This is a genomic window from Acrocarpospora sp. B8E8, from assembly GCF_039871605.1.
Taxonomy (GTDB): Bacteria; Actinomycetota; Actinomycetes; order Streptosporangiales; family Streptosporangiaceae; genus Acrocarpospora; species Acrocarpospora macrocephala.
This window is the reverse complement of record NZ_JBDPLV010000008.1, coordinates 57114-114470: the sequence shown is the minus strand read 5'-3', so window position 1 is coordinate 114470 and position 57357 is coordinate 57114. Positions and strand designations below refer to the sequence as shown.

Below are 57357 nucleotides of genomic sequence, written 5' to 3'. Positions count from 1 at the left end.
GGCAGGAGGGTGGCGGCGGCGATCGAGTCGGCGCCGCTGCTGTAGATGAGCGCCGCCCTGCTTCCCGCGTACCGGTTGAGGAAGTCGTCGACCGGGCCCGCGTCCACCCCCCAGCCCGCCGCGAGGCTCCGCGCGAAACTGGGCGAGATCGGCCGGTCGAAGGTGATCCGCGACTTCGCCCACGGGGCGACGATGGTCCACGCGGCGAGCGCGCGCAGGTCGGGGTGGACCTCGCCCGGGTCGGCCGGGAGGCTCACCTGGCAGGCGCCGGTGACCAGTTCCATCCGCTGCCCGTCCTGGCCTACGCCGGTCAGCTCGTCCTCGGGGTCCAGCCGGAGCCGGAACGTCCAGTCGCCGCCCGCTTCAGTCCATCCGACGCGCACGGTCGCCCTCCATCGTGTCGATCGCCTGCCACAACCGCAGATCCGCCTGGAGCAGGCGTTCCACCGAGTCGGCCGTGTCCCAGGCGAGCCAGTACGCCTGCTCCGCCCGATGCCGTGCCTCCGCCAGTTCCTCTACCAGTTTCTTCGCCAGTTCCTCCGTCAGTTCCTTCGTCCGTTCCTCCGCCAGTTCCTTCGCCTGAGCGATGAGCTCCTGCAACTGAGCGGCCAGTTCGACCCCCCGTTCGGATAACCGTGCCTGCCGAGCGGACAGTTCCAGGTCGCGGGCCGCCAGCAGCCGCGTCAACTCGGCGCGGGTCAGGTACCGCCGATCGAGCCTGTCCGCGAGCCTGCGGCCGAGTCTGCGAAGGATCACTCGCACGTGCCCTTTCCGGTGAACAGCGCCGTTCCGATCCCCGGGAACCGGGTGGACGGCCAAGCCTGCTGGAGGGTGAAGCCCGCGCGCTCGACCGCCAGGACCCGCTCGGCCGCGGCCGGCGGCGCCACCGCGTCCAATGCGCCACCGCGCCAGAGGACCCACACCCGTTCGCGACCGCAGAGCGCCCGGGCGATGCCGGTACGCTCCGGGTAAATGAGCAGCCCGTCGAGGCGTGCCGTGCCGATCCGGAGCACGTCGTCGGGAAGCGTGCCCTCGCCGTAGTACACGAAGCCCTCCCTGATCGATTTGTGCGCGAATATCAGCGCGTCGCCTGGCCGGGACCGGGCCCGCATGAGGTCGACCGCCGCCGGATAGTCGTCGAGGTGCCCGTCCCTGGCCCGCAGTTCCTGGTGTGCCGGCCAGGCCAGGAACAGGACCAGGACCAGCGCGGCGGCCATCGCCGGGCGGCTGAACCGGTCCAGGGCCAGCCCGGCGAGCAGCGCCAGCGCGGGCGCCGCCACGAACGTGTAGCGATCCACGTACATGGGGGCGACGGCGTAGGAGATGGCGAACAGCCCGAGCGGCGGGACGGCCAGCCACAGCCACAGCGGCCCGTTCCCCCGACCGGCGGCGAGCGCGACCCCCAGGAGCAGGCAACCGGTGGGCCAGGACCCGGCCAGGTCCAGCGGGACCCTGGACAGGGTGCCGCCGTCGGGCAACGTGATCCAGGCGACCGCGCCGCGCTGCCCGAACGCGACGACCGCGAGCGCGACGCCGGGTAGCGCTCCCGCGGCCAGCCAGCCGAGCATCCGGGGCAGCACCTCGCGGCGGGATGGCGCGACCGCGACGGCGGCGAGGTGCGCGGGGATGACGAGCAGCGCCAGCAGGTGGGCGCATCCAAGGACGGCCACGGCCAGCGCGTACGCGGCCCAGCGGGCCCGGCTTTCCGGCTTGTCCATGGCCCGGCGCAGCGCCCACATCGCGGCGACGGCCGCCGCGGCGGCGATCGCGTACGGCCGCGCATTCTGGCCGTGATAGGCGACCGAGGGAAGCAGCGCGAAGACGGCGGCGGCGAGCAGCCCCGCCCGCGGCGTGCCCAGCCGCCGGCCGAGTGCGGCCAGCAGTCCCGCGCCGACGCCGATCGCGATCGCGGACGGCAGCCGCAGCCACCATTCCGCGGCGCCCGCCTTCATCCATACGTGCATGAAGGCGTAATACGGCCCGAGCGCCGCGTCGATGTTGCCGACCAGCAGCCCGAGCCCGCGCCAGGACCGGTCGGCGGCACTGACCGTGGCCAACTCGTCGATCCAGAGCGAAGGCACCCAAGAACCGGCCCACGTCACCGCGAAAGCGACCATCCCGGCGGCCACGACCGGCAAGGACGCGACTCGTCGCCCAGCCACGACCTGGGGTGGGGACACCGCGAGCACGACCACTGGGAACCGTTCCGTCCGCCGAACCTATCGGGTGCCGTCAGCGCCGGCGGCAACCATCAGAGCAGACGATATAGCTAGCTACATCTACGAACACACCTAGACTCTTCCTCCATGTCGGTCACTCTCGCCGAAACCCCCGTTTCCACGGTCACGGACCAGCGCGCCCCCCGATTCTCCGGGGGGACGATCGCCGCCCTGGCCGTGTGGGCGGCCGGCTCGGCGCTCGCCCTGGTGCTCCCGCGCTGGCTCGATCTGAGCCCGCTGAGCATCCAGGGCGCCGCGCTCCCGCTCGCCGTGGGCGGCCTGGTGATCGCCGTCGTCGTCGCGGTCGCCGCCCGGTGGCCCGGCCGAGCCGATCTGGTCGGCGGCGCCGCGGCGGGCCTGCTCGCCGCGTGGGTCCTGCTCACGCTGCGCACCGCCCTGTACGGCACGCCGCACGGCTTCGGCACCCTGGCGGGCGACATGGGCCGGATGTCGGCCATGGCCACCCGCTTCTCGGAGACCCTCGCGAACGGCGACCCGCTCGGCGTCGGCGTGCCCTCGGAATACCCGCCGCTGTTCCCCTGGCTGATCGGCCGCGCGTCGGCCCTGTCCGGCGTGCCCGCCTGGCGGCTCCTCGGATACGCCGAGATGATCTCCATGTCGGTCGCCGTCATCGCGGCCTACCTGCTCTGGCGGCGGCTGGTCAGCGCACCGGTCGCCCTGGCCGTCACGGTCGCTGGCCTGGCGGGCTTCCACGACCCGGCCAAGGCGTTCGTGGTCGTGACTATCGCGGCTTTCGTCCCGTGGACCCTGCAGACGCTCTGGACGCCGCCTGCTGGGCGGCTGAACTGGCTGGTCGCCGGCGTCATCGGCGGGCTCATCGTATGTACCTATCTGGGCCCGTTCATGCTGTGCTCGTTCGGCCTGCTCGCGCTGCTGGCCCTGCTGCTGCGCGGGCCCGACCGGAGCGAGCACCTCCGCCACCTGCTGAAGGTCATCGCGGTGACGGTGGTCGTGTCCGGCTGGTACCTGCTGCCGTACGCGATCACCATCCTGACCAAGGGCGGGCAGACGGTCCAGGACCTTTACCCGACCGATGATCTGCTGGAGCCGCCGCCTCCGTTCGGCTCGCTGTCGCCGCTGTCCGCCCTGCAGATCGTCGGTCTGGCCGGCGTGCTGTGGTACCGGCGGGCGGCGTGGTGGGCCACGCCGATGTTGTGCCTGATCGCGGGCCTCTACGTCTACCGCGCGGTGATGCTGGCCCGGTTCACGGTGGACGGACACACGATGTTCGCCCACTACACGACCCGGATGCTGGGGCCGATCCTGGCCGTCTGCGGGGTGCTCACGATCACCATGCTGGCGGGCGCCCTGGCGCGACGGCTCGCCCGCCCGCTGCCGCGCGGCCTGGGGCTGGCGGGGGTGGCCGTCCTGGTCATCTGGACGATGTTCACCGCGGTCGGGTCCTGGATGCCCAACCGGGACGCGCTCACCGGCGCCGCCCCGAACAGCGCCGCCGTCGCCCACCTGCAGCCCTTCCCGGACGGCAGGCTGCCCCGATTCGCGGTCGCCGAGCACGCCCTGGACGGGTTCCCGGCGGCCCAGGTGGCCAGGGCGGTGGCCCGGACCCTGCCCGCGGACCGGCGGCCGGTGACGCTCGCCGTCGACGAGCGGCTCTTCGCCTCCGTGCCGTGGCCCGGCTACGTGGCGGTGGACCGGACCGCCGCCAACAGCATGGCCCGCTGGGACGACCGGCACGCCGAGGTCGCCCGCCTCGCGGCGACCTTGGACCCGGCGGCGTTCGCCGCGGCGTCGACCGCGTTCGGAACCATCGACGTGTTCGTCCTGTGGAACGAGGGGGACGTCTGGTCCTGGAAGGACGTGAACTTCCGTCCCGCGCAGTTCGACCCCACCATCTTCGCGATCACCAAACTGCCCGGCGGGCTGGTCGTGGCCACCCGGAAGGGCTAGGGCGCCTCGTCGCCTTCCACCCGCATCACGCTCGCCACCGCCCGGACGATGTCCAGGTCGCGGAGCCGCTCCACGGTCAGCGACAGCGCCGCGTCGCTGGCCCGGTGCGTGACGAGCACGAGCTGCGCGTCGTCCCCCCGGCCCTCCTGCCGGACCGTCTGGATCGACACGTCCTGCTGGGCGAACACGTCGGCCACGGTGGCCAGCACGCCCGGCTTGTCGGCCACGTCGAGCGACACGTGATACCGCGTCACCGTCTCCCCGACCGGATGCACGGCGAGGTCCGCGTACACCGACTCGGACGGCCCGCGGGTGCCGGCCAGGCGATTGCGGGCCACCGCGACCAGGTCGCCCAGCACCGCCGACGCGGTGGGCGCCCCGCCGGCGCCGGCGCCGTAGAACATCAGGCGACCGGCCGACTCCGCCTCCACGAACACCGCGTTGTACGCCTCCCGCACCCCGGCCAGCGGATGCGACCTCGGGATCATCGCGGGATGCACCCGGACGCCGACCGAGCGGCCGTCGTCGGAGCGGGCGCAGATCGCCAGCAGTTTGATCACGTAGCCCATCGCCTTGGCCGAGGCGACGTCGGCGGCGGAGATCTCTGTGATGCCCTCCCGGTGCACGTCCGCCGCGGTCACGCGGGTGTGGAAGGCGATGCCGGCCAGGATGGCGGCTTTGGCGGCGGCGTCGAAGCCCTCGATGTCAGCGGTCGGGTCGGCCTCGGCGTAGCCGAGGGACTGCGCCTCCTCCAGGGCGTCGGTGAAGGACGCGCCGGTGGAGTCCATCTTGTCGAGGATGTAGTTGGTGGTGCCGTTGACGATGCCGAGCACCCGGTGCACCCGATCCCCCGCCAGCGACTCGCGCAGCGGCCGGATCAGCGGAATCGCCCCGGCGACCGCGGCCTCGAAGTAGAGGTCGGCCCGGTTGGCGGCGTGCACGGTGGCACCGTCCTCGGCCAGCAGTGCCTTGTTGGCGGTGACCAGCGACTTGCCGCCCGCCATCGCGGCCAGAATGAGCGACCTGGCCGGTTCGATGCCGCCGATCACCTCTACCACGATGTCGATGTCGTCGCGGGTGACCAGGGCGTGCGCGTCGGTGGTGAGCAGCGACGCGGGCACCGCCACGTCACGTTTTCGGCCCAGCTTGCGCACGGCCACCCCGGCCAGCTCCAGCGGCGCGCCCACCCGGGCCGCCAGGTCGTCGGCCTGCTCGGTGAGCAGCCGCACCACCTGGGAGCCGACCACGCCACACCCCAGCAGGGCGACCTTCAGCGGTTCGCTCACAACTGCCCCCTCAGCAGGTCTTCCTCGGTCTCGCGCTGGACGATCACGCGGGCCTGGCCGCCGGACACCGCGACCACCGCGGGCTTGGGCAGATAGTTGTAGTTGTTGGCGAGCGAGCGGCAGTACGCCCCGGTGCCCGCGACGGCGATCAGGTCGCCGGGGGCCAGGTCGGCCGGGAGGTAGAGGTCGCGGATGACCATGTCGCCGCTCTCGCAGTGCTTGCCGACCAGGCGGGACAACATCGGGGCCGCCTCGCTGGACCTGGAGGCCAGGCGGGCGGTGTATTCGGCGCCGTACAGCGCGGTGCGGATGTTGTCGCTCATGCCGCCGTCGACGCTGACGTAGGTGCGCAGGCCCTCGACGTCCTTGACCGTGCCCACCTCGTACAGCGTGATCCCGGCCAGGCCGGTGATCGAACGGCCGGGCTCGACGGTGAGGCGGGGCAGCGGCAGCCCGGCGGAGGCGCAGACGTGCGCCACGATCTCGCGCAGGCTCTCGGCGATCAGCTTGATGTCGGGAGCGTCGTCGCCGTCCACATACGGGATGCCGTAGCCGCCGCCCAAGTCGAGTTCGGGCAGCACGACCCCGTGCTCGTGCTTGATCTGGGCGAGCAGGCCGGCCAGCCGCCGGGCGGCCACCTCGAAACCGGCGGTGTCGCTGATCTGGGAGCCGATGTGCGAGTGCAGGCCGACCAGTTCGAGCGAGGGCAGCGCCAGCACCCGGCGGACCGCCTCGGCCGCCGCGCCGCTGTTCAGCGAGAGGCCGAACTTCTGGTCGTCGTGGGCGGTGGCGATGAACTCATGGGTGTGCGCCTCCACGCCGACCGTGACCCGGATCATCACCTTGGGGCGCACGCCGTGCTTGTCGGCCAGGTAGCCGAGGCGGGCGATCTCCTCGAAGGAGTCGGCCACGATGTGCCCGACCCCGGTGACGACGGCACGTTCCAGCTCGGCCACCGACTTGTTGTTGCCGTGCAGGGTGATGCGCTCGGGCGGGAAGCCGACGCTGAGCGCCACGGCGAGCTCGCCCGCGCTGCACACGTCCAGGCCGAGGCCCTCCTGCATGATCCAGCGGGCCACCTCGCGGCACAGGAACGCCTTGCCCGCGTAGTGCACGTCGCCGTCGTGGAAGGAGGCGCGGTAGTCGCGGCAGCGGGACCGGAAGTCCTCCTCGTCCATCACGAGGAGCGGGCTGCCGTATTCGGCCACCAGGTCGCGGACGTCCACGCCGCCGATCGAGATCGTGCCGTCGATTCGCTCGGACGTTCGCGGCCAGAGCGCCGGATTGAGGGCGTTCAGGTCGGCGGGGGCGTGCGGCGGGCGTTCTTCTGGCAGCACTTCGGCGTGCCGGTCACCGGCCGGATGGGCGAATCGACTCACCTGAACGAGGTTATCGGACTCCCCACCCCGGATGAGACGGTTGCCCAGGTGCCGAGACGCTACATCCGGTCGGGCGGGACCTCCGCCGACAGCGCCCCCAGCACCACCCGCACGGCGCGGGCCAGCCAGAGCCGCGCGGTGTGCACCTCCCCGGCGGGCTCGTCGCCGACCGGAGTCGCCGGGGCCCGCTCATGCGCGTCGTGGTACGCCCCTGCCAGCCGTTCCGCGAACGCCTCCCAGCGCGGATCGCGGCTGCTCCGGCGACTGGGCAACTCGGCCAGCATCCGCAGCACCCCTCGATCCTCCACGCCATCCAGCAACTCCGGCCGGAACCCGCTCATCGGCACCTCGAGCTGCGCCCCCCACCGCGCCACCGCAACCGCCCGTGAATACGCATATTTCACGACAAATCCGGGGTTGTCCCATGTCCGTGGACGGTCGGGCCACGTGCACGAAGCCAGGTGGGGCAGCTCTTCGAGCTCCGCGACGTGCTCACCGGGAAGCGTCACCGTCACCAGCAGCAGCCCGCTCGGCTGGATCTCGACGTCCGCGATCCCGTCCGCCGCGCGCAGGTCCTCGATGGAGACCCCGGCCCGTACCAAGGGGGAGATGTATCTGGCCGCCTCCGCCCAGGTGCCCACCGGGGTGGGAGGGTAGCCAAGGAGCGCGCCAAGCCGGTCAGGGGTCACCGGAGGACTTTAGCCGGGAACACGGCCGACCACGCGGGCGTACATCAGACCTGGGGCCGGGACGGGATCGAGGAAGCCCGGCAGCGCGGGCAGGTCCACGGCGAAGGTCTGGAGCAGCTGGTAGAGGGTGTTGGCGTCGGCAGGGCGGCGTTCGGGTTCCTTCTCCAGCAGGGCTTCGATGAGGGCGGCGAGCGCCGGGGGGACGCCGGGAACGGGCGGCGGGCGCTCTTTGACCTGGCGTTCGAAGACGACGTAGTCGGTCGTGCCCGTGAACAGTTGCCGCCCGGTGAGCATCTCGTGCAGCACGCAGCCCAGGGCGTACAGGTCGCTGCGCGGTCCGGCGACGCCCCGTTTGATCTGCTCGGGAGCCATGTACGCGGGCGTGCCGAGAATCTGCCCGGTCCTGGTGAACTGGGCGCCGTCGGCCTCGCGCAGGATGGCCAGGCCGAAGTCGAGGACCTTGACCGTGCCGTCCGGGCACAACATCAGATTGGTCGGCTTGAGGTCGCGGTGGCAGATGGCGAGCGCGTGGGCGGCCGACAGGACGGCGCACGCCTGCGCGGCGATCGCGGCGGCCCAGGCCACCGGCAGCGGCCCGTGCTCGCTGACCACGTCGGCCACGGTGACGCCGTCGATGAACTGCATCACCTGGAAGAGCCGCTGCTCGTGCGTGCCGAAGTCGTACAGGACGGGCGCGCCCGGATGGTCCAGCCGGGCCAGGATGCGCGCCTCCCGGATGAAACGCCGCTCCAGCTCCTCATCGGGCCCGCCGGGCAGCCGGAGGAACTTGACCGCGACCTTCCGGTCGAGATGCTTGTCGTGGCCGCCGTAGACGGCGCCCATACCACCCTGACCGAGGGGGAGGTCGTCAAGCTCGTATCGGTCAGCGATGACCATGCGGCTACTTTAGAGGAGATGTCCGCTGGCTAGACCGTCCAAGCCCAGCCGGATCAGCCGCTCGCCCCGCCTGGTGGTGGCCCGCAGGGCGTCGTCCAGTTCCGCGAGCCGCCGGAACGCCGCCCCGTACGGCCGCTGTTCCGGCAGCGAAAGCCGGGGCACCCGCGTCCGGCGGGCGTCCAGGCGGCTGGTGCCGCGGCTGTGCCCGCCGCCGGCGCGCAGAAAACCGGCCAGGAAGTCGGAGTCCAGCCGGGCCGGATCCAGCCGGTAGAGGGTGAGCTGGGGCCCGAGCACCGCGCCGCTCTCCGCGATCACCCGGACCGTCCCGGTGGGCGTGGTCACCACGTCCCCGGCCTCGATCACGATCTGCCCGGCGGCCGACCCCGTCCGCCCGGAGGGGACACCGCCGAGCAGCACGTCGTCGCCGGACAACACCGGCACCTCGCCCTGGTCGGCCACCTCGCCTGGCTTCATCGCCGAATGGTGCACGGCCAGCAGCCCGGCCTTGGCCAGCTCCCCCACCGTGGTCATGTTCAGATCCCTGGGCTCGTCGAGCACGGCCAGATCCGGCCCGGTCAGGCTGCTCGCCGCCGCCCGGAAACCCTCCTGCTCGGCGATGAACTCCGCGGGCGTGCCGCGCCGGTCGAAGCGCAGCGGGCTGACGTCCACTTCGTCGTCGAGCAGGTCGATGATGCGCACGCCCTGCGGATCACGCTGGAACTCCAGCCAGGCGGGCCACACGCCGGACAGCTCGCCGTTGAACATGAGCACCTGGGCGGGCGGGCGTTCCCCGCTCTCCGGGCGGCGCAGCACCCACAGGTCGCCGCCGCCGATGGCGATCACCGCCCGCAGGGCTCCGCCTCTGAGCAGGTTGGCTCGGATCCGGCGACCGGGGCGGCGGGAGGCCGCGGCGGGCGGCATCAAGATCACCACGGTCCCGCCGGGCCGGACCCGAGCCAGGCAGTGCTGCACCCAGGCCAGCTCCGGCTCGCCGCGCGGCGGCAGGCCATACTCCCAGCGCGGATCCCCGGCCAGCTCGTCGTGGCCCCAGGCGCGCTCGTTGAACGGCGGATCGCAGACGACCGCGTCGACGCGCTCGCCGGGGAAACCGTCCTGGCGGAGCGAATCCCCCGCCACCACGCGGCCGTCCACGCCGCGCATGCGCAGCCGGATCTGCGCGATCCTGGCCGAGGAGCCGGACAGCTCCTGGCCCCGGGCCGCCTTCGCGCCCAGCAGCAGCGTCCCGATCCCGCACGCGGGGTCGAGCAGCGTGCCGCCGCCGGACAGCCGGGTCATCAGCTCGGCCAGCTCGGCGGGCGTGACCGCCAGCTGCCGGGAGTGCGCCTCGACATACCGCTCGCACAGGAACTCGAAGGCGTCCCGCGTCCCCCGCTCGTCGGCGAGTTCCGCGAGCAACTCGGTGACCCCGGGCCGCAACCCGGACGGGCGTCCTTCCAGGAAGTCTCCCGCCGCGGCGACCAGCTCCCCCAGGCGCAGATCATCCCCGGACGCCCGCAACCGCTGCCAGGCCAGATCCCCCGGTGACAGCTCGTACGGCTTGCCGTTGCGCCGCAGCCACTCCTCGACCTCGGCGAGCGAGAACAGCGGGCTCGCGGTGGTCCCGCCGACAGGCTGCGGGAAGTCCTCATGACGGCGACGCCAGTTGCTCACCGCGGCCCGGCCGACATCGGCCAGCCGGGCGATGTCGCCAGCGTTCACGTAAGTCACGTCATCACTCTACACGACATGCCTACTTGTGAAGTGCTTCAACCAATGTTTTACTGTGCATATGAAACACAGCACGCTGGGACTCCGGTACGCCGCCCGATCCGATGTCGGGCAGCGCCGCCAGAAGAACGAGGACTCGGCCTACGCGAGCGGGCGGCTGCTCGCCCTCGCCGACGGCATGGGCGGCCACCCACACGGCGCCGTCGCCGGGGCCACCGCGATCCGAGTGCTGTCCGGGCTGCCCATGGACGGCGAGCCGATCGCCGCGCTGGAGGCCGCGGTGCACACCGCCGCCCAGACGCTGAAGAGCATGGCGGAGGCCGACCCCGCGATGAACGGCATGGGCACCACGCTGACCGCCATGCTGTGGAACGGCCAGGGCTTCGCGCTGGCCCATGTCGGCGACTCGCGCGGCTACATGCTGCGCGACGGCGTGCTGTACCAGATCACCCACGACCACACGCTGGTGCAGTCCCTGGTGGACGACGGGCGGATGACACCGGAGCAGGCGGCCGAGCATCCGCGGCGGTCGATGCTGATGCGGGCGCTGGAGAGCACCGGCAACGTGAACCCCGACATGTCCTCGCGCGGGGCCTACCCCGGCGACCGCTACCTGCTCTGCTCGGACGGCCTGCCCGCCGTCGTGTCGCCGGACACGATCCACGAGATTCTCACCTCCGTCGCCGACCTCGACACCGTCGCGCGCACGCTCGTCGACCTCGCCAACCGGGGCGGCGGCCCCGACAACATCACCTGCGTCGTCGCCGACGTGGTCGACATGGCCCAAACAACCGTCGGAGACGGGCAACCCATCATGGTCGGCGCCGCGGCCATCGAGCAAGGGCCTACGGCTGACCCGGCCGACCACATGGCATGACACGAAGGGCGGCCCTTCGGAAAGGGCCGCCCTTGGCGCGGGTGTTCTAGTCGTGATCGTGGTCGTGGGGGTCGTCGTCGTCCTCGTCTTCGAGCGTGCCGTCGGAGGGTTCGACGCCGAGCATCGCCTCCCTGGGCTCCACCTCGTCGATGTGGTCGACAAGGCTGAGCACGTGATCCGGCTCGATCAGCCACTGCAGGGCCGCCGCTCCGGTCTCGTCACCGTTGACGAGCTCTATCTGTTCCTGGCGCTCAGCGGCGTCCAGATCTGCTTCGGGGTGACGGATCTCCTTCAGCGCGGCGGCCTGGAGGGCGGCCACGTCGGTGACCTCTACGACAAGATCGACCGTCAACCGCAAATAGCGTCCGGTGTCCGTTGCATCGCTCATGGTGGTGATCCTAGGGGAGCTTCCACTCGACCGGGGATCCGCCCTGCTCGGCCAGCAAGGTGTTGGCGCGGCTGAACGGGCGCGACCCGAAGAAGCCGCTGCGCGCCGACAGCGGGCTCGGGTGCGCGGACTCGATGCACGGCACCTGGCCCAGCATCGGGCGCAGGTTGCGGGCGTCCCGGCCCCACAGGATGGCCACCAGCGGGCCGCCGCGCTCGACCAGCGCGTGGATGGCCTGCTCGGTGACCTCCTCCCAGCCTTTGCCCCGGTGCGAGGCGGGCTTGCCGGGCATCACGGTGAGCACCCGGTTGAGGAGCAGCACGCCCTGCTCGGTCCACGGGGTGAGGTCGCCGTTGGACGGCGCGGGCAGGCCGAGGTCGGCCGTGTACTCGGTGAAGATGTTGCGCAGGCTGCCCGGCAGTGGCCGGACGTCGGCCGCGACCGAGAAGCTGAGGCCGATCGGGTGGCCGGGCGTCGGGTACGGATCCTGTCCGACGATCAGCACCCGCACGTCGGCCAGCGGCTGCTGGAACGCGCGGAGCACGTTCGGCCCGGCCGGAAGGTACTGCCGGCCTTCGCTGATCTCCTGCCGCAGGAAGTCTCCCATCGCGGCTATCCGCCCGGCGACGGGCTCAAGGGCCTTGGCCCAACCGGCTTCCATGATCTCGGGTAAGGGACGTGCTGTCATGGTCGCGGAGCCTACCGACCGGGTACGACATCGCGCGGACGAATCCGCCGCGCGATGCCGTACATTTCCGGCTGAGAGGACTATTCAAGAGATCGCCCCTTGATGACGGCCCAGCAGGCAGGCGCGACTCATCGAACTGCGCCGGGCTCCTCTTGAATAACCCTCTTACTTCACCGATCCCGCCAGCAGACCCTGGACGAAGTACCGCTGGAAGGCGAAGAACAGCACCAATGGGATGATCAGCGAGAGGAACGCGCCCGGCGCGAGGATGTCGACGTTCGTCCCGAACTGCCGCATCTGCGATTGCAGGGCCTTGGTCATCGGCTGGTTTTCCGTGTCGGCGTACACCAGCGCCACCAGCAGGTCGTTCCAGACCCACAGGAACTGGAAGATGCCGAGCGACGCGATCGCGGGCTTGGCCAGCGGGAAGACCACGGTCGCGAAGATCCGCCATTCCGGCGCCCCGTCCATCCGGGAGGCCTCCAGCAGCTCCCGCGGGATGCCCGCGAAGAAGTTGCGCAGCAGGAAGATGGCGAACGGCAGCCCGAACGCCACGTGGAACAGCACCACGCCGGCGATCGAGCCGAAGATCCCCAGCGCGCCGTACAGCTTCGCGATCGGGATGAGCGCGATCTGCACCGGCACCACCAGCAGCGCGATGACCACCAGGAACAGCGCGTCCCTGCCGGGGAACTCGATCCAGGCGAACGCGTACGCCGCCGTCGCCGCGATCCCGATGACCAGCAGCGTGGCCGGCACCGTGATCAGCACGGTGTTCCAGAACGACGAGCTGAACCCGGAGGCCAGCAGGTTGCCGTAGTTCTCCAGGGTCAGCTGCGCCGGTTTGGTGAACAGCGTCCACCAGCCGGAGGAGTTGTTGTCCGTCTCGGCCCGCAGCGAGACCACCAGCAGGCCGAGGGTGGGCACCAGCCAGAAGATGGCCACCAGGATCAGGACCACCTGGAGCACGCCGCCGCCGAGCCGGTCGATCAGCCGGGCCGGTCCACGCTGGAAGGTCGCGTCGTTCATCGTTCGTCCCTCCGGAACCGGCGGATGTTGAAGGCCATGAACGGCAGCACCAGCAGCAGCAGGAAGATCGCCAGCGCGCTGCCCAGGCCCTGGTTGCCGCCGCCGCCGAAGGAGACCCGCCACATTTCCAGCGCGACCACGTTGGCCTGGGGTTGCACCGAGCCGGGCGCGATGATGAACACCAGGTCGAAGACCTTCAGCACGTTGATGATCATCGTGACGAAGACCACCAGCAGGACCGGTGAGAGCAGCGGCACGGTGATCTTGCGGAACACCTGCCACTCGGTGGCGCCGTCGATCCTGGCCGCCTCCAGCGCGTCCCTGGGGATGGCCGAGAGCCCGGCGGCGATCAGCACCATCGCGAATCCGGCCCAGACCCAGATGTACGCGCCGATGATCGCCGGAGTGATCAGCGTCGGGCCGAGCCAGGTCAGCCCGCCGAAGGCGGCGGTGAAATTGGACTCGGGCAGGCGCAGCCCGTACGAGCCGGAGGTCAGCTCGTCGAAGCGGAAGCTGCCGTCGGCCTCGGTCTGGGTGGTGGCCCGGACCGTGTCGCCTTCGACCGCCTCGACGGTCACCCCCGCCAGGCCCCGCTCCTGAGCGTCGATCTGGTTGACCGTGCCGCCGCCCCCGCGGACGGTATCGATCCAGATCGTCCCGCTCAGGCCGGGGCCTGCGGCGGGGGCTTGCGCGGCGGCGAAACCGGCGACCGCGTCGGGGCTCAGCCCGACCAGCGGGATCAGCACCGGGGTTCCGGGCTGGGCCTGCTGCTTGGTCACCACCGCGCCGCCCTGCAGCACCGCGGGAGCCGCGTCGTTCTCCCGGGGGCGCGCCCCGGGATAACCCTGGTCGCCGGAGAAGACGCCCTGCACGGTCGTGATGATCGCGTTGGCGACGCCCTTGTCCGGGTCCTGCTCGTACACCAGGCGGAAGATGACGCCGGCGGCCAGCAGCGAGACGGCCATCGGCATGAACAGCACGAGCTTGAAGGCGGTCGCCCAGCGGATGCGCTCGGTCAGCACCGCGAAGATCAGCCCGAGCACGGTCACCATCAGCGGCGCGACCACCACCCAGATGATGTTGTTGCGGATCGTGGTGAGCGTGGCCGGGTCGCTGAAGATCGCGCCGTAGTTCTCCAGGCCGACGAAGGTGTTGCCGCTCGCGTCGTGGAAGCTCCGGAAGACGGAGTACAGGATCGGGTAGACCATCCACGCGGCCAGCAGGAGCAACGCCGGGGCCAGGAAGACCCACGCCATCGCCGGAGACGGCCCCAGGCGCCGGAGTTGGGGGGTGGCCATGGCCTACTCCTTGTAGGACTTGGCTGCGTCGGCTTCGAGCTTCTCCTGGGTGCCCTTGATGTCGGCCGGGTCGCGGAGGAAGTCCTGCAGGTGCTTCCACTCGCCCTTGCCGTCGGTGCCGCCGAAGGCGCTGGGGGCCAGGTCGGACATGTCATACCGGACCGATTCACCGGCCGAGATGATCGTCTGGGCCAGCTGCTTGGTCAGCTCGCTGGGGTAGTTGTCCGGGGAGACGTTCCGGTTCGGCGACAGGTAGCCGGGCGTCTTCGCCCAGATCTCGCCGCCCTCCTTGGAGGCCATGAACTCCAGCAGCGCCATCGCGCCCGGGGTGTCCTTCAGCGCCACCGCGACGTCGCCGCCGAGCACCACCGGTGCGGTGTCGCCCACCGTCGGGAACGGCATGATCTTGGCGTCCTCGCCGATCACGGCGCCGGACTGGGTGGCCGAGGAGGCGACGAAGTCGGCCTCGATCACCATGGCCGCCTTCTTCTCGCCGTACACCTGGGTCACGCAGGTCGGGAAGTCGGTCTGCAGCGCGCCGGACGCGCCGCCGAGCACGAAGTCGGGCTTGCCGAAGATCTGCGCCATCTTGGTCAGCGCGGTGGTGACCGAAGGGTCGGTCCACGGGATCTCGTGCTTGGCCAGCTTGTCGTAGTTCTCCGGGCCCGCGCTGGACAGGTAGACGTTCTCGAACAGGTCGGTGAGCGTCCAGCCGGACGCGCCGCAGAGCGAGAACGGCGGGGTGCCCGCGTCGGCCAGCGTCTGCGCGGTCTTGCCGATCAGGTCGTCCCAGGTGGTGGCCTCGGCCGCGCCCGCGTCCTCGAACGCGGCGGTGCGATACCAGATCATCGACTTGTGCGCGGCCTTCACCAGCACGCCGTAGACCTGGCCGTTGGCCGAGCCCAGTTCCTTCCAGTACGGCGTGTAGTTGTCGTCGATCTGCTTCTGCACGCCCGCGCCCAGCGGCTTGAGCGCGTTCTGGTCGGCGTACTGCTGGACCAGTCCCGGCTGCGGCAGGACCGCCACGTCCGGCGGGGTGCCGCCCTCGATGCGCGGGCCAAGGTAGGCGCCGGTGTCCTCACCGGTGGAGGCGTAGATGACGTCGGCGCCGGTCTTGGCCTCGAAGGCGGTCAGCACCTTCTCGAAGTTGGCCTGCTCGTCGCCGGTCCACTTGGCGGCGATCTCGATCTTGACGCCGGCCAGGGGCTTGGCCGCCGGAGCGGACCCGGCCGGGGCGGACGGGGACGTGGCTTCGCCCCCACCTCCACATGCGGTGACGGCCAGCGCGGCGATCAGCAGTATGGCGGGTTTGCGCATGGTTATCCTCCTGAGCGGATGACCTCGCCGAGTTGTCGCTTCAGATTGGCGACGGTCTCCCCGACGGGGGTGGTGCGGGAAAGTGCGCCCGATACGGCGCTGGAGACAGCCAGGCTGACCTGGTTGTAGTTGGCCGTGACCGGCCGTGGCCTGGCGGTGAGGATGGCTTCCTTGAGCACCGGTAGGTAGGGGAACCGTTCGATCAGCGCCGGGTCGTCGTAGAGCTGGGTCCACACCGGCGGGAAGGAGCCCTCGGTGAGCACGAGGCGCTGGTTCTCCAGGCCGGTGAAGTAGCGGATGAAGTCGAGCGCCGACTGCTGCCGGCGGGAGAACGCGCTGACGGCCAGGTTGGTGCCGCCGAGCGAGCTGGAGCCTGGCCCGTCCCGGCCGGGCAGCCGGGTGACCGCGAACTTGCCCGCCACCGCGGAATGCGTGGCCGGGCCGTACGCGTGCGGCCAGTTGCGGGCGAACAGCAGCCGGCCCTCCTGGAAGGCGAGCCGGGATTCCTCTTCCTTGAAGGAGAGGGCCTCCTGCGGGATCCAACCGTCCCGGAGCCCGGTGACCAGGAAGTCGAGCGCGGTCGTGGCGACCGCCGGATCCATGGTGACGCGCCGTGCGTCCGGGCTGAGGATCTCCCCGCCCGCGGACTGCACGGCCTCCGCGAAGTTCACCGTCAATCCCTCGTAGGGGAGGAACTGCCCGGCGTATCCGCCCAATCCCTTGTCCCGGCCCAGGCGCGTGGCCTGGTCGCGCAGCTCGGCCCAGGTCCGCGGCGGCTTCTCCGTACCGAGCAGATCGGTGCGGTAGTAGAGCAGCCCCGCGTTGCTGGTGTACGGCACCGCCCACAGCTTGTCCTGGTACACGGCGGTGTCCACCACCGGCGGCAGGAACTTGGCCAGCGGGAACGCGCCACGATCCAGCGGCACGATCCAGCCGGCGTCGGCGAACTCGGCGGTCCAGACGACGTCGAGGCCGAGCACGTCGTACCGGTCGGAGTGCGCCTGCAGGTTGGCCACCATCTGGGCGCGCTGCTCGTCGGCCGCTTCGGGCAGTTCGAGCAGCGTCACCGGCTCGGCCGGGTGGGCCGAGTTCCAGCGGTCGAGCAGGGGGCGGAGGTAGGCGGTGGTGTCCCGGCCGATGGCGAGCGTGATGGGCCCCGCCGCCGGAGGTTCGCCGTCGGGCGCGCCGAGCGCCGAGCACCCGGTCGCCAGCGCGACCAGGAACATCAGCGTGCGACGCGTCACTTGTTTTCCTCCGTGTGAACTTTGCTTTACATACGTGTTAGGTAGGTGCATGCATGTTATGCATAGCGCTAATGTGGGCGTCAACCGGCAATTCGGTAACGTTCGGAGGTGGGCGGGTGCGGCTGCCGCTGCTGGCACTCCTGGCTAAGGAACCTGCCCACGGATACGAGCTGAAACAGGCGCTGGAGCAGACGTTCGGCAGCGCGTACCCGTCGCCGAACATCGGGCAGATCTACGTCACGCTCGGGCGCCTGGAGAAGGACGGTCTGGTCCGGTCGGTCGACGTGGAGCAGTCCAACCGGCCGAACAAGAAGGTCTACTTCCTGACCGCCGACGGGCGGGAAAAACTGGAGAACTGGGTCGACGAGCCGACCGAGGGCCCGCGGGTGCGCGATGAGTTCTTCATGAAGCTGGTCCTCGCGCCGCTCACCGGGATCGCCGACCGGATGGCGCTGATCAACCGGCAGCGCCGGCACTATCTCTCGCTCATGCGGGATCTCACCGAACTCGCCGAGCGCACCGACCCGGGGGATCGGGTCGCTCTCCTGCTGATCGAAGGGGCGACCCTGCACCTGCAGGCCGACCTCGACTGGCTGGAACGCTGCCAGGAGGACCTTGTGACATGACTGTTCTGCGCACACTCAACCTGGTGCGGATCTACCAGAACGGGGGTGTGCCGGTGCCTGCCGTGCGCGGGGTGGACTTCACCGTGGAGGCGGGCGAGTTCGTCGCGATCATGGGGCCGTCCGGGTCCGGGAAGTCGACGCTCGTGCACATGCTGGGCGGGCTTGACGTGCGGACGAGCGGGGAGATCTGGCTCGACGGCAAGCGGGTGGACACGCTCTCGGAGAGCGCGTGGGCCGTGCTGCGGCGGCGCAAGATCGGGTTCGTGTTCCAGTTCTACAACCTCGTCACCAACATGACCGTGGCCGACAACGTGGAGTTGCCCGCGTTGCTGGCCGGGATGTCGCCTCGGGAGGCGCGGGAGCGGCGCGAGTACCTGCTCGGGGAGCTGGGGCTCACCGAGCGCGCGTACGCCGCGCCGGCGGAGCTGTCGGGCGGCGAGCAGCAGCGGGTCGCGCTGGCCCGCGCGCTCGCCAACGGCCCCCAGCTGCTGCTGGCGGACGAGCCTACCGGGAACCTGGACAGTCGCAATACCCGTGACGTGCTGAAACTCCTGGGGGAGGTGCATGGGCAGGGGCAGACCATCGTGGTGGTGACGCACGATGCGAAGGTCGCGAGCAAGGCGGATCGGGTGGTGACGCTGGCCGACGGCATGATCGTGGACGACGCGTCGATGCGCCGCCGCCGGTTCACGCCCGGGACCGCGGGCGATGTGGTGGAGCTGCGCGGATGATCCTCCTAGGGCATCGTGGGTGGCGGGGGGTGTCCCGCGGATGATCTTCCCTGGGGAATCGTCGGTGCCGTGGAGGTGGAGTTCCGCGGATGATCTCCCATGCGGAATTGTCGGTGCCGGGAGATACGGTGCGCGACATGGTGTTCACCGTGGGTGGAAGATGGCCGATGATCGCTGAGTGGCGGTGGATTCGGTCGGATCTTCGGGCCAGGCGTATGCAGGCCACGCTGACCGTGCTGGCCGTGGCGGGGATCGTGGCGGCGCTGGTGACGGCCGCGACTCTGCTGGAGGAGGGCACCAACCCGTGGCGTGGGTTGTTCACGCGGGGGCATGGGGCGCATGTCTGGATCCACACCAAGGACGCGCCGGATATTTCGGCATTGGGGAGCTTGAACGGGGTTACCGAGATCGCCGGGCCCTACCTCAGCGCGCCCGCGACGCTGGCGGGGAGCGGCCGGAAGGTGCCGGTCGCGTTGCAGGAGGCTCCCACCGCGCTGCCGAAGGTCGCCACGCCGCTGCTCACCGAGGGGCGCTGGCTGGATCCCGCCGACCCCGACGGGGTGGTCGTGGAACGTTCGTTCGCGGCGGCCACCGGGCTGCGCCCCGGCAGCGCCTTCACCGTGACCGGGCTCAACGGCGCCACCCACGCGCTGTTCGTGAAGGGCGTCGCCGAGAGTGGTGACCAGGGGTTCTATCCCGACTGGGCGCCCGGCCTGGCCTGGACGCTGCGGCAGACGCTCACCCTGGTGGAACCCGCGTCCGGGCGCAGCGAGAACGTCACCGGGCTCCGGCTGGCCGATCCCGAGGACACCAACCTGGTGGTGCAGCAGGCGGTGACCGCCCTCGCCGGGCAGGTGCAGCGGATCTCGACCTGGCGCGAGGTGCGGGCCTCCATGGAGCTGGACAACCGGCTGCTCGGGCTGCTGCTCGCGCTGTTCGGGGCGGCGGGCCTGGTGGGGGCGGCGCTGGCGCTGGCCAACGCGACCGGCGGGCGGGTGCTCGGCCAGCTGCGCGACCTGGCCACGCTCAAGTCGCTCGGGTTCACGCCCCGGCAGGTCTCCACCATGCTGCTGGCCGAACACGGGCTGCTGGGGCTGCTCGGCATCCTGATCGGCCTGGCGGCCGGGCATGTGATCACGGCCGCCACGCTGCGGGTGCCGCCCTCCCCCGGCCAGCTGGCCGCCATCGGCCTGGGCACCATCCTGATCGTGCTGATCGCGGTCTGGCTGCCCGCCTGGCGCGGCGGCCGCACCGCCCCCATCCCGGCCGCTCCCGCCATCCCGCCGCACGGCCGCCTCTCCCGGCTGGCCCGGCTGGCCCTGCTGGTACGGCTCCCGCCCGCGCTGGTCCTCGGCACCCGGGACGCGTTCACCCGCCGGGTCCCCGCCGTGCTGACCAGCGCCGGTCTCGCCCTCCCGATGATGATGATCACGATCGGCCTGGGCTGCTGGGCCACCCTCGACGATTTCGCGAAAAATCCCGCGAAAGTCGGTCAGGCGGCCGCGCTGTCCGTGCGCCCAGGGGACCTCACCGCCGACGAGGCGCGCGTTCGGGCGATGGCTGACCCCGCCGTGGCGGCCGTCTACCCCGGCGTCGAGCTGGACGCGCTCGCCCCCGGGCAGACCAGAACGGTGCGAACCCGGGCGTTAGGCTCGTCCACCGCCCCCTACCCGTTCCACGTCGCCGAGGGCCGCATGTTCCGCGAGCGCGGCGAAGCCGTCGCCGGACAGGGATTGCTCGACTTGCTCAGCGTCCGCGTCGGCGACCGCGTCCGCCTCACCATCGGCGGCACCCCGCTGATCGTCCACATCGTCGGCCGCGTCGTCGAACCAGAACAGGACGGCGAGGTCCTCTCCTTCGGCATCGACACCCTGGCCGCCAAGGACGCCGTGCCACCACACTTCTTCGCCCTCGTCCTGAAAGACCGCGCCGACGCTCAGGAGGTCAGAGTCCGTCTCCAGGGCCTGGAGGTCACCCAGGCCGTCAACCCCGCCGACCGCCTGGCCGTGATCCGCGTGATCATTATCGCCCTGATCGTCGTCCTGGCCCTGATCGGCCTCGCCAACCTCCTCACCGCCAGCGCCCTCGGCCTCCGCGACCACGTCCGCGACCTCGCCGTCCTCCAGGCCATGGGCCTGACCCCCCGCCAGGTCATGGCCACCCTCGTCACCGGCACCGGAATCCTCGCCGTCCTAGGCGTCCTCTCCGGCGCGACAGCCGGCGCCTTACTCTCCCGCTCATTGATCGACTGGGAAGGCCACGGCAGCGGCGTAGGCGCCGGAATCGGCCGCGCCCCAACCCCCACCACCCTCACCGCCGCCATCCTGATCGCAGTAAGCGCAGCCCTCCTAGTCGCCCTAATCCCAGCCCGCCGAGCCGCCCGCGCCCGCGTCCCAGTAACAGCGGGCTAACCCTTCACGACAACCAGCAGAGCCAGTCCCCACCACCCTCACCACCATGCGGATCGCGGTGCGCGCGGCCCGCTTAGCCGCCTTAATCCCGACCCGCCGAGCCACCCGCGCCTGAGTGACAGCGGGCCAACCCTCCACGACGAACCAGCACAACCCAGTCCCGAGGTGAGCCTGGATGCTCGCGACGACGGCCGCAGCTTCGACCCGACGTCCCTGCCCGCGCTCGGCGGATTCGGGCTCGGCGGCATGCGCGCCAGAGCCGCGGCTCGACAAGTTGGCAGAAACCGGCCCGCTACTGAGCGCCGCGGGAGCTAACACAATTCCCCGTCCTGATTGCCCAGGGACCTATTGCTCCGGGCGGACTGCCGCCAGCCCCTCTTGGCGCCGGTGCGGCGAGAAGCATCGCGAACGTGAACGGCGCCGGATTGCGGTGAGCAACCCGGCGCTTCGCTTTTAGCCCTTCAGGGCGAACCAGTAGAAACCGTGGCCTGGCAGGGTTAGTAGGTAGGGGAGTTCGCCGACCGTTGGGAAGGGGACGCCGCCGCGGCATTCGACTGGGGTGTAGCCCTGGAAGCGGCGGAGGTCTAGTTCGACTGGCTGGGGGTGTTTGGAGAGGTTGTTGACGCAGAGGACGCGGTCGTCGCCGTCCTCGCGGAGGAAGGCTAGGACGGCGGGGTTGGGGGACCAGAGTTCGATGAAGTCGCCGGTGCCGAAGATGGGGTGCTGGCGGCGGATTTCCAGCATCTGGCGGGTGAACTGGAGCAGTGACGACGGGTTCTGTTGCTGCGCCTCGACGTTGACCGACGGGAAGCCGTAGATCGGGTCCATTACGGCGGGCAGGTAGAGCCGGCCGGGGTCGGCTTGGGAGAAGCCGGCGTTGCGGTCGGGGCTCCACTGCATGGGGGTGCGGACCGCGTCCCGGTCCTCCAGCCAGATGTTGTCGCCCATCCCGATCTCGTCGCCGTAGTACATGACCGGCGAACCGGGCATCGACAGCAGCAACGCGGTGAACAGTTCGATCTGGTCGCGGTTGTTCTCCAAAAGCGGGGCCAGCCGTCGCCGGATGCCCAGGTAAGCCCGCATCCGGGGGTCTTTGGCGTATTCGGCGTGCATGTAGTCGCGCTCTTCCTCGGTGACCTGCTCAAGGGTGAGCTCGTCATGGTTGCGAAGGAAGATGCCCCACTGCGCGGTCTCCGGGAGCTTCGGGGTCCGCGACATGATCTCGGAGATGGGTTCCCGGTTCTCTCGCCGTACGGCCATGAAGATGCGCGGCATGAGCGGGAAATGGAAGGCCATGTGGCATTCGTCGCCGCCGGTGAGGGGGTCGCCGAAGTATTCGACCACGTCCTCGGGCCAGCCGTTGGCCTCGGCCAGCAGGACCCGGTCGGGGTAGTTGGCGTCCACCTCGGCGCGGACGCGCTTGAGGTAGGCGTGCGTCTCCGGGAGGCCGGAGCAGTCGGTGCCCTCCCGCTCGAACAGGTACGGCACCGCGTCGAGCCGGAACCCGTCCACGCCCAGGTCCAGCCAGAACCGGAGCACGTCCAGCATGGTCTCCTGAACGACCGGATTGTCGTAGTTGAGGTCAGGCTGGTGGTGGAAGAACCGGTGCCAGTAGTACTGCTTGCGCACCGGATCGTAGGTCCAGTTGGACTCTTCCGCCCCGACGAAGACGATCGGCACACCCTCGTAGGTGGTCGGGTCGTCGGTCCACACGTAGAAGTCGCCATAAGGACCGTCGGGGTCCTCGCGGGACGCCTGGAACCACGGGTGCTTGTCGCTGGTGTGGTTCATCACCAGGTCGGTGATGACGCGCAGGCCGCGCTGGTGGGCGGCCTCGATCATGGCCGTGAAGTCACTCAGATCCCCGAACTCCGGAAGGATCTTCATATAGTCGGAGATGTCGTAGCCGCCGTCACGCAGCGGCGACTGGTACAACGGCAGCAGCCAGAGGCAGTCCACCCCCAGCCACTTCACGTAGTCCATCTTCTCGATCAGCCCGCGCAGATCGCCGGTGCCGTCGCCGTTGGAGTCCTTGAAGCCGCGGACGAGAACCTCATAGAAAACGGCCCTTTTGTACCAGCCGGGATCAAGTGACATCTGGGTGTCAGGAGCCGGCTCTGGGCATGGCGAAGCAACTGTCATCGAACATCGCTTTACGGGGAGGAGTGTTGTTCAAGTCCGCAGCTCAGAGCGGCGCTCCGCAGAAGATAGCATCTGACCTGTCTTGACATATAACGGTTACGTAGCCCTTACAGCGGCTTTTCCGGCGTTTCCGTGCGGTTACTGGGGGTTATCTCACCAGCGCTCCAGGGAGGCGTGAGATCTCCGAGAACGTCCTCATAGTCCGCCAGCCAGGAACCGAAAAGCACTAAACCGCGCAACCAAAAACGCGAATTCCATGATCCGAACGCCGCCAGCGCGTCCGGGCCCGCCGCGACCACGTCCAGCATCTGCGGAGACATCAGCCCGGGAATCCTGGCCGCCTTGACCAGCATCGTGTGATTCCACTCACGGGCTGCCGGACCTCCCGACCGCAGCGGCACCCGCCGGTGCGGCAGCGCGCCGTTCGTCGACGGCAGCGACGCCACCCTCGGGTTGGCGGCCCGCAGGATCTCCCGGTAGAAGCGCCCGCCCTCCTTCCGGGCCACCGGCACCGACAGCGCCGCGTCGAAGAACTCCGGATACAGGAACGGGAAGACCGGAGTCGCCTCTGGGCCGACCAGATTGACCGGGGAACGGGCGATCCCACGCGCCGTCCTGGTGTGCAGCACGCTCAGCGGCAGCTCGCTGCGATGCCCGCGCACCATCGAGGTCGCCTGGTCGAAGGCCACGCTCACCGTGTCGTCCATCCAGGCGCTGGCGCGCTCGCCCAGCACCGGCAGATGCGGGTCGCCGGTGGCCAGCGCGGCCAGCAGCGCCTTCCGGCGATTCTGCCCGGTCCCCGCCTCCACCGCGTCCGCGGTGATCAGGAAGTTCTTCATCAGCGGCCCGCCCGCGAGCCCGTCCACGACCGCTCGCCCCGCCTTGTGGACTTCCCGGGCGAACGGCGAATACCAAGCGTGATGGCTGGTCAGATACTCCAGCCGCCGCGCCGCCCAGCGCGCCTCGTCCGGGTAGTCCTCGGCCCGCTGCGGCACGATCCGATGCTCGATGCCCAATTCGCGGGTGATGTACCTGGCGAAGTCGATGTCGTTGTCCAGCCCGTCGTCCGGGCTGGTCGTCCACGACACGATGTCCTTGCGCTGCGCCACCGCCACGCTGGCCAGCAGCCGCGAGTCGTACCCGCCGCTCACCGGCACCAGCACCTGCTCGTACGGCTTGAGCGCCTCGTGCAGCAGCGCCACGATGTCCCCACCGGTCACGCCACGGTCGAACAGCTCCTCGCGCACCCAGCGCGGCGCCCGCCGATCCACACCCAGCCGCCCCCTGGCCCGCGACCAGCTCAGCGCCGTCGCCCCCGGCAGCCGCTTGATCTGCGCGTACGGCGTGTCCTCCAGCAACGGGTAGGTGAGCTTGAGAATGGCCGCCCACGCGTCCCAGTTCACCTCGTACGGCCGGCGGGCCAGCGCCAGCAGCGGCTCGATCAGGCCGGAGAAGTAGACGGCGTCGCCATCGGTCAGGTAGTAGACGTCGATCAGCCCGAACGCGCCCGTGTGCAGCGTCACCGCGTCCGGCGCGTCGATCAGGCCGGGCGTCTCGTAGGTCTCGGCGACCCGCAGCCAGTCGCCGCCGCCGATCGGCTGCCGGTCGCCCCACGAGAAGGCGGCCATCGTCGGCCCGCTGTCGTACGGCGTGAGCGGGCCCGAACTCAGCACGGCGGCGTCACGGGTGACGTACGCGGCCTCGACCGCGGGCCCCGAGCGGGCCAGCAGATCCAGCCGGGACTGGTCGAAGGGCCCGAAAGCACCGCACACATACGGCCTGGCCAGGAATGCCGGCCACTCACCTCTGCGCACGTCTGATCCCTCCTGATCGGTGTTCCGAAGAGTTTAAGGAGGTGAGGGGTGCCCTTGGTGTCGTATTGACGTCTTCCGGTGCCCGGTATGCGGATATTGTGACCGCTATGAGTGAGCTGGAGAGCGTCCGGCAGGCGCTGGCGCAGGCCGTCGAGCAGGCTGCGGGGGCCGCCGAACTGGCCCGGCTGCTCGTGGATTATCAGGCGCGGCTGGACGAAGCCGCCAGGACCGAAGCCGACGCCCTGACCCGGGCGAAAGCGGCGGAAGCCCGGCTGAAAGCGGTCGAACGGCAGGCCGCCCAGCTGGCCAAGAACCTGGCCGAGCAGCGTTACCAGACCGAGGTGGCGCAGTGGAAGCTGGAGTCGGTGCAGAGCAGCCGGTGGTCCCAGCTGGGCGACGCGATCCAGACCAAGAACCCGGGCACGGTCGCCAGGACGCTGAAGGCGCCGGTCAAGAAGCGGCCCGCGCCCAAACGCTCCGATTTCACGCCGGATCCGGTCGTGCCGGAGGTCACCGTGCCGGCGGTCGCCCCGGATCCCCGCGGGCCGGGGATGTCCTCGCCGCTGGCCGAGGCGTTCGTGGTGCCGAAGGGGCCGCTGGTCCGGCCGTACCTGACGGTCGCGGCGATCGTGGACCGGCAGACCGAAGCCCTCATGCGGTACGAGTGGCGGCAGGTCACCAACTTCGGCCCCGAGAACTGGCAGGCCATGCTGGAGGAGCACCAGCCGCACGTGCTCTTCGTCGAGTCGGTGCGGCCCGGGCCGCGGCAGGGCAACGGCGGGCGCTGGCTGGAAGCCTTGGAGGGGCAGTCGCGCGCGCTGCGCGACCTGGTGGAGGCGTGCAAGAAGCGCGGCGTGAAGACCGTGTTCTGGCATTCCTCCGGTTCTGTCGGCAAGGCGTTCCCGGCCGCGGAGTTGTTTGAGTATGTCCTGGCGACCACCGAGGCCCGCGCCAGGGAGTGGCGGTCCGCCCTGCGCCACGACCGGGTCGGCGTGCTCCCGCACACCGTCCAGCCCCGCGTGCACAACCAGATCCCCGCCCTGGACGGCCGGAGCCCCACCGAAATCCGCACGCTCGGCCTGGTCGACGGCGAATGGCAGCCACTGATCGGGCAGTCATCCACCGATAAATCCACTTATGACGATGTGCTGACGGCCTACCGGCAGCCCGCCCTCGTGATCGCCGGCGTCGACGCCGATCCCCGCGTGATCGCCGAAATCGAGGCCTGCGGCACGCCCCTACTCCGCCTGACCGGCGCCAAGCCCCCCGAAACGCTCGACGGCGCCGCCCCCCACCCCCACCTGGCCTGGCGCGCGACCACCGCCGTCACCCCGTTCCTGGACCCGATCATGGACACGATCGGCGTCCCCAGCGTGCGCAACGACGCCGTCGTCTCCGCCATCGCCACCGTCGCGAGCGCGCGCGAACTCGACCACCTGGTCACCCAGCTGGCCCGGCAGCACCGCCGCCCCGAACAGCTGGTGATCGTCGCCGACGGCCTGGACGCCGGGCTCGTCGAGAAATCCCTCCAGCCCCTCGGTGTCGACACGGTCGTCCACTCCACCGGCCCGCTCACCCGCGGCGCCGCCCTCGATCGCGCCCTCCGCCTCGCCGACGGTGACTACATCGCCGTCTTCGACTCCCGCGACCTGTACGGCGAGCACTACCTCGCCGACGCCCTCCGCCACTTCGCGTCCACCGACGCCGACATCGTCGGCAAGGCCTCCTGCTACATCAAGGTCGCCGGCGCCACCCTGCTCCGCCAGCCCGGCACCGAACACCGCTTCCTCGCCGAAGTCGCAGGCGGCACCCTGCTCGCCCGCCGCCAGCCCCTCCAGGACCTGGGCTTCGCCGACATCACCGACGACTGGGACGAAGTCCTCATGCGCCAGGCCCGCGCCGACTCCATCCGCGTCTACTCCGCCGACCGCTACTCCTACGTCTGCGTCCGCGCCATCGCCGAAGGCAGACTGTTCGGCTCAGCCACCCTGGAGGGGTACGTCCCGGCCGAATCCCTGGCACTCCTGTAAAGCACCCAACAGAACGTGCTGCCGTTCTTGGCGCCGGTGCGGTGAGAACCACCGCCCGCATGAACGGCGCCCGATAACGGCGAGTGACTGCTTCTTAGACCGGAGCCAGGCGGATGTGGGGCTCTGGTGGATATTCCAGGGCGATCGGGTCGCCTGGGCGGACATCGCCGCCCTTGATCACCACGGCCATCACACCTGCCTTCCGGATCAGCTCGCCGTCCTCGGTGCGGCCGAGGACCGCTTTCATGAGGCCGTGCTGGAAGTTGTCGAGCTGAACGCACGGATTGCGCAGGCCGGTCACCTCGACGACGGCCTCGGAGCCCAGGCGGAGCCGGGTCCCGGTGGGCAGGGCGAGCAGGTCCAGGCCTCGGGTGGTGACGTTCTCCCCCATCTCCCCCGCCCGTACCGCGAAACCGGCCTCGGCCAGTTCTTCGTGGAGTTCGGCGTGGATGAGGTGGACCTGGCGGAGATTGGGCTGGGACGGGTCGCGGGCCACCCGGCCGCGATGCTTGACGGTGACACCCAGATGCACGTCGCCCTCCACGCCGAGACCGGCGAGCAGGCGGATCGTTTCCTGGCTGGGCTTGCTGAACGTGTACGTCCCGCTCCGGCTGACCGCCTCGACGTGTCCCATCGCCTCAGAATAAATCAGGAAATTTCAGGGCTTGCGGGCTAGACCGCCCCAGCCGAGCGCCGCGAATCTCCGCAACACCGCGTCGTCGATGAAGTCGACGGTGTCCAGCTGCTCGAAGTCCCCGAAGAACCGGTTGATCTCTTCCACCGTCCGCGGAAACAGCCCGCTGCCCCGCGCCGTGGAGTAGGTGTCGTTCACCTGATCGGTGTCACCGCGCCGCGATTCCGCCACGGACATGTGGCTGACCACCAGGTAACTCCCCGGCGCCATCGCCTCCCGGATCTTGGCCACCTGGTCGTACGGATCGGCGACGTGATGCAGCACCGCGACCATCAGCACCCCCACCGGCTCAGACCAGTCGATCAAGCCTGTCCGCGCGGCCTCCATCGTGATCTTCTCGCCGTCGGCGATATCCGCCTCGATCATGGCAACCCCGGCCACGTTTGCCAGAATCGCGCGCCCATGCACAGACACCACCGGGTCGTTGTCCACATAGACCACACGCGCATCCGGCGCCACCGCCTGGGCCACCTGATGAACGTTGTCCTGGGTCGGCAGCCCCGCCCCCACATCCACGAACTGCCGAATCCCCTGGTCCCGCGCCATGAACCTGACAACATCCCCGAGGAACTTCCTGTTGATCCTGGCCCCCTCCCTGGACTCAGGAAACACCTTGAGGATCTCCTCCACAGCGGCGCGATCCGCGGCGAAGTTGTCCTTGCCCCCAAGCATGAAGTCATAGATCCGCGCAGAGTTGGGCGTCGTAACGTCCACACCACCGGGAGGTTTGCGGTCGGCCATGCGCGCATCGTATCGCGCCCAATGCCCGAATCAGCGGCAATGCCCGCGCAGCCGCCCGCATGCGCTGCCCGAGGAAATATTGACTGTCCATTTGACTTTGTGTTAATTTGATGCCCAGTGGTCTGGAATGCCCACCTCAAGGGTGGTTGCGTTGACCCGATTCTCCTCGCAAACCCTTCAGTGGGTAGAGGCAAGTTCTCTAGAGAACTTTGCGCAAGGACTTGAAAGTTTGCAGAAACTCCCGATGTCGGCGCTTCCCTAACCCGATACAGCCGCGCCCGCCGTCCCGCGGATCAGTGCCAGCGATATCTTGGTCCTCGTTCCAGTCATGCCCCCAGCGCGGCGGGTCGATCGGATGCGTACATGGATGAATCGCAGGGTGGTCTGAGCTACGGGATCGGCGCAGTGGCGCGGCGACTCGGTGTGCCCGCGCCCACCCTGCGCACCTGGAATCTCCGCTATGGAATCGGTCCGAGTTCGCGAAGTCCGGGGGGGCATCGGCGTTATGGGGCGCTTGATCTGACCCGGCTGGAGGAGATGAACCGGCTGATCAAGGCGGGGGCGCCGCCGGCGGAGGCCGCGCAGGCGGCGCTTCGGATCCGCTCGGTTCCAGACAAGGCCCAGGAGGACCGGGGCGCGCCGGTGGATCGGCGGGACGTCGGTAGGCCGGTCAGTGAGGGCGCGCGGCCGGCGGTCGATCGCCGGGAGCGCTCGGTTGAGCAGGAGGCTGGGCGGCTTGCGCGGGCCGCGATGGCGTTGGACAGCTGGTCGGTGGCGGACGCGCTGGAGTCCGGGCTGGGGAGGTTTGGGGTCACCGAGACGTGGGATCGGCTGGTTCTGCCCGCGTTCGCGGTGATCAGCAGGCGGCAGGCGGCCACGGGGGTGGGGGTCGATGTCGAGCATGTGTTCTCCGAGCGGCTCATGGCCGCGTTCACCGCGTTGATCGGGCGGCCGGCGCGGCCGATCAATCCCCGGCCGGTCATGCTGGCCTGTGCCGAGGATGAGCAGCACAGTCTGCCGGTGTTCGCGCTGGCCGCCGCCCTAGCGTCGGAGCATTCGGTGGAGGTGCGGGTACTGGGGGCGCGTACGCCGTTCTCGGCGCTGGGGGACGCGATGCGGCGGCTGAATCCTGCAGTGGTCTTTGTCTGGTCGCAGCTGGCCGAGACGGGGAATCCGGGGCCGCTGACCCGGCTGCCGGTGCTCCGGCCACCCAGCCCGATCATGACGGGTGGGCCGGGCTGGCGGGAGTTGCCGCCTGAAATAAGGCATCTGACCTCGATGAACGAGGCGATCATTCGGATTGTGGGCCTGCTGCGCTGAGCTGTCTCGCGCGGTTGCATGGTTCGTCGCGAGCAGGCATGAATAGGTTTTGAGTAAATTCTCAGCTAGGGGGTCACCATGTCGTTCATTGAGCAGGACGCGGTGACGAAGCGTTACCGGGCTCACATTTCGGCCGCCATGGATCGGGCGTCGGCGTCCGGCCGCGGGTCGCCGTGTCGAGTTTGCCTGCTCGGGGAGCCCGTCCGGTACGACGGCGGGCACAGTCAGAGTCGATTCCTCGCCAATGAACTGGATCCGTTCGTCGAGTGGGTGCATGTCTGTCCGGAGATGGAGGCCGGACTGGGCACACCTCGGGAGACGCTGCGGCTGGAGCGGGGGCGCGGAGACCCCCGGATGGCCTACGCCGAAGTGTTCCAGCGGACGTTCAGCCGGCGGGCGAGCATCCGGCGAAACGTCAACGTGCTGCAGCAATGCCTGGGCATGATTGGCAACGCGCTGGACGCCGTTCGCCGGGCCGACCTGGCGGAGGCGATCGCGGCCTATGCGCGCAGGCAGGTGCCGCTCTGCGTGCCTACGGCGATGCTGCTGCATCAGGCCTGTGGCGAAGAAGCCCAGTATGTGCGCGGCCAGACCTACTTCGCGCCGTACCCGTCAGAGCTTCGGCTGCGCGACCACGTGCACGATGGCCAGTGACAAGGGCGGCAGGTACAGGTCGGAGCCGGTCAGCGTGGTGCCCTCGTCCGAGGCGAGCAGGACGTGGCCGGGGGCTACGCGGATCGGGACCGGGAAGTGGCCGAGGTTGGCGGCGATTCGCATGGAGCCGCGTTCGATGACCAGCCAGTGGCGGTCGTCGTCGTAGCGGACGTGGACGCGTTCGAGGCGGGGGTCGGCCAGGTCGGGGTGGGATTTGCGGAGGGCGATGAGGTCGCGATACCAGCCGAGCAGGGAGGCCGCGCCGTCCTCGGCAGGCTCTGACCAGTCGAGTTTTGAGCGGAGGAAGGTAGTTTCGTCCTGCGGGTCGGGGGCTTTCCAGTCGTAGCCGAAGCTTTCGAACTCGCGGCGGCGGCGTTCGCCTTCCCCGGCGGCCAGTACGGGGTCGTAGTGGTCGGTGAAGAAGTAGAACGGCGTTTGGGCGCCCCACTCCTCGCCCATGAACAACATCGGCGTGAACGGCGAGGTCAGCAGCAGCCCGGCGGCCAGCCAGAGCTGTTCTGGGCTCATCCGGTCACCGAGCGGGCGGTTGCCGATCTGATCATGATTCTGGACGCAGCAGACGAAACGGTGCCCGGAGACGCCGGTGGCGGGGCGGCCGTGGGAGCGGCCGCGGAACGTGGAGTAGCCGCCGTCGTGGAAGTACGCCGAGGTCATCACCTTGGCGACGGCCGCCAGCGAGCCGAAGTCGCCGTAGTACGCGTGGGTTTCGCCGGTGACGGCCGAGTGCAGGGCGTGGTGCACATCGTCGTTCCAGGTCGCGTCCAGGCCGTACCGGGTGATCAGGCCGGGGTCGTTGAGGTCGGATTCGGCGATGAGGGTGAGCGGGCGGCCGAGCACGGTGGACAGGGCTTCGACCTCGTCGGCGAGTTCTTCGAGGAAGTGCACGGCGCGCTTGTCGTGCAGGGCGTGCACGGCGTCCAGGCGCAGGCCGTCGACGTGATAGTCGCGCAGCCACTGGAGCGCGTTCTCGATGAAGTAGCGGCGCACCTCGTCGGAGTGCGGCCCGTCCAGATTGACGGCGTCGCCCCAGTACGAGCCCTTGTAGCCGTGCAGGTAAGGCCCGAATTTGGAGAGGTAGTTCCCGCAAGGCCCGAGATGGTTGTAGACGACGTCGAGGATCACGCCAAGGCCCGCCTGATGGCAGGCGTCGACGAGGATCTTGAGGCCGTCGGGGCCGCCGTAGTCCTCGCGTACGGCGTAGAGGTCCACGCCGTCGTAGCCCCAGTTCCGGCGGCCGGGCACGGGCGCGACCGGCATCAACTCCACGAAGTCGACACCCAGATCGACCAGGTGCCCCAGCTTGTCGATGACCGCCTCGAAGGTTCCCTCCGGCGTGTACGCCCCGACGTGCATTTCGTAAATAACCGAACCGCGTAGATGACGGCCCCGCCAGTCCTGGTCGCCCCAGGTGAATCTGGCGTGCTCGTAGACCCGGCTCGGACCCTCCAGCCCGTACGGCTGCCGCCGGGTCCGCGGATCGGGAAACGGCCCGGAACCATCCACGTAGAAGGCGTAATCGACGCCGTGCTCATCCCCCGGTGCCCGCCACCAGCCGTTTTCCAGAGACATGTCCCGTCTGTTGCGCCCGGATTCCACTTCGACGCGTGTCGCCAGGGGCGCCCAGACTTCGTACATATCTCACCTATTTCCCATAGGACTCATCGGGTATTCCGCTCCAGGATTGCAACGGGGTAACGGGACAGCAGGTGAGCCATCGGGATCAAGCCGGTGTGCTCGACACCGGTCAGCAGGTCCAGCCAGTTGCCGGGCGGCAGGCGCAGGGTCTCGTGCGTCCAGCCGCCGCCGCGCTCCAGCCGGTACGGGAGCCTGGTCGCCACCGCCACCGCCTGATCCCCGCGCGCGAACGCGACCGCGTGCTCCCCGGTGTCGATCGGCACGTACGGCAGATCCGGCGCCAGCCTCTTCCGCAGCTTCAACGCGGTCGTGGTGACGAGGAGCTTCTGCCCGTCCCAGCTGTCCTCGCCGGTTTTCAGCAGCTCCCGCCGCCGCGCGAAGTCGACCGGACGGCGGTTGTCGGGGTCGACCAGCGAGAAGTCGGTGATCTCGTTGCCCTGGTAGACGTCGGGCACGCCGGGCATCATCAGCTGGATCACCTTCTGGCCGAGCGAGTTGACGCGCGCGTAGCGGTCCACGACGGCGGTGAAGGACGCGACCGAGTAGCCGCACAGCTCGATGGCCTGGGCCGCGAACTCCCGGACACCGGTCTCGTACCCTTGCTCCCGGTTCTGCCAAGAAATCGAGGTTTTAGCCTCACGCGCCGCTTTAAGGAGATATTTCGTGAAACGTGCGGGGCTGATGGGCCAGGCCGCCATCAGCGTCTGCCAGCCCAGATAATCAAGCGTCGGGTCGAATCGTACGGCTCCCGCCCACGACTCCACCGCCTCCGCCCACACATCCGGAATTTCCGACAAAACCGCGAGCCGGGCCCGGACATCCTCGGAGCGTTTCGTGTCATGCGTCGACAATGTCGTCATCGTCGTCGCCCGCATTTCCGTACAAAACGCATGAAACTCGGCTGCCGAAACCCCGAATCGATCAGGCTCCCCGCCCACCTCGTTGAGGCACGCCAGCGGGAACCACCGATACAGCGCGGTGTCCTCCACGCCCTTCGCCATCACCGGCCCGCACGTCTGCTGGAACCGCGTCACCGCCTCAGCGGGCCCCCGCAACACCAGCTGCGCGACCCTGGCCACCGCCGCGGGATCCGCGTGCCCCGCGGCCTCCCAGGCGGCCGACTGGATCACTCGCTTGGCCTCCTCATCCGGTTCCTCCCCCGGATTCACGTACGCCCGATAGACCGGCATCGCCGCCAGCAACTCCACCAGCGCGTCCCGCAGCCCCGGCTCCCCCAGGCACGCGGTCAGCCGATCCACCTCGCCCCGGTAGAACAGGTCCAGCACCTGCTTCTTGCCGTCGTATTTGACCCGCTCGTAGTCATCCGGCAGCCCCGTATGCCGAGTGAACGTCCGCACCAGTTTGTCCCGCGACGCGGGATCCACGAACAGCCGCGTCACCATGTTGAGCGCGTCGTACCCCGTGGTCCCGTCGCAGTCCCAGTCCGTCGGCAGCCGCTCCCCGTCCATCAGGATCTTCTCCACCCACAACGGCCCGGGCGCCCGCTCCCGCAACCGCCGCAGATAACCGCGCGGATCCGCGAGCCCGTCCGGGTGATCCACCCGCAGCCCGTCGATGACCCCGTCCGCCACCAGCGACAACACGACCTCGTGCGTCGCGTCGAAGACCGCCGGATCCTCCGCCCGCAGCCCGATCAGCGAGGACACGTCGAAGAACCGCCGATACCCCGGCGAATCCCGCCACGACACCAGCCGGTAGTGCTGTTCCACCAGCAGCTCGTGCAGCGGCAGCCCTTCGGTCCCGGCCCGGACCGGGAACTCGTGGTCGTGGTAACGCAGCACGCTCCCATCCACGACCAGTTCCGGATCGTCCCCCAGCACCGGCAGATCCACCGGCCAGGTCAGATCGAACCAGTTCGCGTACGGCGAGTCCGGCCCTTCCCGCAGCACCGACCAGAGCGGCGCGTTCTCCGACTCCGGCGTCGGCACGGTCATGTGGTTGGGCACGATGTCGACGATGATCCCCATCCCCTGCCCGGCCAGCGCGAGCAGCCCCTTCTGGCCGCCGAACTCGTCGCGGACCCGCGAGTGGTCGATCACGTCGTAGCCGTGCTGGGAATCGCGCACCGACTGCAGGATGGGCGACAGGTAAAGGTGCCCGACGCCCAGGTCGCGAAGGTAGCCCACCAGGTCGGCGAGCTCGCGGAACCCGAACTCGGGCGTCAGCTGGACCCGGTATGTGGACGTCATGGCGGCCTCTCTCACAGCACCCATACTGACCTTTCCGGACCGGCGAAAGCCAGGATCACCCCGGTTCGCGGCGCAACACCCGTACCGACCGCCCGGCCACCGGAACCCCCTCGCCCGCCCGGCACATCCGGGAATCGGTGCTGATGGGCATGGCGGTGTCCAGCTCGGTCGTCCACATCTCGCCGTAATCCTTGGGAATGGTGAACGTGATCACATCGAAGTGCGCGTTGAACAGCAGCAGGAACGAGTCATCGGTGATCCGCCGCCCCCGGCGGTCGGGCTCGGTGATCGCGTCCCCGTTGAGGAAGACGGCCAGCGCCCGGGCGTACCCGTTACTCCAGTCGCCGTCGGTCATCACCGTCCCTGACGGGGTGAACCATACGATATCGCTGAGCTGATCGTCCGACCCGCGGACCGGCCGCCCGTAGAAGAACCGCCGCCGCCGGAACACCGGGTGTTCCCGCCGCAGCTTCGCCACCCGCCGGGTGAAGTCCAGCAGTAACCAGTTCTCCTCCCAGTCCACCCAGCTGATCTCATTGTCCTGGCAGTAGGCGTTGTTGTTCCCTTGTTGCGTACGCCCGAGTTCGTCCCCATGCGACAACATCGGCACGCCCTGCGAGAGGAACAGCGTCGCCAGGAAGTTCCGCTTCTGCTGCTCCCGCAGCTGCGCCACCGGCCCGGTCGCCGGCCCTTCCACCCCACAATTCCAGGACCGGTTGTCGTTGGCGCCGTCCCGATTGTCCTCACCGTTGGCCGCGTTGTGTTTCTCGTTGTACGAAACGAGATCCTCAAGCGTGAACCCGTCATGACATGTCACAAAATTGATGGAAGCGGCTGGTCTGCGACTGTCGTCCTGATAGAGGTCGCTCGATCCGGTCAGTCGGGACGCGAATTCCGGCAGCCGTGCGGGCTCGCCCCGCCACAGATCCCGGATCGTGTCCCGGTACTGCCCGTTCCATTCCGTCCACCGTGCCGGGAAATTCCCGACTTGATATCCCCCTGGCCCCACATCCCACGGCTCCGCGATCAGTTTCACCTGCGACAGCACCGGATCCTGCTGGACCAGGTCGAAGAACGCGCTCAGCCGGTCCACCTCGTGCAGTTCCCGGGCCAGCGACGACGCCAGGTCGAAGCGGAACCCGTCCACGTGCATCTCCATGACCCAGTACCGCAACGAGTCCATAATCAACTGCAGCGCGTGCGGCGAGCGCATCAGCAGGCTGTTGCCGGTCCCCGTGGTGTCCATGTAGTGCCGCCGGTCGTCCTCGACCAGCCGGTAGTAGTTGCCGTTGTCGATCCCCCGCATGCTCAGCGTCGGCCCCAGATGGTTGCCCTCCGCCGTGTGGTTGTAGACCACGTCGAGGATGACCTCGATGTTCGCCTCGTGCAGGGCCTTGACCATGGCCTTGAACTCCAGCACCTGCCCGCCCCGCTCCCCCGAACTGGAGTAGGCGTGATGCGGCGCGAAGAACCCGATGGTGTTGTATCCCCAGTAGTTCGTCAGCCCGCGCTTCTCCAGCACGTCGTCGCTGACGAACTGGTGGATCGGCATCAGCTCGATCGCCGTCACTCCCAGGCTGGTCAGGTGATCGATGATCTCCGGATGCCCGAGCGCCGCGTAAGTCCCCCGAATCCGCTCCGGAATCCGCGGATGATTGATCGTCAGCCCCTTCACATGGGCTTCGTAGATCACCGTGTCGTGATACGGCGTGGCCGGAGGCCGATCATGCCCCCACCCGAAGAACGGATTGATCACCACCGACCGCGGCATGTACGGCGCGGAGTCCTCATCGTTCCGGCTGTCCGGTTGCCCGAAGTTGTACCCATAGACAGCCTGATCCCACTTGATCGCCCCCTCGATCGCCTTCGCGTACGGATCGAGCAGCAACTTGTGCGGATTACACCGCAACCCCTCCTCCGGCGCGTACGGCCCGTGCACCCGATACCCATACCGCTGCCCCGGCTGCACCCCCGGCAGGTAGCAGTGCCACACAAACGCCTCAACCTCGGTCAGCGGGACCCGTTCCTCCCACCCCTCCTCATCGAACAGACAGAGCTCAACCCCATCCGCAACCTCACTGAACAGCGCAAAATTCGTCCCCGCCCCGTCATACGTAGCCCCCAACGGATAGGGATCCCCCGGCCATATCTCTCGCATGCCACCCATCGTCCACGCCACCTCCAGTCCCTGCCCAGACTTCCCGTGTTAAGCCCAGATGTCCAAAAGATCATCCAGCTCCGCGCACCCTGGATGCGCAGTCAGTGACCGAGAGCGAGTCATCGGGGACGCTTCGAAGTCACAGCTTGCTATCTGTGCGAGCGGACTAGGGCACCCGAATACCTGCCCTGCCTATGCTGCACCGGGCAGGCTGCGAGCAGATCGGAGGATAATCTTTGGTTGAGCTGACTGCCTCGTCGACAGACGCACCGACGACTTCGACGCTCTCCAGGTCGCCATCCCCGCTCCTGTGGTCTCGGCATCTTTTGCCAGCCCGTTCCGGGCGCTCGGAAACGATGGCGCCTCGTACTTCGTCAAGTGTCTCGCCGGTTGCCCGCCACGAGACGCGCTCGTCAAGGTCCTTCGTGGTGTGCCGGCATCGTGGCCGGTAACGGATGAAGATCTGGAAGCGCTTGGCTGGTTCCTTGAGCATCGGGCCCCGGCCGTGGCCAAGCGTATCCGTGCTTTGATCTGAAGGGAGGGTGGAATGGGCCGTTACGTCTACTCGACCGTCTGCTGTCTCCCTGATCCGCGGACAAGCGAGTTCATGAATGTCGGTGCTGTTGTCGGCGACCCTGTCACCGGTGACTGGGCGATACGGCAGCTGAGCAATACCGACCGAGTCCGGAGGTTCGCAGGGGCGTCTGCCTTCGGGGTCGGTCACCACATCACCTTGAACGACGTAGGTGCCGCGATCGGTCTCGTACAAGGTGGGGCATTGGCCGTCGCCGGAGGTGCTACCGAGGAACCGTAGCTTCATGCTCGAACCTACCTGTATTCGAGAATGGGATGTTCTCCCGAACGTGTACGGCGAATAGCGGCAGGTCAAATGGCTACTTGCATGTATCCAAGCTCAGCGAACGGTAGGCGGACGCCAGCCGGTCCAGCGCGTACCCGCCCGGCCTGCTCGCCAGGATCGACGCCGCGCCTCCGCAAGCGCGGCCGGGTTCCAGCACCTGCCGCAGTTTCGAGATGTACGCCTGGACGGTGTTGAGCGCACCGGCGGAGGCGCCGTCCTCCCAGAGGGCGTCGATGAGGCGGGACGCGCTCACCGGGCGAGGTGCGGCCAGCAGGCAGAGCGCCAGCACCGCCCGCTGCTGGGCGGGCCCGATGTCCAGGGCGACACCGTCCGCGCCGATCACCGAGATCGGCCCAGCACCCGGAATTCCACGCCGCCGACTCTATCGGCATCAATTCAGGGCGCGTCCGAGCAGGCGGCGGGTGCGGGGCTTCGGGGTTTGGGGTGCGGTGCGAAGCCACAGTTGTACGGCCGCGCCGCCGAGAACGGAACGTTCGACCCGGACCGAACCGCCGGTGGATTCGGCCAGGCGGCGGGCGATGTCGAGGCCGAGGCCGGTGGAGCCCGCGCCGCTGTGGCCGCGTTTCAGCGCACCCTTCGGGTCGGCGATGCCGGGGCCCGCGTCGGCGACCAGGATGCCGACGATGCCGCTGCCCTGGTGCAGGGTGACCGTGAACGGGGTGCGCTGGGGGGTGTGCCGGAACACGTTGCCGAGGGTGGCGTCGATGACCGCGCTCAGTTCGGTCGCGGCCACCGGCACCAGGGCGGGGACGTCCGCCCCGACCAGCTCCCACGGGCGGCCCTGGTCCTCGGCCAGCGCCGACCAGAAGACCAGCCGCTCGCGCAGCACCTCGGCGGCGTCGCAGCGCCCGGCGACCGGGCGGGCGGGACGGCGCGCGGTCTCGATGATGGCGTCCACCTCGCGTTCGAGCCGGTCCACCTGCTCCACCGCCGGGCCGTGGTCGCCGAGTTGCAGGCGAAGGGCGGTCAGGGGCGTACGGAGGCGGTGGGACAGGTCGGCGGCCATCTCGCGCTCGGCCGCGAGCAGACCGGCCACCTGGTCGGCCATGGTGTTGAACGCCTGCCCGGCGGCGACCAGTTCGGGCGGGCCGTCGGGCTGGATCCGTACCGACAGGTCCCCGGAGCCGAGCGAGACCGCCGCGGCGCCGAGCCGCCGGGTCGCCCGCACCACGCGCGCGCCGAGCCGGTCGGCCACCACCACGGATCCGGCCACCAGGGTGATCGCGACCCCGGTCAGCACCGCCCATGACGTGGCGACGCCCCTGGTCAGATCCGACTCAGGGGCGTACACCTCGATCACCACGATCCGGCCGCGGTCCAGGGCGACCGGGCGGAGCAGGACGTAACCGCCGGTCACCCGGATCGTCCGGGAACGGGCCGAGGCGACCGCGTCGGCGGGGGCGCGGGTGCGTCCCACCGTGCCGGTCGGCAGGTGCACGGCCAGCCGACCGGCGGCCCCGGCCGGCGTGCTGGCCAAGGCCCGTTCGAGCCGTTTCGCGTCCACCGTTACCACCAGGGCGGGGACGATCGCGGTGGCCTGCCGCTCCGCCTCGGCCAGGGCCTTGGTCTCGGCGACCTCCTTGACCACGGCGGCCAGCGGGATCAGGAACGCCAGCGCCACCATCGCGGTGACGGCCACCGCGACCAGCGCCAGGCCCCGCCTCACGGGGCGCTGATGCGCACGCCGACTCCCCGAACGGTGTGCAGGTAACGCGGCTGGGAGGCACTCTCCCCGAGCTTGCGCCGCAGCCAGGACAGGTGCACGTCGATGGTCTGGTCGTCGCCGTAGGACTGCCGCCACACCTCGGCCAGCAGTTCCTTGCGCGAGACCACCGTGCCGGGCCTCGCGCACAGGTAGGCGAGCAGGTCGAACTCGCGCCGGGTCAGCTCCAGCTGGGTGCCGTCCAGGAACGCCTCCCGCCGGTCCGGATCCACGCTCAGCCCGCCCACGCGGATCGTCCTGGTGGCGGGCACCGCTCTGGCCCGGCGCAGCAGCGCCTCAAGCCGGGCGTTCAGGTGGTCGCCGGAGAACGGTTTGACCAGGTAGTCGTCGGCGCCCGCCCGGAGCAGGCGGATGATCTCGCGCTCGTCGTCGCGGGCGGTGGCCACGATGACCGGCACGTCGGAGATCGCGCGGAGCATCTTGAGCGCTTCCGCGCCGTCCAGGTCGGGCAGGCCGAGGTCGAGGATGACCACGTCGGGCGGGTAGTGGGCGATGTCGCGGAGCGCGTCGAGAGCCCTTCCCGCGCTGCGTACCGCGTGGCTGCGCCCGACCAGATCCCGGATGATCGCTGAACGGACGAACTCGTCGTCCTCCACCACCAGAACGGTCGCCATGGCCCGATACGCTACGGCACATCTAGGTCATAATTCGTACTTATGCACCTGCCAAGGGCAATCGGGTACACCCTCGCCTGGTCCGGCGCGACCGCCCTCGCGGTCACTGTGGCCTGGCTGGGCGTCGGCCAGGTGCTCCACACCACCGTCCTCGGCGAGGAACCCCTGGCACCGCTCCTGGTGGCCGCCCCGCCGACCGGCGTCTCCGGCGTGTCCCGGCCGCTCTCACCGCCGCCCTCCATCCCGGTTTCGGACAAATCCACACCACGGCCGTCGAAGTCCCCGACGCGCCGTCCGACCGCCACTCCCCAGCCGGTACGGCCCACCAAAGCGGCCCCCGAAACGACCCAGCCCCGCCCGAGGACCACGCAAACCACCCCCACCCCCACCGCCCCGGGGGAGGTGCTGCACACGTTCACCCTGAAGGGCGGGCGGGCGACGATCGCCGTGCGGGAACAGGACTGCCGGATGGTATCGGCCACGCCCGCCGACGGCTACGAGCTGAAGGTGTGGGAGGAATCCCACTGGCTGCGGATCACGTTCCTGCAGGGCACCAAGGAATCCTCGGCTTTCTGCACGTGGAACGCCCTGCCCCCACGCCTGGACACCTACGAAAACTGACCGGTCACTTCTTCAGCCGGGACAGGTACTTCTTCATTTCCTTGAGTTCGGCCTCCTGGGTGACCAGGATTCCCCCGGCCAGGGCCTTGGCGTCGCCGTGTGCGCCCTGCTCCTGCTCGCTCGTGGCCAGAGCCAGCGCGCCCTCGTGGTGGTCGATCATCAGCGTGATGAACATCCGGTCGAAAGCGGTGCCCGAGGCGGCGGCGAGCTCGGTCATCTTGGCCTGGGTGACGCCGCCGGGGAGCTTCTGGTCGCGCGGCAGCGGCTGCTCCCCCCAGTTGTCCAGCAAACCCTTGAGCACACGGATCTCGGGCTCCCGCTGGCTCCGGACTCGCCCGGCCAGATCCCTGACCCACAGGTCGTGCGCCCGCGTGCCCGCCAGCTGGGTCAGGTCGAGAGTCTGCAGGTGGTGCGGGATCATCGAGGCCGCGAACGTGACGTCGGCGTCGTTGTAGCCCTTCTCCGGGGTCGGCACCGCCGACGGTTCAGAGCTGGAGCCGGCCTCCGGTGACGTGTTCGGCACGAGGGAGGGCGACGGCGACGGAGACGCCACGGCCGAGGACGTCTCGGCGCTGGCCGAAGGGCTGGCGGGCGCCGCCTCGGGGGTCTCCTGACTGCACGCGGTGAGCACGGCCATCGTCGCCAGAAGGGGTACGGCGATCCGCCTGAAGGTCGTCATGACGCTGGACCTTACCGAAACCTGGATAAGTCCGAGCTCAGACGGATTAGCTGGGCGATATGTCCCTACGCCCTCCGGGAGCTCCCACGAGAACGAGGTTTCGTCATCGTGGGAGCCCGAGAACCACTCGCTAAGAACTTCCCGTTCGGCCGATTACCACGACGGGGCCGTTGCCTTTGGGGTCGAAGATGACGCCGAGGAAGGTGCCGTCTTGGGTGGTGAAGTCGACGGCGAAGGTTTCGCCTACGGGGCGTTCGGTGACGCGCCAGTCGGGGCCCATGCGTTCGCGTACCGCGCCGAAGACGATGTCGGAAATGTCGGGTAGGGCGCTGTGGACGTGGACGACGTAGCTGTGCCGGACCGAGGTCGGTGCGGTGCTGTCGTCCCCGGGTTCCCAGTAAGGGTCACACTCCTCGACCTCGTCCAGTTGCACCTCGGCTTGGCCGCCGAGTTGCTTGACCACCTCGTCCACCAGTCGGCGAAGCAGGTCACCGTCCACGGGCTACCTCCATCCTCAGGTTCGGCAGGTTCGGGTTGAGCCGCTTCGCCCGGGCCAGGCTACGGGCCGCGTCCGCGTTCCGGCCCAGCGCGCGCTCGATCTTGGACCGGTGGAAGGCGGCCAGCGCGGTGTCGTCGCGGGCGTGGGCCATGGCCTCCCGGCTCCGCCCGGCCCGGTGCAGCGCCCAAGCGTAGGCGTCGGCCACCTCGCCGGTCGGCCGCCGGGCGAACTCCCTGGCCAGGTGGGTCACGGCCGCCGCCGGGTCACCGTGGTCGGCCTCGAACCGCCCGGCGGTCAGATCGCCGGCCACCCCGCCGGCGGCGGACAGCTTGAGCGCGCCCCGCAGGACCCGGAACTGCGTCTCGGCCTCGGTTTTCCGGCCGAGGGACTGGAGCAGCTCGCCGTACTCGATGAGGGTCTGCGGCTCGGGGTTGCGGGCGACCGCGGTGGCGTACGCGCGTACGGCCTCCTGGTTGCGGCCGATCGAGGCCAGCGCGCGGGCGCGCCCGGCGAGCGCGGCCGGGTAGCCGGGCCAGGCGGCCAGCGCCTGCTCGTAGGCGCGCAGCGAGGGCCGGCCGGTCTGCCAGGCCAGCTCGCCCCGGCGGCAGTGAATGTCGGCGATGTCGGCGGACCCGGCCGCGGCGTCCAGGGCCAGCTTGAGCGCGTGCGCGGCGCGCGGAAACTCTTTCTTGATCCGGAAGAGGTGCGCGGCCCGGGTGTAGGAGGCCATGCCCGGCTTGGCGTCCAGCATAGTCTGCAGCGAGGTCTGGGCCTTGGCCAGGTCGCCGAGCTGGACGTAGGCGTCGGAGAGCAGGCCGTGGGCGAGCGGGTTGGCCGGGTTGGCGGCGGCGGCCTTGATCGCCCAGTCCCGGGACCCGGCGAACTCGTGCCTGGCCCCGGTCAGCGCGGCCATCCCGACCAGGGCGGTGTCGTTGCCGCCCGGCCGCAGGCGGAGCGACTCGCGCAGCGCGCCCTCCGCTTTCGGGTAGTAGGCCGGATTCGCGGTGAGCCGGGCCTGCTCGACGTAGCCGAGGCCGAGTTCGGCCCAGACCGTGGCGTCCTGCGGCGCCTGCTTGAGATAGCGCTGGTCGGCCGCGATCCGCCCGGCCAGATCGAAGGCGAACGCGCGGACGGGGGGCGGGCCCGGTTCCCGGTCGGCTCCGGAGAACAGGACCAGGGCGACGGCCACGAGCGAGGCCGCCGCCAGCAACGGAAGCGCGGCGCATTTCATCGCCGCGTCCGGTTGACCGCGCGGCGGACGTCGGGCGTCGCCTCGTACGGGAAGCTGTCGGTGATCCGCTTGGCGGGACCGGTCATCGGGCTCAGCCAGGTCGGCAGCAGCGTGCCCCGGCCCGCGGGTTCGCCCATCGCCATCCGGATGAACGCCACCGTCACGTTGTCGGTGAGCCGCCGCCCGTTCGGCCAGCCCTGCGGGTCACCGCCGATCAGCCCGTACTGGTTGGGTTTCGGGGTGACCGGGGTCATCATGTTCAGCCGGGTCATCTCAGCGGGGACGATCTTGGTCCGGTCGGCGTCCCGGTTCAGCACATGCGAGGTCAGATCCATCTTGATCGGCCCGGTGGACTTGGCGATGCCGGTGAGGAACACCTGCTCCAGATCGATCCGCGGCTCCTTCGGCGGCAGCGCGAGCAACCCGGGCGCGAGCAGCTTGGACGCATACGGATGATGCACCGCCTTGATCATCGCCGGCCACTTGTGATCGGTCTGCGGCGACGAGGCGTTGTGATAGGCGTCCCGCAACAGATGCGGCATCAGGCTGTCCCCGAACATGGAAAGCCCCTGCCGGGACACCTGCCGATAGGGCTTCGCCGCCTTGTCCAGCAGGTTGAGCGAGCGCCGCGACGAGGTCGCCCAGATCCCCACCACCGGATTGCGCTGCACGTCCCCGCCCAGCGCCAGCTCCGCCTTCGGCACCTGGATCGCGATCGAGTGCACGTTGAACGGCGTGAAGAAGTCGAACGGCGGCGCGACCGGCATCCCCACCCTGATCAGCGCGATGGCCCGGAAGTCGAAGGAAAAGGGGTCCTTGACCTGCCCCGAGAAGGTCTGCCCGCCACCGGGCAGCGGCACGATCGCCCGCTTCCACTTCTCCGCGAACTTCGGCTCGATGCCGTACGGCCCGACGGGCGCGTTCTCCAGCAGCACCTTCGGCCGCTGCCCGGGACGAATGACTTCCAACCGGTAGGTCTGGGGAAACAACGTCTTGCACCGCACGTTCCCCGCGCACGGCTTCGCCGCCCGCCCGGCATACGGATCAGTGGCCTCCGGCGTGTACGGATACACCCCCGGCGGCTGCTCCCAACTCCCGGCACCCCCGGTATACGCGCTCAAATTGTCCCCACCCTGCGGCAGCGGCTTCCCGAAGTCCGGATAGACACTGCTCGGCTTGGCCTTCGGATCGCCCGACCCGTCGCCGTTGCGATACCACCGGTAGGTCAGCTCCGGCTTGCCGTCCCCAGTGCTGTCGAAGTGCAGGTCATAGAAGCCCTGGGTGGCGAAGCGATACCAGGGCAGCGGCGCGATCGGCAGTTCGAAGGGCACGTAGTTCCAGATCACCGTGACCGTGTCGGGGCGGTCGGGGCTGGTGAACGCGTACAGGTCGGTCACGTCCATCTGCGGGTCGAGAATCTGGGTCGGGGCGTCGACATGGTTGGACGCCAGACCGGGGGCCGTGCCGGGACCCGCCAGGAAGCCCGCGGCGAGCATCGAGCCCCCGACTCCCACGACCGCTATCCGCTTCGAGGCCTGAATCATGATTTTCCTCATCGAGATATGCCAGGTTTCCAGTATCACGATGTGTAATGATTTCGATTACACAGAGCGATCAGTGGTGATCGTCCCCCCTTCCGCTGGCGGCAATCGGGGACGGATATGAAAGATCAGGTACATACGCTCCACCGGCGGGACGCGCTCCGGCTGGGCGCGGCCGCGGCTCTGCTGGCCAGTACCGGCACCGCGCACGCGCGGGACGTCGGGACTCATGACCATCGCCTTCGGCGCGCCCGTCGACTTCCACGGCTACAAGCCCGGCTTCGGCCCGCCCGGCTACGCCAAGGACCGCTTCACCTGGCTGGTCTTGAAGGGCTACGCCGACTCCCGCACCGGCACGGTACGGCTCCGCTCCGCCGACCCCGCCCACCCGCCGGTGATCAACTTCCGCAAGTTCGACGACGGCAGGGGCGGCGACCGGGACGTGGCCGCCATCGTGGACGCGGTCGAGATGATCAGAAGGATCAACGGGAAGGTAGGCACCGAGGTCTGGCCGTGCCCTCAGGTCAGGTCCCCGGAGCAGATCGCCGCCTGGGTACGGCAGGAGGCCTGGGGTCACCACGCCTCCTGCACCAACCCGATCGGCCCCGACTCGGACCCGACGGCCGTGCTGGACGCCAGGTTCCGGGTGCGCGGGACGAGCAACCTGAGGGTGGTGGATGCCTCGGCCTTCCCCCGCATCCCCGGACTCTTCATCTGGGCCCCGGTGGCCACCCTCTCCGAGAACTCCAGCGCCGACATCATCGCCGAGGCCCGGTATCCAGTGTCACGCTGACGGTGGTAACGAGCGGCTCAGTAAATCTGGACCGGCCGCACGCCTTGGGCGGCGGGCGCCGGTGGGTAGCCGGTGGTCTCGTTGCCCTGGCCTCCGGCGACCACCACCGCCGTGCCAAGCCCTCCGGCGCCCAGACCCCCGCCACTCCCCCCGAGCGGGCCACCGCGCCCGCCGAGAAGGCCACCCCCACCCCCGCCGAGCCCGAGCCCGGCGCGCAGGCTATCGATGATCGGCAGCGGAATCCGGTAGCGTGCCTGGTCCTGCGCTGTGTAGGAGGTCGGCGCGGACGCGGCCTGAGCGACCGGGGCGGCGAAAAGGGCCGCACCCGCCAGGACAACAATCGGACGAATCATGTGAATTCTCCATGTCGCGAGATCTGACTACTTTGTGCATATTTCTGACTGCACACCGTCATATTCCCGGACATAGGAGCCCCGATTGCCCCGATATCCCCACAGATTGGCAAGCGTTCATCTACCCTGCACGCATGTGCAAGGCCGGTGAAAAACGATGAAAGGTTTCATCGCTACGAAACCTCTGTTGACACGCCCGAAACAGTGATACGTTCTTGGGAGCGCTCCCAAGCCGCCGCGTGACACACTTCGGGCCTGAGGAGACCGGATGGCCGATCTTCCCACCCTCGCAGAGGTAGCCGCCGCTGCTGGCGTCTCCCCGGCAACCGCTTCCCGAGTCCTGACGGGCTCGGTACGCGTCACTACATCGACCAGGCGACAGGTGCACGACGCCATGTCCCGCCTTGGTTATGTAAGGCGCCGCGCCCCTCGGGGCTCGACCGCCAGACGCACCGACCAGATCGTGGCCGCCGTGATCTGCGAGCAGACTCCACGGCTGTTCAGCGAACCCTTCTACGCCCGACTGCTGTCGGCGGCCGAGGAGGTGTTCGCCTCCCACGGGGTCCCCCTCGTGGTGATGACGGCCACCCCCGCCACCGCGGCGATCGCGGCCCCACCGCTGGTCGCGGGGGCCGTGGACGGGGTGCTCCTGGTGGGCGCCCGGGCCAGGCACCCACTGGCCGTCACCCTCGCCGCCTCCGGGATCCCGGTGCGCAGCGCGGGCCGGCCGCCGGACGGCGTGGACCTCCCGTTCGTCGACATGGACAACCGGGACGGCGGACGCCAGGCGGCGGAACACCTGCTGCTGGGCAACCGCCGGGTGATCGCCACGATCGCCGGGCCGCCGACCCTGCCCGCCGCCCGGGACCGTCTCGACGGTTTCCGGGAGACGCTCAGGGACGCGGGCATCACCGACATGCCCGTGGCCTACGGCGACTTCACCCACGCCTCGGGCGCGCACGCGATGCAGTGGTTACTGCAGCGCGCGCCACGCCTGGACGCCGTGTTCGCGGCGTCCGATGTGATGGCCGCGGGCGCGATGCAGGCGCTGCGACGGGCCGGGCGCAAGGTGCCCGACGACGTCGCGGTGATCGGCTTCGACGACGCGCCCATCGCCCGGCACACCACCCCCGCCCTCACCACCGTCCGCCAACCGGTAGAGGAGCTCGCCGCCCTGGCGGCGCGCATGCTGCTCATGGCCCTCGCCGAGGACGAGATACCCAAGGGAAACCCTGTGTTGCCCACGGAACTGATCGTCCGTGAATCAACCTGAGCTGGCCGAAGGCGACGTCCTGACCCGTCGCTATCTGCTTCAGGAGCGGATCGCCACAGGAGGCATGTCAGTGATCTGGCGTGCCTTCGACCAGTCCTTACAACGGGCTGTGGCGATCAAGGTGCTGGACGGGGCACTGGACGGTGACAACCCGGGCCGCGAGCTGATCAGGCGCGAGGCCCGGGCCACCGCCCGGCTGATCCACCCGGACGCCATCGAGGTGTACGACTACGGCGAGACGGTCACCCCGCGTGGCCGGCTCGCCGCGTACGTCGTGATGCGGCTCCTGGAAGGCAGATCACTGGCGGATCGGCTCAGCGAGGGCCCGCTGCCCTGGCTGGAGGCCACCGCCATCGCCGCCCGGCTGGCCCTGGTGCTGGCCGCGGCCCACGAGCGGGGCATCGTGCACCGCGACGTCACGCCGGAGAACGTGCTGCTCGCCTCGGACGGGGCAAAGCTGCTCGATTTCGGCATCGCCGTGTTCGCGGGCGAGGCCGACGACGAGCTGGTGGCCGACTTCGGCACCCCGCCCTACGTGGCGCCGGAGCGGCTCAAGGAGCTGCCCGCCGCCCCGGCCGTGGACGTCTACTCCCTCGGCGTCCTGCTGTACGAGATGCTCACCGGCGTTCCGCCGTACCCGGAGACGACCTGGGAGGGGATCGAGGCGGCCCGCAGGGACGGCCCGCCGCCCAGCCCGGACAGCGTGCCGGGGCTGCCGCCGGAGATCGCGGCGCTGTGCCGGCAGTGCCTGTCCCCCGATCCGACCATGCGGCCGAGCGCGCGTGAGGTGGCCGAGGCCCTGATGCCCGGCGAGACCGGGCGCGAGCCCGGCTGGCTGAAGTGGGCGGCGGGGGTCGCGGGCGTGCTGGCGCTGGGCGTGCTGCTCTGGCAGCAGCCGACTCTGGCCCCGGCGGGGGTGGCGGCGGAGACGCTGCCGACCCCGGCGGCGCACGCCACCCAGCCCACCGGGGAGGCCGCTGAGTCCACCGAGCGGGCCGAACCGATCCTCAACCCCGAGCGCACCACGGAACCGAAGCCGGACCCCGACCCCGACCCGGTCGCGCGGCCCTCCCCCACGACCAAGCCGGTCGGCACCCGGACGCTCGCGCCGCTGCCGCTGGCGAGCCCGGCCGGTTCCGCTTCGGTCGAGGAGGCCTCGGCCGCGTTCGTGGGGCTGCTCGAAGCCGGGGCCGGGCGCGGGGAGATCACCCCGGAAGCCGTCCAGGATCTGAAGAATCTGGTCGGGAACATGATCGCGAACAATGATCCGAACGCGGTGGGCAACATCCGGATCAAGCTGGCCGACCGGCTTCGCGAGGGCGTGCTCACGCCCGCGCTGAAGTCGAAGCTCGACGCGGCGCTGGACCAGATCAAGGCGGCGTTCGAGGCGCGGGGAACCTGACGGCCGGTGCGGCTCGCGGACCGCGAGCCGCACCGGAACGGGGGTTGACAAACCCGTCTAAATAGGCTCGCGTATGGGAGCGCTCCCAGTGATCATGGTTTGCTACCCTTGAAAAGCATGGCAGACCCGGGGGAAATACCTGAATCTTTCAGAACTCGCCCTGCCAGATAAGGTCTGTGTAAAGAGCTGTAAGCCATGTGAAAGCGCTCCGCAAGGATGCCTCCCTAGGGTTACTGACGTCCCGAGATCACTAGGAAGGCTTCCGCTCCGATGAGAATCGTTCGCCTCGCTATTGTCGCCGTCGCCGCGACCACGTTCCTGACCGCCTGCGGGCTGGGAGCCAACACCGCGCTGTGCGCCGAGGCCACCAAGGCGCTGCTCGACTACACCTCCCAGGTGACCACTGCCGGCACCGACATCGCGGCCATCAACAAGGCCAACACCGACCTGTCCGGCAAGCTCACCGACATCTCCGCCAAGGCCGACGGGGACCTCAAGAAGACCCTCGACAGCATGGCGAGCACCTGGGCCGACCTCAAGATCGACGCCTCCGACCCGAACTCGATCACCGAATTCACCAGCAAGAGCGCGAACTTCGACTCCGAGCTCCGCGCGGCCTGCAGCTGATCTCTCTTGCCTGAACGTTCGCCGGCCCGACCGTGACGTACGGCCCGCGCTCCGGGAGGTGGAGCACGGGCCGTACGGGTTTATTCGAGATCAGGACAGGTCGAATTCGCCGCCCTTAACCCCGTGCACGAAGGCGTCCCACTCGCCCGGGGTGAACATCAGCTTGGGTCCTTCGGGGTCCTTGGAATCGCGCACGGCTATTCCGTGCTTGAGCTGGGCGACCTCGACACACTGGTTGCCCTGGGTGTTCGAACGGGTGGCCTTACGCCACGTAGCGCCGGCCAGATCCGCAGGCTGAACGCCCTTCATGCCATCTCCTTCTCGACCGATTCGATTTTCTCTCTGGATTTCTCCGGGCTGAGCGCGGCGGCGCGGAGATGGTCAAAGACCTGGGCATAGCGGTGAACGTCGTCGGAGGTCTCCAGATAGAGCTCTCCGCCCGCGCTCTCCAGGAAGACGATGTCGGAATCCTCGGGATGCGCGAAGGTGAGGATCGCCAGCGGGTTGCCCATCCCCAGGTAGGCCCCCGCCTCGAACGGCAACACCTGAATGGTGACGTTCGGCTGGACGGCGATCTCCTGGAGCCTGCGCAACTGCTCGGCCATGACATACGGTCCGCCTACTGGACGCCGCAGGGCCGCCTCGTCGAGCACCACCCAGAGTTCGAAGGCCGGGTCGGTCAGGCGCCGTTGCCGCTCCAGCCGCACGGTGATCCGCCGCTCGATCTCCTCGGGGTCCTCCACGAGAGCCGCACTGATCACCGCACGGGCGTACGCCTCGGTCTCCAGCAGTCCTGGGAGCATCACCGGCTCGTAGTTCCGGACGCTGGCGGCTTCCGCTTCCAGTCCGACGTACGGCCCGGGGAGCACGTCCCCGAAATGGTGCCACCACCCGCGACGCCCGGCGTCCCGGATCAGCTCGAGCAGGGCGTCCCGCTCGTGTCCGTTGGCGCCGTAGAGATCCAGGAGATCCCGCATGGTCCGGCCCTGGGGCCGGGTGTGCCCGGTCTCGATCCGATACACCGTGGAGCTGGCCAGCCCAAGGCGCTGGGCCACTTCCTCGCGCGAGTAGCCCGCCTCGCAGCGCAACCGGATGAGCTCGCCGGCCAGGCGTCTCAGCCGGACCGACGGGCTTCGCCCTACGCTCATAAGCGAACAACTCCCCACAAACGGCACTTTGCAATATTGCATTCGCAGGATTGCAAAGATGCATTCCACGGTGCAGGATTAACTGAAGTTTGCCACGGCTTTGAGTGAGCCCTGCCTGTACAGGTGCACAGGGAGTTATCAGAGGATGACAATTCTCAACCGCGCGGAGAGAACCGTGATCTCGCGGCCCTACTTCGGCGCCGTGGCGGAGGCGGGCGCGGCCCGCCGGTTCATCTCCCGCTGCCTCGGCGCGGGTCATCCGTGCCGGGACGATGCCGTCCAACTGGCCGGCGAGCTGATCTCCGAGTCGCTCCGGCACACGATCGCCTGCGGTGATCGCGCCGGTTACACGATCGCGGTCAGCACCACCCCCGCGGCCGCCCGCGTGGTGCTCTCCGCGCAGTCGCGCTGCCCCTGCTGGACGCGTCCCGCACTCGGCCGCGGCGTGCACCTGGTCTCCCAGTTCACCCCGCTCTGGGGCGCGCTGACCACCGACCACGGAACCACGGTGTGGTTCGAGGTCACCCGATCGCCCCGGGAGCCCAAGCGTGGCAGGCATTCCCGCTCGGACGGCGGCGCGCACACGGCCCCCTGAGGCAGATGACTCCAAGTCACGGGTGTTAACCGGCTGAAATGGGTATCAACCGCATCAGATGCATCCATAAGCCGCAAAACACAACAACCGGGGGAAAAATGCCTGACAGCCCGAACAAGAAATCGTCCAAGGCGACGGGCAAGGCGAAGAAGGCCGCCATCAAGGAGGCCCGAATCGCCCGCCGCGAGTCCACCCAGGACTCACCGTCCGCCCGCTCGTCGTCCACGTCCTCACGGTCGTCGTCCGCATCGGCCTCGCGGTCCTCGTCCGCGCGCTCGACATCCGCGCAGTCGCCCGCACAATCGCCGTCGCGCTCCGCCCACACGTCACCGTTCCGGGAGCCCCAGCAGCGCCCCGAACACAACTGACACTCCCGACGTAACAGCCCGGGGCGGTCCAACCGTCCCCGGGCTGATCCTCTTCCGGACAGGCCTGGTAGGCGATCATGCTGTCGGTGATGGGGTGCTTCCGGTGGGGGCGGTGGTGACCGTCAGGTCGGGGCCGGAGGTGGCGCCTGAGTCGTTTCGGGCGACGACGGTGAAGGTGTAGGAGGTGGCGGGGGTGAGGGCGCCGATGGCGAGAGTCGTGGCGGGGGTGGAGGAGATCAGGAGGCCGTCTCGGTAGATGTCGTAGGTGAGGGCGCCGGGGGATGGTTGCCAGGTTAGGCGGAAGCCTGAGGGGCTGATTTGGCTGGTTTTGAGGGGGTTGGCCGGTGTGGGGCGTACGCCGGGGCAGGGGGTGGTGTACAGGCGGGTGGGGAGGCTGAAGGGGGAGAGGTTTCCGGCATGGTCTCGGGCTTGGGTACGGATTTCGTAGAAGTGGCCGGGTTCGAGGGAGGTCAGGTTGATGGTGGGGGCGGTGCCGAGGGTTGTGGTGGTGTGCTGGCCGTTGAGGTAGATGTCGTAGGCGGCGGCGTCTGGGGAGGGTGGCCAGCGTAGGGACAGGGTGGTTGGCTCGCGGCGGGTGGCTTCTGGGGGGCCGGGGCGGGATGGGGGGATGGTGTCGGGGGCGGTGGCCGCTGATTTCTCGGTGGTGAGGTACGGGTCGTCGGGGAGGGTGTCCCAGGGGTTGGGGAGGACGTCGGGGGTGACGTACATGTAGCCGGCGTTGCGTTGTTTGCCTAGGTTGATGGCCTCGGTGGGAGTGGGGGCGTCGTGGACGAGGTGCCAGAAGCGGCGGGGGTCCTGGGTGAGTTGCCAGGGTGGGGGCTGCCAGCCGCGGTAGGTGGCCAGGTCGCCTTCGAAGGAGAGGAGGATGTCGGCGACGTCGGAGAAACATTCGGGCACGCCGGTGCCGGGGTTGGCGGCCGTGCGGGCGGCGGGGTCGTAGCGGCGGGTGAAGGTGCGCAGGTCGCGGTAGCCGGGGGCGGAGGGGCAGTCGTCGGCGACCTCGTCCAGGAAGATTCCGGCCAGGCCGTGGGCGCCGTACAGGCGATACCAGGCGGCGATCTCCTGCTGGGTCTGGGCCAGCCAGGAGGCGGAATCGGTCTCGCCGAATCGGGTTGCCCGGCCGGTTCTGCCTAGGTATGCGGTTGTCACGTAGCCGAGCACGGTGACGCCGCGCTCATGCGCCGCGCGCATGGCGTTCGCGAGTTCCAGATCGACGGTACGCCCCGGTCCGGATACCGGATTGGCCACCGCGATTCCTGGGCCGCTCAGGCGATTCCACATCTCGGGCGCGAAATACGCGGGAATTCCCAGCAACTGACCGATTTCCGCGCTAGGAATCGGCGGCAATAACAGGACGAAGGATGCGATGACCCGCAGTAGCACCATGAGCACAGAAGGTTAGTGGCATGAGTCGCCGGGCGGCCACAAATCACCGATCCATCCACCGCTGGACAACCCGAAAATGGTTCATATCGGCGCGACGAATTCCGATCGTCGGCTAACTTTGGCGCGTGCGCCCGACCATGGTGGCCTCCGTTGCCCTACTTCTTGCCGCTCCCGCTGTCGCCGGCTGCGCGCCGGAGGCGGAAGTCCCGGTCGCGAAGGCGGCCTCGTTCGTCTCCGCGGCCACGCCTTCGCCCTCCCCGACCGCGCGCAAGCCCGTGCTCGTCCCCAAGGGGGTGACCGCCGGATACGTGGTGTTCGACCGCGAACTTCGCAAGGTGACCGTCTACCGGAACGTACACAAACGGTTCCGCTCCGCCTCGGTGGTCAAGCTTCTCATCGCCATCGACCACCTGGAAGACGTCGCCAAGCCCGACCTCGCCCTGCTCCAGCCGATGCTCCGGGTCAGCGACGACAACGCGGCCACCGCCCTCTGGCGCCGCGGCGGCCAAGGCAAGATCATCCTCCGGATGACCAAGCGCATCGGCCTGACCGACACCAGCCCCCCGCCCGCCGACAAACCCGGCTTCTGGGGCTACACCGCCATCAGCGCCCTCGACATCGCCAAGGTCTACCGCTACATCCTCGAAAAAGCCGACCCCAAGGTCCGCACCACCATCCTCACCCAGCTCCGCAAAGCCGACCAATGCGGCAGCGACGGCTTCGACCAATATTTCGGCATCCCCCGAGCCGTCCCCAAACCCTGGGCCATCAAGCAAGGCTGGTCCGGCTACGGCTCCATCCCCCCCTCCAAATGCGTCCGCGCCAGAACATCCTTCGCCGACGTCGACTTCACCCACCCGGTCCTCCACACCACCGGCCTCCTAGGCAACCGCTACATCCTGGTCCTCCTCACCACCCAAACCACCCCCTGGCACGACGCAACCAAAAAGATCACCAAACTCACCAAGGACATCTACCGCGCAGCCCTCTAGACCCCACCTGATCGCGAACTCTCCGACCTGATTCCGGCCGCAGAAGATGCGAGGGGCCTTTTGCGCCAGCGCGGCACAGGTCTCCCCTGGATCGCAAGATCGCGAACTCTCCGGCCTGAAAGCAGCCGCAGGAGATACAGGACTTCCTGGCGCCGGTGCGGCCACGAACAGTCAGGACACACCGATCGCGAGATCGCGGTCCCTCCCAACCTGATTCCGGTCGCAGGAGAGACGAGCCCTTCTCGCGCCGGTGCGGCAAGGAGATGTGCGGAGAGGAACGGCGCCGGATAACGGCGAGCAGCCAGTCGGGTTTCTATGGGTCGTTTCTGGTCAGGGCCTTTTCGATGCCGGAGACGTGGTCGGCGAGGAGGCCGATGGCGCCGACCGCGCGGGTCATCGGGTCGTCGGTGGTGCCGCCGAGGGCGCGTTCGCGGAGGTAGCCCGCCTTGACTTCGGCCCAGCGGGCGGCCTGGGCGGGGGTGAGGGTGCCGCGTAGTTCGGCGAGTTTCAGGAGGTTTGATTCGGCGCCGGAGGTGAGGGTCTGGGCCTCGCCCAGGTAATGGTCGTCGATCATGGCGTTGAGTTCGGTCTCGTTCATGACGGGGACGACGCGTTGGGCGAGTTTGTTCATGTTCCGGTAGGAGCCCTGGAGCAGGAACGGCGGTTCGGTACGGCTCGCGTCGGATTGGGCCGCGGAGGCGATATAAGCGCGGTTGACCGCCAGGACGATCTCCTGGACGCGCAGGAGGTTGCGCAGGACGCCGAGGATCTGTTCCAGTTCGGTGGCGCCGTACGGGTGGTCGAGCTGGTCGGCGTTGCCTTCGCCGCGCGCGAGCCGTACCAGCTGGGAGATGTCGCCGCGGTCGGCGCCGGGGGCGAGGATGTCGTTGGAGGTCAGGGCGTTCTCGATGTAGCTGAGAGCGAAGAGGTCCGCCTTGCCGGACAGGACCTCGCCAAGGTTCCAGACGTCGGCGCGGTTGGCCAGCATGTCGGGAATGCGGAACCGCTGCCCCGACTCGGTGTACGGGTTGCCCGCCATGCACACCGCGAAACGTTTGCCCCGCAGGTCATAGGTCCGGGTGCGCCCGTTCCAGACGCCCTCCATGCGGCGCTGGGCGTCGCACAGCGAGATGAACTTCTGCAGCAGCTCAGGCGAGGTGTGCTGGATGTCGTCGAGGTAGAGCAGCACGTTGTTCCCGCATTCCAGCGCGAACGAGATCTTCTCGATCTCCTGCCGGGCGGTCGCGCCGGGCGCTTCGCCGGGATCCACCGAGGTCACGGCGTGCCCCAGCGCGGGCCCGTTGACCTTCACGAACACCAGGCCGAGACGGCTGGCGACATACTCCATCAGGGTCGTCTTGCCGTATCCGGGCGGCGAGATGAGCAACAACATGCCCATCTGGTCGGTACGGTTCCCATCCCCCAGTTGCTTCGCCAGGTTGTCCCCGATCAACGGCAGGTACACCTCGTCGAGCAGCCGGTTGCGTACGAAGGCGTTCATGACGTTTGGCCGGAACTCCTCCAGCCGCAACCGCCGCCGCTCGGCCGCGACAAGCTCACCACGCTGCCGCTGATACGCCCGGTACGCGGGCATACGCTCATCCCGGAACCGCCGGGTCCGCGCGAGAATCTCGTCCAGCCGGATCTCCAGCCGCCGCCCCTCGATCCGGGGATGCGACCCCAGCAGCCCTTCGGCCGTCCCGCTCAACACCGCCGAGGACTCCTGCCGCGGCAGGTCGCACAGCAGCACCGCCACGGCCTCCCGCAGCACGTCCCCCGATTCGATCGTCGCGGCGAACGACGTCAGCCAGGCCAGCGCGAGCTGATACCGAGCCCGCAGGTCAAGCCCCGCCAGCTCGTCGGTGAGCGCCTCGACCCGCTCCGGCCCGAGCGAATTATGAAACTTGTCCAGGAATGAGCGGACTCCTGCGCTGGTAACAAACCCTTCCGCGGTATCGGCCAGCTCCTCGAAGAGGTAATCGGCGGCGTCGATCCCCACAGCCGACGCTGCTGGAGGGCCGGAGCGCGCGGCCGCACCCGGTGTCCCTGGTGCCGACGGGCCGGCCTGGTGGCCGGGAAGCCCAACAGAACCCGCGAGCCCGGCAGAACCCGCCAGCCCGGAATCAACATGTGTTTCGGTGAATGTGGTGATGGCCTCGGCGAGTTCCTTCTGGAGTTCCGCGATGGCCGAAGGCTTCCCGCCGAACATGTCGCGTGCCCGTGCGAGCGACCGCGCCCGCGTCGTCCACCGCCCGCGCGCCGCGTCATCCGTACCGAACGCCCAGAAGAACTGAGCGGCGGCGCGCGCCTCCGCCGGATACCGGAGCAGCCCGGCTCCGGCGTGCAGGCGCAGCACCACCTCCAGGATCGCGGCGGCGTCGTGGTCGTGCACCCCCCGCTCGTACCCTTCGTCGAAACGCTCTTCCGCGGCTCGCCGGACGGCAGCGAGCAGGTCGCCCTCATGCAGGCCGGCGGCCAAGACCGAAGTGGCCAGGTGTTCCGCGCGGTAGACCTCGGCGGTCTCGGATACCAGCAGCTGGTTCCAGAACGGCCGGGTCGCCTCGAACGCCGAGTCGGCGACCGGCGATCGATAGTCAGTGCCGGTGATCGTGAACGACATGCCGCCTTCGTGCGGCACCAGGGTCAGATCGGCGGGCTGGGTGTTGACGGCGAAACGGTGCCGCCCGAGCTTCACCGCATCGCCGTCGAACAGGTCAAGACGGTCACGCAGGGACCGCCCGGCCTCCTGGCGGGCGGCGCGGACGCGACCGTCGAGCTCCTCGGCCCGCACCTGGTCGCCGAGCTCGCGCAACTCGTCGGCGACGGCGCGCAGTTTGGCCACCATCGGATCGGCGGCGAAGTAGGTGTTGACCTCGTCGAGCGTCCCCAGCCCGGCCGAGCGACGCCGTACGCTCCCGAGCACGCGGTCCGCGGACTCGACGAGACGATCAGCCCGCCGCGCCCGCTCGTCCAGCAGGGTCTGCTTGCGCGCCGAGAACGCCTCGTAGACGTCCTCCCGCTTCTGCTCCAGCTGGGCCAGAAAGTCATCGAAATCCGTGAACCGTGACTCCAGCCCTTCCAGCTGGAGCAGCAGCCGCCCGAGCTGCTCGTCGCAGCGTTCCGGCGTGTTCGCCCCGGCGAGTGCGGCGGCGACAGCCTGCCCGAGCAGCGCGAACTCAGCCGCGAAGGCCGCCCGCCCCTCGCTGCCCAGCAGTTCGCGCCGACGCGCCTCCAGCGTGGCCCGAGCCCGGTTGACCCCGGCCAGCACGGCCCCGATCTGCTCCAGGATCGCGGTCCGCACGGTGGCTTCGACCGTGAGCGTGCCGACCACTTCGACCAGCGTCTCCAGCCCGGTGGCCTGCCGGTCGAGCCGCTCGGTCACCGGCCCGGCCCCGGCCACAGTGGTGATCGCCTCCGCGTCGCCGGCCAGCCGGTTCACCTCGTCGTGATAGCCGGTGAACGCGTCGGCGCCCTTCAGCTGGTCGACAACCACCCCGGCGGTCCTGGCCAGCTCATCCGCGAGCCCCGCGGCCATGCCGTCCAGCCGGGCCAGATCGATGTGCCGCCGCTCCCGCAACGTCACCAGATGCCCCTGCGCCCGCCGCAACTCGGCCAGCCGGGTCACCCCGTCCCCTTCGATGCCCTTGATCCGCGCGGCGGCCTCGTCCAGCGCGAGCACGGCCTGCGCGGTCAGCTCCTGCACGTTCTCGAACTCGTCGAGCACCTGCTCCGCGGTGGCCCGCAACGCCGTCAGCGGCTCCCGCAGATCATGCTCACCCAGCCAGTGATAGGCGTCGAACGCCCGCTCGCACGCCGCGATCAACGCCTCGAACACCGGCGCGGCGGGCGACATCTCCCGCACCATCCGCGTAATCGACAAACAATCGGAGATGCCCCGGACCAGCTCCCCGTTCCCGATCCGCTCCAACTGCCCGGTCCCGGTCGGCGCGGCCGTCTCCGTCGTGTACGGCGTCTGCCACACCTGCATCGGATGAACCCGAGTCGGCTCATCCGACACCGCCTTGAACACCACCAGCGTGCCATCGTCGAACAACGAGTACCCATGACAGGAGATCGGCGTCGCCACCTCCTTACGGATCACGTTGTACGGCAGCAGCAGCGACCGCCCCTCCTCCCGGGCATGAAAGACGTAAAGCACATCTTCCTCAGCCCGGATAACCCGCTCATACTCGAGACTCGCCACATCGGTCTCAAAGGTCTTCACAACCCCGGTGGTCAGGTAATAACCCCCCGGAAAGATGATCCCCTGATCCTCCGGCAGCCGCCGGCACGCCTGCCCGATCCCGTCCAGCCGCACGACCTCCCTGGTCCTGGTGTTGAACACCAGATACCGCCAGTCGCTCTCCTTGTACGGCCTGATCTTCAGCAACACCAGCGGCCCCACCCGCGCATGCCACACATCCGCGTCGGCCAGACTCTGCAACGGCTCCGCGAC

General features: G+C 69.2%; 49 protein-coding genes (2 of these 49 running past the window's edge). 15 read left to right on the top strand and 34 right to left on the bottom strand.

Annotation, left to right across the window (positions count from 1 at the left end):
* The 3 genes in view from ABGB08_RS09995 to ABGB08_RS09985 are tightly spaced (each overlapping or abutting the next) and all read right to left on the bottom strand, a layout consistent with a single transcriptional unit that may run on beyond the window.
* Positions 1-383 carry the start of a DUF6395 domain-containing protein gene (locus ABGB08_RS09995; protein WP_347588676.1) on the bottom strand. The gene continues 889 nt to the left of window position 1, outside the view, so the window shows 383 of its 1272 coding nt (coding positions 1-383); the start codon lies at positions 381-383; the stop codon falls past the left edge of the window.
* On the bottom strand, positions 364-756 hold the full coding sequence (locus ABGB08_RS09990; RefSeq protein WP_347588674.1) for a hypothetical protein: 393 nt from the start codon (positions 754-756) through the stop codon (positions 364-366). Before ABGB08_RS09990 ends, ABGB08_RS09995 begins: the two co-directional genes overlap by 20 nt.
* Entirely contained in the window at positions 753-2195 is a 1443-nt protein-coding gene (locus tag ABGB08_RS09985) for a glycosyltransferase family 39 protein (RefSeq protein WP_347588672.1), read from the bottom strand. The genes ABGB08_RS09990 and ABGB08_RS09985 overlap by 4 nt, the downstream gene beginning before the upstream one ends.
* A 111-nt stretch (positions 2196-2306) precedes the next feature.
* On the opposite strand from ABGB08_RS09985, the gene ABGB08_RS09980 reads away from it, so the two are divergent.
* Complete coding sequence (locus ABGB08_RS09980) at positions 2307-4148, top strand: arabinofuranosyltransferase (protein ID WP_347588670.1); 1842 nt, start codon at positions 2307-2309, stop codon at positions 4146-4148.
* On the opposite strand, the gene ABGB08_RS09975 is transcribed toward ABGB08_RS09980, so the two are convergent.
* From ABGB08_RS09975 to ABGB08_RS09955, 5 genes are read right to left on the bottom strand one after another with little or no spacing between them, the layout of a single operon-like run.
* Complete coding sequence (locus tag ABGB08_RS09975) at positions 4145-5434, bottom strand: homoserine dehydrogenase (RefSeq protein ID WP_347588668.1); 1290 nt, start codon at positions 5432-5434, stop codon at positions 4145-4147. The two genes, ABGB08_RS09980 and ABGB08_RS09975, sit on opposite strands and share 4 nt — an antisense overlap.
* Positions 5431-6813, bottom strand: coding sequence for a diaminopimelate decarboxylase (lysA, locus tag ABGB08_RS09970; RefSeq protein ID WP_347588666.1), 1383 nt, complete (start codon positions 6811-6813; stop codon positions 5431-5433). The genes ABGB08_RS09975 and lysA overlap by 4 nt, the downstream gene beginning before the upstream one ends.
* 59 nt (positions 6814-6872) lie before the next feature.
* Positions 6873-7502 (bottom strand): anticodon-binding protein, encoded by a 630-nt coding sequence (locus ABGB08_RS09965; protein WP_347588664.1) that lies wholly within the window; start codon positions 7500-7502, stop codon positions 6873-6875.
* Between the two features lie 9 nt (positions 7503-7511).
* Positions 7512-8399, bottom strand: coding sequence for a serine/threonine-protein kinase (locus ABGB08_RS09960; protein ID WP_347588662.1), 888 nt, complete (start codon positions 8397-8399; stop codon positions 7512-7514).
* 9 nt (positions 8400-8408) lie between these two features.
* Complete coding sequence (locus ABGB08_RS09955) at positions 8409-10127, bottom strand: N-6 DNA methylase (protein ID WP_347588659.1); 1719 nt, start codon at positions 10125-10127, stop codon at positions 8409-8411.
* 61 nt (positions 10128-10188) lie between these two features.
* On the opposite strand from ABGB08_RS09955, the gene ABGB08_RS09950 reads away from it, so the two are divergent.
* Positions 10189-11004, top strand: a complete 816-nt coding sequence (locus ABGB08_RS09950) for a protein phosphatase 2C domain-containing protein (protein WP_347588657.1) — start codon at positions 10189-10191, stop codon at positions 11002-11004.
* A gap of 46 nt (positions 11005-11050) precedes the next feature.
* Here the strand turns inward: ABGB08_RS09950 and ABGB08_RS09945 are convergent, their stop codons facing one another.
* The 6 genes from ABGB08_RS09945 to ABGB08_RS09920 all read right to left on the bottom strand — a co-directional run bounded on the left by ABGB08_RS09945 (position 11051) and on the right by ABGB08_RS09920 (position 16968).
* Entirely contained in the window at positions 11051-11392 is a 342-nt protein-coding gene (locus tag ABGB08_RS09945; RefSeq protein WP_155355498.1) for a hypothetical protein, read from the bottom strand.
* A 10-nt stretch (positions 11393-11402) separates the two neighbouring features.
* A complete protein-coding gene (locus tag ABGB08_RS09940) occupies positions 11403-12080 on the bottom strand; it encodes a uracil-DNA glycosylase (RefSeq protein WP_155355499.1) in 678 nt (225 codons plus the stop codon).
* A gap of 165 nt (positions 12081-12245) precedes the next feature.
* Positions 12246-13109, bottom strand: a complete 864-nt coding sequence (locus ABGB08_RS09935; RefSeq protein ID WP_155355500.1) for a carbohydrate ABC transporter permease — start codon at positions 13107-13109, stop codon at positions 12246-12248.
* Positions 13106-14407 carry an ABC transporter permease subunit gene (locus ABGB08_RS09930; protein ID WP_347588654.1) on the bottom strand — a complete coding sequence of 434 codons (1302 nt, stop codon included), beginning with the start codon at positions 14405-14407 and terminating at the stop codon, positions 13106-13108. Before ABGB08_RS09930 ends, ABGB08_RS09935 begins: the two co-directional genes overlap by 4 nt.
* A 3-nt stretch (positions 14408-14410) precedes the next feature.
* Complete coding sequence (locus ABGB08_RS09925; RefSeq protein ID WP_347588652.1) at positions 14411-15724, bottom strand: ABC transporter substrate-binding protein; 1314 nt, start codon at positions 15722-15724, stop codon at positions 14411-14413.
* Between the two features lie 2 nt (positions 15725-15726).
* Positions 15727-16968, bottom strand: coding sequence for an ABC transporter substrate-binding protein (locus tag ABGB08_RS09920; RefSeq protein ID WP_347588650.1), 1242 nt, complete (start codon positions 16966-16968; stop codon positions 15727-15729).
* A gap of 116 nt (positions 16969-17084) precedes the next feature.
* Here ABGB08_RS09920 and ABGB08_RS09915 point away from each other — a divergent pair, with 116 nt between their 5' ends.
* From ABGB08_RS09915 to ABGB08_RS09905, 3 genes are all read left to right on the top strand, one after another.
* Positions 17085-17594, top strand: coding sequence for a PadR family transcriptional regulator (locus tag ABGB08_RS09915; RefSeq protein WP_347588648.1), 510 nt, complete (start codon positions 17085-17087; stop codon positions 17592-17594).
* Positions 17591-18325 carry an ABC transporter ATP-binding protein gene (locus tag ABGB08_RS09910; protein WP_347588646.1) on the top strand — a complete coding sequence of 245 codons (735 nt, stop codon included), beginning with the start codon at positions 17591-17593 and terminating at the stop codon, positions 18323-18325. Before ABGB08_RS09915 ends, ABGB08_RS09910 begins: the two co-directional genes overlap by 4 nt.
* Before the next feature lie 89 nt (positions 18326-18414).
* Positions 18415-20736 (top strand): FtsX-like permease family protein, encoded by a 2322-nt coding sequence (locus ABGB08_RS09905; RefSeq protein WP_347588644.1) that lies wholly within the window; start codon positions 18415-18417, stop codon positions 20734-20736.
* A gap of 453 nt (positions 20737-21189) precedes the next feature.
* Here ABGB08_RS09905 and treS read toward each other — a convergent pair whose 3' ends face one another.
* The gene (gene treS, locus ABGB08_RS09900) at positions 21190-22833 is read right to left on the bottom strand and encodes a maltose alpha-D-glucosyltransferase (RefSeq protein WP_347588642.1); all 1644 of its coding nucleotides are present in this window, start codon (positions 22831-22833) and stop codon (positions 21190-21192) included.
* A gap of 152 nt (positions 22834-22985) precedes the next feature.
* Positions 22986-24692 carry an asparagine synthase-related protein gene (locus ABGB08_RS09895; protein WP_347588640.1) on the bottom strand — a complete coding sequence of 569 codons (1707 nt, stop codon included), beginning with the start codon at positions 24690-24692 and terminating at the stop codon, positions 22986-22988.
* Positions 24693-24799: 107 nt separating this feature from the next.
* On the opposite strand from ABGB08_RS09895, the gene ABGB08_RS09890 reads away from it, so the two are divergent.
* Positions 24800-26722: a glycosyltransferase gene (locus ABGB08_RS09890; RefSeq protein ID WP_347588638.1), complete on the top strand. Its 1923-nt coding sequence runs from the start codon at positions 24800-24802 to the stop codon at positions 26720-26722.
* Between the two features lie 94 nt (positions 26723-26816).
* Here ABGB08_RS09890 and ABGB08_RS09885 read toward each other — a convergent pair whose 3' ends face one another.
* Positions 26817-27356, bottom strand: a complete 540-nt coding sequence (locus ABGB08_RS09885) for an MOSC domain-containing protein (protein ID WP_347588636.1) — start codon at positions 27354-27356, stop codon at positions 26817-26819.
* Between the two features lie 24 nt (positions 27357-27380).
* Positions 27381-28157 carry an SAM-dependent methyltransferase gene (locus tag ABGB08_RS09880; protein ID WP_347588634.1) on the bottom strand — a complete coding sequence of 259 codons (777 nt, stop codon included), beginning with the start codon at positions 28155-28157 and terminating at the stop codon, positions 27381-27383.
* A 363-nt stretch (positions 28158-28520) separates the two neighbouring features.
* Here ABGB08_RS09880 and ABGB08_RS09875 point away from each other — a divergent pair, with 363 nt between their 5' ends.
* Both ABGB08_RS09875 and ABGB08_RS09870 read left to right on the top strand, forming a co-directional pair.
* Positions 28521-29477, top strand: coding sequence for a MerR family transcriptional regulator (locus ABGB08_RS09875; RefSeq protein WP_347588632.1), 957 nt, complete (start codon positions 28521-28523; stop codon positions 29475-29477).
* A 78-nt stretch (positions 29478-29555) separates the two neighbouring features.
* Entirely contained in the window at positions 29556-30131 is a 576-nt protein-coding gene (locus tag ABGB08_RS09870) for a DUF523 and DUF1722 domain-containing protein (protein WP_347588630.1), read from the top strand.
* On the opposite strand, the gene treZ is transcribed toward ABGB08_RS09870, so the two are convergent.
* The 6 genes from treZ to ABGB08_RS09840 form a co-directional block, all read right to left on the bottom strand.
* On the bottom strand, positions 30090-31787 hold the full coding sequence (gene treZ / locus ABGB08_RS09865) for a malto-oligosyltrehalose trehalohydrolase (protein ID WP_347588628.1): 1698 nt from the start codon (positions 31785-31787) through the stop codon (positions 30090-30092). The genes ABGB08_RS09870 and treZ overlap by 42 nt on opposite strands.
* A gap of 23 nt (positions 31788-31810) precedes the next feature.
* Positions 31811-33997 carry a malto-oligosyltrehalose synthase gene (gene treY / locus ABGB08_RS09860; protein WP_347588626.1) on the bottom strand — a complete coding sequence of 729 codons (2187 nt, stop codon included), beginning with the start codon at positions 33995-33997 and terminating at the stop codon, positions 31811-31813.
* A gap of 55 nt (positions 33998-34052) precedes the next feature.
* Positions 34053-36155, bottom strand: a complete 2103-nt coding sequence (glgX, locus tag ABGB08_RS09855; RefSeq protein WP_347588624.1) for a glycogen debranching protein GlgX — start codon at positions 36153-36155, stop codon at positions 34053-34055.
* An 893-nt stretch (positions 36156-37048) separates the two neighbouring features.
* Positions 37049-37357, bottom strand: a complete 309-nt coding sequence (locus ABGB08_RS09850) for a helix-turn-helix domain-containing protein (RefSeq protein ID WP_347588622.1) — start codon at positions 37355-37357, stop codon at positions 37049-37051.
* Between the two features lie 48 nt (positions 37358-37405).
* On the bottom strand, positions 37406-38701 hold the full coding sequence (locus ABGB08_RS09845; protein WP_347588620.1) for an ATP-binding protein: 1296 nt from the start codon (positions 38699-38701) through the stop codon (positions 37406-37408).
* The gene (locus ABGB08_RS09840) at positions 38698-39372 is read right to left on the bottom strand and encodes a response regulator transcription factor (RefSeq protein ID WP_347588618.1); all 675 of its coding nucleotides are present in this window, start codon (positions 39370-39372) and stop codon (positions 38698-38700) included. The genes ABGB08_RS09845 and ABGB08_RS09840 overlap by 4 nt, the downstream gene beginning before the upstream one ends.
* A gap of 42 nt (positions 39373-39414) precedes the next feature.
* On the opposite strand from ABGB08_RS09840, the gene ABGB08_RS09835 reads away from it, so the two are divergent.
* Positions 39415-39993 carry a hypothetical protein gene (locus ABGB08_RS09835; protein WP_347588616.1) on the top strand — a complete coding sequence of 193 codons (579 nt, stop codon included), beginning with the start codon at positions 39415-39417 and terminating at the stop codon, positions 39991-39993.
* Between the two features lie 4 nt (positions 39994-39997).
* Here the strand turns inward: ABGB08_RS09835 and ABGB08_RS09830 are convergent, their stop codons facing one another.
* The 4 genes from ABGB08_RS09830 to ABGB08_RS09815 all read right to left on the bottom strand — a co-directional run bounded on the left by ABGB08_RS09830 (position 39998) and on the right by ABGB08_RS09815 (position 43946).
* Complete coding sequence (locus tag ABGB08_RS09830; protein WP_347588614.1) at positions 39998-40672, bottom strand: DUF305 domain-containing protein; 675 nt, start codon at positions 40670-40672, stop codon at positions 39998-40000.
* 130 nt (positions 40673-40802) lie between these two features.
* A complete protein-coding gene (locus tag ABGB08_RS09825; protein ID WP_347588612.1) occupies positions 40803-41171 on the bottom strand; it encodes a hypothetical protein in 369 nt (122 codons plus the stop codon).
* Complete coding sequence (locus tag ABGB08_RS09820; RefSeq protein WP_347588610.1) at positions 41161-42402, bottom strand: tetratricopeptide repeat protein; 1242 nt, start codon at positions 42400-42402, stop codon at positions 41161-41163. Before ABGB08_RS09820 ends, ABGB08_RS09825 begins: the two co-directional genes overlap by 11 nt.
* Entirely contained in the window at positions 42399-43946 is a 1548-nt protein-coding gene (locus tag ABGB08_RS09815) for a DUF4331 domain-containing protein (protein WP_347588608.1), read from the bottom strand. The genes ABGB08_RS09820 and ABGB08_RS09815 overlap by 4 nt, the downstream gene beginning before the upstream one ends.
* A gap of 226 nt (positions 43947-44172) precedes the next feature.
* Between ABGB08_RS09815 and ABGB08_RS09810 the strand changes: the two genes are divergently transcribed.
* Entirely contained in the window at positions 44173-44736 is a 564-nt protein-coding gene (locus ABGB08_RS09810) for a GMC oxidoreductase (protein ID WP_347588606.1), read from the top strand.
* A gap of 17 nt (positions 44737-44753) precedes the next feature.
* Here ABGB08_RS09810 and ABGB08_RS09805 read toward each other — a convergent pair whose 3' ends face one another.
* The gene (locus ABGB08_RS09805; RefSeq protein WP_347588604.1) at positions 44754-45089 is read right to left on the bottom strand and encodes a hypothetical protein; all 336 of its coding nucleotides are present in this window, start codon (positions 45087-45089) and stop codon (positions 44754-44756) included.
* Between the two features lie 268 nt (positions 45090-45357).
* Between ABGB08_RS09805 and ABGB08_RS09800 the strand changes: the two genes are divergently transcribed.
* From ABGB08_RS09800 to ABGB08_RS09790, 3 genes are all read left to right on the top strand, one after another.
* On the top strand, positions 45358-46362 hold the full coding sequence (locus tag ABGB08_RS09800; protein ID WP_347588602.1) for a LacI family DNA-binding transcriptional regulator: 1005 nt from the start codon (positions 45358-45360) through the stop codon (positions 46360-46362).
* The gene (locus ABGB08_RS09795; RefSeq protein WP_347588600.1) at positions 46349-47764 is read left to right on the top strand and encodes a protein kinase; all 1416 of its coding nucleotides are present in this window, start codon (positions 46349-46351) and stop codon (positions 47762-47764) included. Before ABGB08_RS09800 ends, ABGB08_RS09795 begins: the two co-directional genes overlap by 14 nt.
* Before the next feature lie 270 nt (positions 47765-48034).
* On the top strand, positions 48035-48391 hold the full coding sequence (locus tag ABGB08_RS09790) for a hypothetical protein (RefSeq protein WP_155355355.1): 357 nt from the start codon (positions 48035-48037) through the stop codon (positions 48389-48391).
* Positions 48392-48481: 90 nt separating this feature from the next.
* On the opposite strand, the gene ABGB08_RS09785 is transcribed toward ABGB08_RS09790, so the two are convergent.
* Together ABGB08_RS09785 and ABGB08_RS09780 are read right to left on the bottom strand one after the other, a co-directional pair.
* Positions 48482-48700 carry a DUF397 domain-containing protein gene (locus ABGB08_RS09785; protein ID WP_155351348.1) on the bottom strand — a complete coding sequence of 73 codons (219 nt, stop codon included), beginning with the start codon at positions 48698-48700 and terminating at the stop codon, positions 48482-48484.
* A complete protein-coding gene (locus tag ABGB08_RS09780; RefSeq protein WP_155355354.1) occupies positions 48697-49539 on the bottom strand; it encodes a helix-turn-helix transcriptional regulator in 843 nt (280 codons plus the stop codon). The genes ABGB08_RS09785 and ABGB08_RS09780 overlap by 4 nt, the downstream gene beginning before the upstream one ends.
* A gap of 145 nt (positions 49540-49684) precedes the next feature.
* Between ABGB08_RS09780 and ABGB08_RS09775 the strand changes: the two genes are divergently transcribed.
* Positions 49685-50134, top strand: a complete 450-nt coding sequence (locus ABGB08_RS09775) for a hypothetical protein (protein ID WP_347588597.1) — start codon at positions 49685-49687, stop codon at positions 50132-50134.
* 25 nt (positions 50135-50159) lie between these two features.
* On the opposite strand, the gene ABGB08_RS09770 is transcribed toward ABGB08_RS09775, so the two are convergent.
* Both ABGB08_RS09770 and ABGB08_RS09765 read right to left on the bottom strand, forming a co-directional pair.
* A complete protein-coding gene (locus ABGB08_RS09770) occupies positions 50160-50459 on the bottom strand; it encodes a hypothetical protein (RefSeq protein WP_347588595.1) in 300 nt (99 codons plus the stop codon).
* 118 nt (positions 50460-50577) lie between these two features.
* Positions 50578-51771: a spherulation-specific family 4 protein gene (locus ABGB08_RS09765; RefSeq protein ID WP_347588593.1), complete on the bottom strand. Its 1194-nt coding sequence runs from the start codon at positions 51769-51771 to the stop codon at positions 50578-50580.
* A gap of 263 nt (positions 51772-52034) precedes the next feature.
* On the opposite strand from ABGB08_RS09765, the gene ABGB08_RS09760 reads away from it, so the two are divergent.
* Complete coding sequence (locus tag ABGB08_RS09760; RefSeq protein ID WP_347588591.1) at positions 52035-52901, top strand: hypothetical protein; 867 nt, start codon at positions 52035-52037, stop codon at positions 52899-52901.
* Positions 52902-53214: 313 nt separating this feature from the next.
* Here the strand turns inward: ABGB08_RS09760 and ABGB08_RS09755 are convergent, their stop codons facing one another.
* Positions 53215-57357: the 3' portion of a DNA repair ATPase gene (locus ABGB08_RS09755; RefSeq protein ID WP_347588589.1), read on the bottom strand. It continues 708 nt past the right edge of the window; 4143 of the gene's 4851 nt are visible here — the last part of the coding sequence; its start codon lies off the right edge, out of view — the gene reads right to left on this strand; the stop codon is at positions 53215-53217.

Excerpts from the sequence above, each read along its gene's own strand:
- treZ (WP_347588628.1), bottom strand. The coding sequence starts at position 31,787 with ATGTACGAAGTCTGGGCGCCCCTGGCGACACGCGTCGAAGTGGAATCC.
- ABGB08_RS09880 (WP_347588634.1), bottom strand. The coding sequence starts at position 28,157 with ATGGCCGACCGCAAACCTCCCGGTGGTGTGGACGTTACGACGCCCAAC.
- ABGB08_RS09830 (WP_347588614.1), bottom strand. The coding sequence starts at position 40,672 with ATGACGACCTTCAGGCGGATCGCCGTACCCCTTCTGGCGACGATGGCC.
- ABGB08_RS09785 (WP_155351348.1), bottom strand. The coding sequence starts at position 48,700 with ATGAAGGGCGTTCAGCCTGCGGATCTGGCCGGCGCTACGTGGCGTAAG.
- ABGB08_RS09925 (WP_347588652.1), bottom strand. The coding sequence starts at position 15,724 with ATGCGCAAACCCGCCATACTGCTGATCGCCGCGCTGGCCGTCACCGCA.
- ABGB08_RS09815 (WP_347588608.1), bottom strand. The coding sequence starts at position 43,946 with ATGATTCAGGCCTCGAAGCGGATAGCGGTCGTGGGAGTCGGGGGCTCG.
- ABGB08_RS09790 (WP_155355355.1), top strand. The coding sequence starts at position 48,035 with ATGAGAATCGTTCGCCTCGCTATTGTCGCCGTCGCCGCGACCACGTTC.
- ABGB08_RS09980 (WP_347588670.1), top strand. The coding sequence starts at position 2,307 with ATGTCGGTCACTCTCGCCGAAACCCCCGTTTCCACGGTCACGGACCAG.
- ABGB08_RS09960 (WP_347588662.1), bottom strand. The coding sequence starts at position 8,399 with ATGGTCATCGCTGACCGATACGAGCTTGACGACCTCCCCCTCGGTCAG.
- ABGB08_RS09890 (WP_347588638.1), top strand. The coding sequence starts at position 24,800 with ATGAGTGAGCTGGAGAGCGTCCGGCAGGCGCTGGCGCAGGCCGTCGAG.
- ABGB08_RS09935 (WP_155355500.1), bottom strand. The coding sequence starts at position 13,109 with ATGAACGACGCGACCTTCCAGCGTGGACCGGCCCGGCTGATCGACCGG.
- ABGB08_RS09940 (WP_155355499.1), bottom strand. The coding sequence starts at position 12,080 with ATGACAGCACGTCCCTTACCCGAGATCATGGAAGCCGGTTGGGCCAAG.
- ABGB08_RS09840 (WP_347588618.1), bottom strand. The coding sequence starts at position 39,372 with ATGGCGACCGTTCTGGTGGTGGAGGACGACGAGTTCGTCCGTTCAGCG.
- ABGB08_RS09930 (WP_347588654.1), bottom strand. The coding sequence starts at position 14,407 with ATGGCCACCCCCCAACTCCGGCGCCTGGGGCCGTCTCCGGCGATGGCG.
- glgX (WP_347588624.1), bottom strand. The coding sequence starts at position 36,155 with ATGCGAGAGATATGGCCGGGGGATCCCTATCCGTTGGGGGCTACGTAT.
- ABGB08_RS09950 (WP_347588657.1), top strand. The coding sequence starts at position 10,189 with ATGAAACACAGCACGCTGGGACTCCGGTACGCCGCCCGATCCGATGTC.
- ABGB08_RS09945 (WP_155355498.1), bottom strand. The coding sequence starts at position 11,392 with ATGAGCGATGCAACGGACACCGGACGCTATTTGCGGTTGACGGTCGAT.
- ABGB08_RS09775 (WP_347588597.1), top strand. The coding sequence starts at position 49,685 with ATGACAATTCTCAACCGCGCGGAGAGAACCGTGATCTCGCGGCCCTAC.
- treS (WP_347588642.1), bottom strand. The coding sequence starts at position 22,833 with ATGTCACTTGATCCCGGCTGGTACAAAAGGGCCGTTTTCTATGAGGTT.
- ABGB08_RS09905 (WP_347588644.1), top strand. The coding sequence starts at position 18,415 with ATGATCTCCCATGCGGAATTGTCGGTGCCGGGAGATACGGTGCGCGAC.
- ABGB08_RS09780 (WP_155355354.1), bottom strand. The coding sequence starts at position 49,539 with ATGAGCGTAGGGCGAAGCCCGTCGGTCCGGCTGAGACGCCTGGCCGGC.
- ABGB08_RS09875 (WP_347588632.1), top strand. The coding sequence starts at position 28,521 with ATGGATGAATCGCAGGGTGGTCTGAGCTACGGGATCGGCGCAGTGGCG.
- ABGB08_RS09805 (WP_347588604.1), bottom strand. The coding sequence starts at position 45,089 with ATGATTCGTCCGATTGTTGTCCTGGCGGGTGCGGCCCTTTTCGCCGCC.
- ABGB08_RS09800 (WP_347588602.1), top strand. The coding sequence starts at position 45,358 with ATGGCCGATCTTCCCACCCTCGCAGAGGTAGCCGCCGCTGCTGGCGTC.
- ABGB08_RS09885 (WP_347588636.1), bottom strand. The coding sequence starts at position 27,356 with ATGGGACACGTCGAGGCGGTCAGCCGGAGCGGGACGTACACGTTCAGC.
- ABGB08_RS09820 (WP_347588610.1), bottom strand. The coding sequence starts at position 42,402 with ATGAAATGCGCCGCGCTTCCGTTGCTGGCGGCGGCCTCGCTCGTGGCC.
- treY (WP_347588626.1), bottom strand. The coding sequence starts at position 33,997 with ATGACGTCCACATACCGGGTCCAGCTGACGCCCGAGTTCGGGTTCCGC.
- ABGB08_RS09870 (WP_347588630.1), top strand. The coding sequence starts at position 29,556 with ATGTCGTTCATTGAGCAGGACGCGGTGACGAAGCGTTACCGGGCTCAC.
- ABGB08_RS09910 (WP_347588646.1), top strand. The coding sequence starts at position 17,591 with ATGACTGTTCTGCGCACACTCAACCTGGTGCGGATCTACCAGAACGGG.
- ABGB08_RS09810 (WP_347588606.1), top strand. The coding sequence starts at position 44,173 with ATGACCATCGCCTTCGGCGCGCCCGTCGACTTCCACGGCTACAAGCCC.
- ABGB08_RS09835 (WP_347588616.1), top strand. The coding sequence starts at position 39,415 with ATGCACCTGCCAAGGGCAATCGGGTACACCCTCGCCTGGTCCGGCGCG.